Source organism: Streptomyces sp. NPDC018019 (assembly GCF_044327805.1).
Taxonomy (GTDB): domain Bacteria; phylum Actinomycetota; class Actinomycetes; order Streptomycetales; family Streptomycetaceae; genus Streptomyces.
The window spans coordinates 113,472-167,586 of the sequence record NZ_JBIRGD010000018.1 but is presented as its reverse complement, the minus strand read 5'-3'; the positions used below and the strand labels follow the sequence as shown (position 1 = coordinate 167,586).

Annotated in this window: 54 protein-coding genes, 8 tRNA genes and 1 pseudogene (2 of these 63 only partly in view); 43 read left to right on the top strand and 20 right to left on the bottom strand. The window is 73.0% G+C overall.

The genetic code is table 11. From position 1 onward, the window contains the following. Together ACH4FX_RS27820 and ACH4FX_RS27815 are read left to right on the top strand one after the other, a co-directional pair. On the top strand, window positions 1-821 hold the 3' portion of the coding sequence (locus ACH4FX_RS27820) for a sensor histidine kinase (RefSeq protein WP_398483416.1). Its footprint begins 604 nt before the window's first position; only the last 821 of its 1,425 coding nucleotides appear in the window; its start codon lies off the left edge, out of view; the stop codon is at window positions 819-821. Then, window positions 818-1,492 carry a response regulator gene (locus ACH4FX_RS27815; protein ID WP_398483414.1) on the top strand — a complete coding sequence of 225 codons (675 nt, stop codon included), beginning with the start codon at window positions 818-820 and terminating at the stop codon, window positions 1,490-1,492. The genes ACH4FX_RS27820 and ACH4FX_RS27815 overlap by 4 nt, the downstream gene beginning before the upstream one ends. A gap of 20 nt (window positions 1,493-1,512) precedes the next feature. Here the strand turns inward: ACH4FX_RS27815 and ACH4FX_RS27810 are convergent, their stop codons facing one another. Then, window positions 1,513-2,625, bottom strand: a complete 1,113-nt coding sequence (locus ACH4FX_RS27810) for an FAD-dependent oxidoreductase (protein WP_398483412.1) — start codon at window positions 2,623-2,625, stop codon at window positions 1,513-1,515. A 130-nt stretch (window positions 2,626-2,755) separates the two neighbouring features. Between ACH4FX_RS27810 and ACH4FX_RS27805 the strand changes: the two genes are divergently transcribed. Beyond that, window positions 2,756-3,382: a TetR/AcrR family transcriptional regulator gene (locus ACH4FX_RS27805; protein WP_398483411.1), complete on the top strand. Its 627-nt coding sequence runs from the start codon at window positions 2,756-2,758 to the stop codon at window positions 3,380-3,382. Between the two features lie 35 nt (window positions 3,383-3,417). Here the strand turns inward: ACH4FX_RS27805 and ACH4FX_RS27800 are convergent, their stop codons facing one another. Then, window positions 3,418-4,215 carry a LysR family transcriptional regulator substrate-binding protein gene (locus ACH4FX_RS27800; RefSeq protein WP_398483409.1) on the bottom strand — a complete coding sequence of 266 codons (798 nt, stop codon included), beginning with the start codon at window positions 4,213-4,215 and terminating at the stop codon, window positions 3,418-3,420. Window positions 4,216-4,273: 58 nt separating this feature from the next. On the opposite strand from ACH4FX_RS27800, the gene ACH4FX_RS27795 reads away from it, so the two are divergent. Further along, window positions 4,274-4,678: a DUF5997 family protein gene (locus tag ACH4FX_RS27795; protein WP_398483407.1), complete on the top strand. Its 405-nt coding sequence runs from the start codon at window positions 4,274-4,276 to the stop codon at window positions 4,676-4,678. Window positions 4,679-4,753: 75 nt separating this feature from the next. On the opposite strand, the gene ACH4FX_RS27790 is transcribed toward ACH4FX_RS27795, so the two are convergent. Both ACH4FX_RS27790 and ACH4FX_RS27785 read right to left on the bottom strand, forming a co-directional pair. Next, complete coding sequence (locus ACH4FX_RS27790) at window positions 4,754-5,332, bottom strand: class I SAM-dependent methyltransferase (RefSeq protein ID WP_398483479.1); 579 nt, start codon at window positions 5,330-5,332, stop codon at window positions 4,754-4,756. Window positions 5,333-5,757: 425 nt separating this feature from the next. Beyond that, the gene (locus ACH4FX_RS27785) at window positions 5,758-5,892 is read right to left on the bottom strand and encodes a lasso RiPP family leader peptide-containing protein (RefSeq protein ID WP_398483405.1); all 135 of its coding nucleotides are present in this window, start codon (window positions 5,890-5,892) and stop codon (window positions 5,758-5,760) included. A 602-nt stretch (window positions 5,893-6,494) separates the two neighbouring features. Between ACH4FX_RS27785 and argC the strand changes: the two genes are divergently transcribed. The 6 genes from argC (at window position 6,495) to ACH4FX_RS27755 (ending at window position 12,794) form a co-directional block, all read left to right on the top strand. After that, on the top strand, window positions 6,495-7,523 hold the full coding sequence (gene argC, locus ACH4FX_RS27780; protein WP_398483403.1) for an N-acetyl-gamma-glutamyl-phosphate reductase: 1,029 nt from the start codon (window positions 6,495-6,497) through the stop codon (window positions 7,521-7,523). Next, the gene (gene argJ / locus ACH4FX_RS27775) at window positions 7,520-8,674 is read left to right on the top strand and encodes a bifunctional glutamate N-acetyltransferase/amino-acid acetyltransferase ArgJ (protein ID WP_398483401.1); all 1,155 of its coding nucleotides are present in this window, start codon (window positions 7,520-7,522) and stop codon (window positions 8,672-8,674) included. Before argC ends, argJ begins: the two co-directional genes overlap by 4 nt. Continuing rightward, entirely contained in the window at window positions 8,671-9,642 is a 972-nt protein-coding gene (gene argB / locus ACH4FX_RS27770) for an acetylglutamate kinase (RefSeq protein ID WP_398483399.1), read from the top strand. Before argJ ends, argB begins: the two co-directional genes overlap by 4 nt. After that, the gene (locus ACH4FX_RS27765; RefSeq protein WP_398483397.1) at window positions 9,639-10,985 is read left to right on the top strand and encodes an acetylornithine transaminase; all 1,347 of its coding nucleotides are present in this window, start codon (window positions 9,639-9,641) and stop codon (window positions 10,983-10,985) included. The genes argB and ACH4FX_RS27765 overlap by 4 nt, the downstream gene beginning before the upstream one ends. Before the next feature lie 8 nt (window positions 10,986-10,993). After that, complete coding sequence (locus ACH4FX_RS27760) at window positions 10,994-11,536, top strand: arginine repressor (RefSeq protein WP_003982563.1); 543 nt, start codon at window positions 10,994-10,996, stop codon at window positions 11,534-11,536. A gap of 88 nt (window positions 11,537-11,624) precedes the next feature. Beyond that, window positions 11,625-12,794 carry an amidohydrolase family protein gene (locus tag ACH4FX_RS27755; protein ID WP_398483395.1) on the top strand — a complete coding sequence of 390 codons (1,170 nt, stop codon included), beginning with the start codon at window positions 11,625-11,627 and terminating at the stop codon, window positions 12,792-12,794. Between the two features lie 214 nt (window positions 12,795-13,008). Here the strand turns inward: ACH4FX_RS27755 and ACH4FX_RS27750 are convergent, their stop codons facing one another. Continuing rightward, entirely contained in the window at window positions 13,009-13,950 is a 942-nt protein-coding gene (locus ACH4FX_RS27750; RefSeq protein WP_398483393.1) for an alpha/beta fold hydrolase, read from the bottom strand. A gap of 213 nt (window positions 13,951-14,163) precedes the next feature. Here ACH4FX_RS27750 and ACH4FX_RS27745 point away from each other — a divergent pair, with 213 nt between their 5' ends. After that, window positions 14,164-14,748 carry a TetR/AcrR family transcriptional regulator gene (locus ACH4FX_RS27745; protein ID WP_398483391.1) on the top strand — a complete coding sequence of 195 codons (585 nt, stop codon included), beginning with the start codon at window positions 14,164-14,166 and terminating at the stop codon, window positions 14,746-14,748. Between the two features lie 158 nt (window positions 14,749-14,906). Here the strand turns inward: ACH4FX_RS27745 and ACH4FX_RS27740 are convergent. After that, window positions 14,907-14,980 (bottom strand) — tRNA-Pro (locus ACH4FX_RS27740). A 161-nt stretch (window positions 14,981-15,141) separates the two neighbouring features. Here ACH4FX_RS27740 and ACH4FX_RS27735 point away from each other — a divergent pair. The 6 genes from ACH4FX_RS27735 (at window position 15,142) to ACH4FX_RS27710 (ending at window position 22,844) form a co-directional block, all read left to right on the top strand. Then, entirely contained in the window at window positions 15,142-15,507 is a 366-nt protein-coding gene (locus ACH4FX_RS27735; protein WP_398483390.1) for a DUF488 domain-containing protein, read from the top strand. Window positions 15,508-15,652: 145 nt separating this feature from the next. Continuing rightward, window positions 15,653-16,846: an argininosuccinate synthase gene (locus tag ACH4FX_RS27730; protein WP_398483388.1), complete on the top strand. Its 1,194-nt coding sequence runs from the start codon at window positions 15,653-15,655 to the stop codon at window positions 16,844-16,846. A 108-nt stretch (window positions 16,847-16,954) separates the two neighbouring features. Beyond that, window positions 16,955-18,382, top strand: a complete 1,428-nt coding sequence (gene argH, locus ACH4FX_RS27725; protein WP_398483386.1) for an argininosuccinate lyase — start codon at window positions 16,955-16,957, stop codon at window positions 18,380-18,382. 218 nt (window positions 18,383-18,600) lie between these two features. After that, the gene (locus ACH4FX_RS27720; protein WP_398483384.1) at window positions 18,601-19,152 is read left to right on the top strand and encodes a TetR/AcrR family transcriptional regulator; all 552 of its coding nucleotides are present in this window, start codon (window positions 18,601-18,603) and stop codon (window positions 19,150-19,152) included. Next, a complete protein-coding gene (locus ACH4FX_RS27715) occupies window positions 19,149-20,738 on the top strand; it encodes an MFS transporter (RefSeq protein ID WP_398483382.1) in 1,590 nt (529 codons plus the stop codon). The genes ACH4FX_RS27720 and ACH4FX_RS27715 overlap by 4 nt, the downstream gene beginning before the upstream one ends. Window positions 20,739-20,912: 174 nt before the next feature. Beyond that, on the top strand, window positions 20,913-22,844 hold the full coding sequence (locus tag ACH4FX_RS27710; RefSeq protein WP_398483477.1) for a bifunctional metallophosphatase/5'-nucleotidase: 1,932 nt from the start codon (window positions 20,913-20,915) through the stop codon (window positions 22,842-22,844). A 93-nt stretch (window positions 22,845-22,937) separates the two neighbouring features. Here the strand turns inward: ACH4FX_RS27710 and ACH4FX_RS27705 are convergent, their stop codons facing one another. Then, window positions 22,938-23,606: a lysophospholipid acyltransferase family protein gene (locus ACH4FX_RS27705; RefSeq protein WP_398483380.1), complete on the bottom strand. Its 669-nt coding sequence runs from the start codon at window positions 23,604-23,606 to the stop codon at window positions 22,938-22,940. 251 nt (window positions 23,607-23,857) lie between these two features. Here ACH4FX_RS27705 and ACH4FX_RS27700 point away from each other — a divergent pair, with 251 nt between their 5' ends. The 3 genes and pseudogenes from ACH4FX_RS27700 to ACH4FX_RS27690 all read left to right on the top strand — a co-directional run bounded on the left by ACH4FX_RS27700 (window position 23,858) and on the right by ACH4FX_RS27690 (window position 26,304). Further along, window positions 23,858-25,006, top strand: coding sequence for a glycerophosphodiester phosphodiesterase (locus tag ACH4FX_RS27700; RefSeq protein ID WP_398483379.1), 1,149 nt, complete (start codon window positions 23,858-23,860; stop codon window positions 25,004-25,006). Between the two features lie 115 nt (window positions 25,007-25,121). Then, window positions 25,122-25,643: pseudogene (locus ACH4FX_RS27695) on the top strand (sigma-70 family RNA polymerase sigma factor); the annotation flags it as partial. 142 nt (window positions 25,644-25,785) lie between these two features. Next, entirely contained in the window at window positions 25,786-26,304 is a 519-nt protein-coding gene (locus ACH4FX_RS27690) for a GNAT family N-acetyltransferase (RefSeq protein WP_398483377.1), read from the top strand. A gap of 40 nt (window positions 26,305-26,344) precedes the next feature. Here ACH4FX_RS27690 and ACH4FX_RS27685 read toward each other — a convergent pair whose 3' ends face one another. Both ACH4FX_RS27685 and ACH4FX_RS27680 read right to left on the bottom strand, forming a co-directional pair. Continuing rightward, window positions 26,345-26,788 carry a hypothetical protein gene (locus ACH4FX_RS27685; RefSeq protein WP_398483376.1) on the bottom strand — a complete coding sequence of 148 codons (444 nt, stop codon included), beginning with the start codon at window positions 26,786-26,788 and terminating at the stop codon, window positions 26,345-26,347. Continuing rightward, entirely contained in the window at window positions 26,781-27,149 is a 369-nt protein-coding gene (locus ACH4FX_RS27680; protein ID WP_398483374.1) for a hypothetical protein, read from the bottom strand. Before ACH4FX_RS27680 ends, ACH4FX_RS27685 begins: the two co-directional genes overlap by 8 nt. Window positions 27,150-27,337: 188 nt before the next feature. On the opposite strand from ACH4FX_RS27680, the gene ACH4FX_RS27675 reads away from it, so the two are divergent. The 9 genes from ACH4FX_RS27675 to ACH4FX_RS27635 all read left to right on the top strand — a co-directional run bounded on the left by ACH4FX_RS27675 (window position 27,338) and on the right by ACH4FX_RS27635 (window position 39,881). After that, window positions 27,338-27,985 carry an HAD family hydrolase gene (locus ACH4FX_RS27675; protein ID WP_398483372.1) on the top strand — a complete coding sequence of 216 codons (648 nt, stop codon included), beginning with the start codon at window positions 27,338-27,340 and terminating at the stop codon, window positions 27,983-27,985. A gap of 387 nt (window positions 27,986-28,372) precedes the next feature. Next, entirely contained in the window at window positions 28,373-29,434 is a 1,062-nt protein-coding gene (locus ACH4FX_RS27670; protein ID WP_398483370.1) for a methionine ABC transporter ATP-binding protein, read from the top strand. After that, window positions 29,431-30,207, top strand: coding sequence for a methionine ABC transporter permease (locus tag ACH4FX_RS27665; RefSeq protein WP_398483368.1), 777 nt, complete (start codon window positions 29,431-29,433; stop codon window positions 30,205-30,207). Before ACH4FX_RS27670 ends, ACH4FX_RS27665 begins: the two co-directional genes overlap by 4 nt. A 105-nt stretch (window positions 30,208-30,312) precedes the next feature. Next, on the top strand, window positions 30,313-31,173 hold the full coding sequence (locus ACH4FX_RS27660) for a MetQ/NlpA family ABC transporter substrate-binding protein (protein WP_398483366.1): 861 nt from the start codon (window positions 30,313-30,315) through the stop codon (window positions 31,171-31,173). Between the two features lie 195 nt (window positions 31,174-31,368). Further along, window positions 31,369-32,004 (top strand): GNAT family N-acetyltransferase, encoded by a 636-nt coding sequence (locus ACH4FX_RS27655; protein ID WP_398483364.1) that lies wholly within the window; start codon window positions 31,369-31,371, stop codon window positions 32,002-32,004. 233 nt (window positions 32,005-32,237) lie between these two features. Continuing rightward, window positions 32,238-33,452, top strand: a complete 1,215-nt coding sequence (gene cbiE / locus ACH4FX_RS27650; protein ID WP_398483362.1) for a precorrin-6y C5,15-methyltransferase (decarboxylating) subunit CbiE — start codon at window positions 32,238-32,240, stop codon at window positions 33,450-33,452. A gap of 237 nt (window positions 33,453-33,689) precedes the next feature. Continuing rightward, complete coding sequence (gene cobT / locus ACH4FX_RS27645; RefSeq protein WP_398483360.1) at window positions 33,690-37,562, top strand: nicotinate-nucleotide--dimethylbenzimidazole phosphoribosyltransferase; 3,873 nt, start codon at window positions 33,690-33,692, stop codon at window positions 37,560-37,562. Window positions 37,563-37,779: 217 nt separating this feature from the next. Beyond that, entirely contained in the window at window positions 37,780-39,003 is a 1,224-nt protein-coding gene (gene cobA, locus ACH4FX_RS27640) for a uroporphyrinogen-III C-methyltransferase (protein WP_398483358.1), read from the top strand. Window positions 39,004-39,041: 38 nt separating this feature from the next. Continuing rightward, entirely contained in the window at window positions 39,042-39,881 is an 840-nt protein-coding gene (locus tag ACH4FX_RS27635) for a TrmH family RNA methyltransferase (RefSeq protein WP_398483356.1), read from the top strand. 13 nt (window positions 39,882-39,894) lie between these two features. Here the strand turns inward: ACH4FX_RS27635 and ACH4FX_RS27630 are convergent, their stop codons facing one another. Further along, entirely contained in the window at window positions 39,895-40,293 is a 399-nt protein-coding gene (locus ACH4FX_RS27630; RefSeq protein ID WP_398483354.1) for a DUF4440 domain-containing protein, read from the bottom strand. Between the two features lie 68 nt (window positions 40,294-40,361). Further along, a complete protein-coding gene (locus ACH4FX_RS27625; RefSeq protein WP_398483352.1) occupies window positions 40,362-41,858 on the bottom strand; it encodes a protein kinase in 1,497 nt (498 codons plus the stop codon). Between the two features lie 203 nt (window positions 41,859-42,061). Here ACH4FX_RS27625 and ACH4FX_RS27620 point away from each other — a divergent pair, with 203 nt between their 5' ends. Together ACH4FX_RS27620 and ACH4FX_RS27615 are read left to right on the top strand one after the other, a co-directional pair. After that, window positions 42,062-42,331, top strand: coding sequence for a hypothetical protein (locus ACH4FX_RS27620; RefSeq protein ID WP_398483350.1), 270 nt, complete (start codon window positions 42,062-42,064; stop codon window positions 42,329-42,331). Between the two features lie 228 nt (window positions 42,332-42,559). Beyond that, window positions 42,560-42,766 (top strand): hypothetical protein, encoded by a 207-nt coding sequence (locus tag ACH4FX_RS27615; protein ID WP_398483348.1) that lies wholly within the window; start codon window positions 42,560-42,562, stop codon window positions 42,764-42,766. 233 nt (window positions 42,767-42,999) lie between these two features. Here the strand turns inward: ACH4FX_RS27615 and ACH4FX_RS27610 are convergent. From ACH4FX_RS27610 to ACH4FX_RS27590, 5 genes are all read right to left on the bottom strand, one after another. Next, a tRNA-Val gene (locus ACH4FX_RS27610) sits at window positions 43,000-43,071 on the bottom strand. 33 nt (window positions 43,072-43,104) lie between these two features. Next, a tRNA-Val gene (locus ACH4FX_RS27605) sits at window positions 43,105-43,176 on the bottom strand. A 47-nt stretch (window positions 43,177-43,223) separates the two neighbouring features. After that, a tRNA-Val gene (locus ACH4FX_RS27600) sits at window positions 43,224-43,295 on the bottom strand. 1 nt (window position 43,296) lies between these two features. Then, window positions 43,297-43,370, bottom strand: a tRNA-Cys gene (locus ACH4FX_RS27595). Window positions 43,371-43,405: 35 nt separating this feature from the next. Next, window positions 43,406-43,478: transfer RNA gene (locus tag ACH4FX_RS27590), tRNA-Gly, on the bottom strand. 177 nt (window positions 43,479-43,655) lie between these two features. Here ACH4FX_RS27590 and ACH4FX_RS27585 point away from each other — a divergent pair. Genes ACH4FX_RS27585 through ACH4FX_RS27575 form a run of 3 tightly spaced genes read left to right on the top strand, consistent with a single transcriptional unit; the run spans window position 43,656 to window position 46,413 of the window. After that, window positions 43,656-44,726, top strand: a complete 1,071-nt coding sequence (locus tag ACH4FX_RS27585; protein WP_398483346.1) for a chorismate-binding protein — start codon at window positions 43,656-43,658, stop codon at window positions 44,724-44,726. Then, entirely contained in the window at window positions 44,723-45,547 is an 825-nt protein-coding gene (locus ACH4FX_RS27580) for an aminotransferase class IV (RefSeq protein ID WP_398483344.1), read from the top strand. Before ACH4FX_RS27585 ends, ACH4FX_RS27580 begins: the two co-directional genes overlap by 4 nt. A 35-nt stretch (window positions 45,548-45,582) precedes the next feature. Beyond that, on the top strand, window positions 45,583-46,413 hold the full coding sequence (locus tag ACH4FX_RS27575; RefSeq protein WP_398483342.1) for a GNAT family N-acetyltransferase: 831 nt from the start codon (window positions 45,583-45,585) through the stop codon (window positions 46,411-46,413). A 31-nt stretch (window positions 46,414-46,444) separates the two neighbouring features. Here the strand turns inward: ACH4FX_RS27575 and ACH4FX_RS27570 are convergent, their stop codons facing one another. Continuing rightward, entirely contained in the window at window positions 46,445-46,969 is a 525-nt protein-coding gene (locus ACH4FX_RS27570; protein ID WP_398483340.1) for a DsbA family protein, read from the bottom strand. 191 nt (window positions 46,970-47,160) lie between these two features. Here ACH4FX_RS27570 and ACH4FX_RS27565 point away from each other — a divergent pair, with 191 nt between their 5' ends. Continuing rightward, window positions 47,161-47,613: a hypothetical protein gene (locus ACH4FX_RS27565; RefSeq protein WP_398483339.1), complete on the top strand. Its 453-nt coding sequence runs from the start codon at window positions 47,161-47,163 to the stop codon at window positions 47,611-47,613. Between the two features lie 173 nt (window positions 47,614-47,786). Continuing rightward, the gene (locus ACH4FX_RS27560; protein WP_398483337.1) at window positions 47,787-47,960 is read left to right on the top strand and encodes a hypothetical protein; all 174 of its coding nucleotides are present in this window, start codon (window positions 47,787-47,789) and stop codon (window positions 47,958-47,960) included. Window positions 47,961-47,987: 27 nt separating this feature from the next. Here ACH4FX_RS27560 and ACH4FX_RS27555 read toward each other — a convergent pair whose 3' ends face one another. After that, window positions 47,988-48,554 (bottom strand): CGNR zinc finger domain-containing protein, encoded by a 567-nt coding sequence (locus ACH4FX_RS27555; protein ID WP_398483335.1) that lies wholly within the window; start codon window positions 48,552-48,554, stop codon window positions 47,988-47,990. A gap of 237 nt (window positions 48,555-48,791) precedes the next feature. Next, window positions 48,792-49,205: an SsgA family sporulation/cell division regulator gene (locus ACH4FX_RS27550; RefSeq protein ID WP_003987206.1), complete on the bottom strand. Its 414-nt coding sequence runs from the start codon at window positions 49,203-49,205 to the stop codon at window positions 48,792-48,794. Window positions 49,206-49,395: 190 nt separating this feature from the next. Here ACH4FX_RS27550 and ACH4FX_RS27545 point away from each other — a divergent pair, with 190 nt between their 5' ends. The 4 genes from ACH4FX_RS27545 to ACH4FX_RS27530 all read left to right on the top strand — a co-directional run bounded on the left by ACH4FX_RS27545 (window position 49,396) and on the right by ACH4FX_RS27530 (window position 50,774). Then, window positions 49,396-49,860, top strand: coding sequence for a TIGR02611 family protein (locus tag ACH4FX_RS27545; protein ID WP_398483333.1), 465 nt, complete (start codon window positions 49,396-49,398; stop codon window positions 49,858-49,860). A gap of 74 nt (window positions 49,861-49,934) precedes the next feature. Then, window positions 49,935-50,006 (top strand) — tRNA-Val (locus ACH4FX_RS27540). Window positions 50,007-50,093: 87 nt separating this feature from the next. After that, window positions 50,094-50,555 carry an SRPBCC family protein gene (locus ACH4FX_RS27535; RefSeq protein ID WP_398483331.1) on the top strand — a complete coding sequence of 154 codons (462 nt, stop codon included), beginning with the start codon at window positions 50,094-50,096 and terminating at the stop codon, window positions 50,553-50,555. A gap of 147 nt (window positions 50,556-50,702) precedes the next feature. After that, window positions 50,703-50,774 (top strand) — tRNA-Val (locus ACH4FX_RS27530). Between the two features lie 73 nt (window positions 50,775-50,847). Here the strand turns inward: ACH4FX_RS27530 and ACH4FX_RS27525 are convergent. After that, window positions 50,848-51,573, bottom strand: a complete 726-nt coding sequence (locus ACH4FX_RS27525; RefSeq protein ID WP_398483329.1) for an exonuclease domain-containing protein — start codon at window positions 51,571-51,573, stop codon at window positions 50,848-50,850. A gap of 187 nt (window positions 51,574-51,760) precedes the next feature. Here ACH4FX_RS27525 and ACH4FX_RS27520 point away from each other — a divergent pair, with 187 nt between their 5' ends. From ACH4FX_RS27520 to thrS, 3 genes are all read left to right on the top strand, one after another. Beyond that, entirely contained in the window at window positions 51,761-52,327 is a 567-nt protein-coding gene (locus tag ACH4FX_RS27520) for a DUF4365 domain-containing protein (RefSeq protein ID WP_398483327.1), read from the top strand. After that, window positions 52,327-53,517, top strand: a complete 1,191-nt coding sequence (locus ACH4FX_RS27515) for a hypothetical protein (RefSeq protein ID WP_398483325.1) — start codon at window positions 52,327-52,329, stop codon at window positions 53,515-53,517. The genes ACH4FX_RS27520 and ACH4FX_RS27515 overlap by 1 nt, the downstream gene beginning before the upstream one ends. A 161-nt stretch (window positions 53,518-53,678) precedes the next feature. After that, window positions 53,679-54,115: the 5' portion of a threonine--tRNA ligase gene (gene thrS, locus ACH4FX_RS27510; RefSeq protein WP_398483323.1), read on the top strand. Its footprint extends 1,546 nt past the window's final position; only the first 437 of its 1,983 coding nucleotides appear in the window; the start codon lies at window positions 53,679-53,681; the stop codon falls past the right edge of the window.

Sequence of the window (54,115 nt, the reverse complement as noted above, 5' to 3'; positions counted from 1 at the left end):
GCCAGGTGGCCCGTACCGAACTGGTCGTGCAGGAGGGGATCACCAGCGAAGAACGGGCCCGCCGCGCGCTCCTGGAGGAGCGCAACCGGATCGCCCGCGAACTGCACGACGTGGTCGCCCACCACATGTCGGTGATCTCCATCCAGGCGCAGGTCGCCCCGCACCTGGCGGAGAACCCCTCCGACGAGCTGAAGGAGAACCTCGCGGGCATCCGTGCCAACGCGGTGGAGGCGCTGACCGAACTGCGCCGCGTGCTGGGCGTGCTGCGCTCGGAGGAGGTACCGGCGTACGGGGCTCCCGGGACCGCCGCGGACGGCGCCGCCCCGCACGCCCCGCAGCCCACCCTCGACCGGCTGGACGAGCTGGTCGGCAACGTCCGCGCCGCCGGGGTGACGGTCACCACCACCGTCACCGGAAGGCGGCGCCCCCTGTCGCCCGGCGTCGAACTGTCCGCGTTCCGCATCGTGCAGGAAGCGCTCAGCAACGCCATGCGGCACGCACCCGGCGCGCACGTCGCGGTATCGGTCGCCTACGGCCCCGCCGCCCTCACCGTCCGGGTCACCAACACCGCGCCGGACCGCCCCGTCGCCGCCTCCCCGGGTGCCGGCCACGGGCTGCTCGGGATGCGCGAACGCACCGCCATGCTGGGCGGCGAGCTGGCCACCGGCCCGGCACCCGACGGCGGCTACGACGTCACCGCCGTCCTGCCCACCGGACTCCCCGCCCCATCGCCCGGCCCGGCCACCGGCCCGTCCACCGACCGGGCACCCACCCGGACTCCTCACCCGCCCACCGACCCCGCCGAGGACGACACCCCATGACGACCCCCATCCGCGTGCTGATCGCCGACGACCAGGTCATGGTCCGGCAGGGATTCACGGTGCTGCTCGACGCCGAACCCGGCATCGAGGTGGCCGGCCAGGCCGTGGACGGCCTCGACGCCCTCGCCAAGGCCGCCGAACTCGCCCCCGACGTCGTCCTGATGGACATCCGCATGCCCGGCCTCGACGGCATCGAGGCCACCCGCCGCCTCACCGAGGCCGCCGGGGCCACCGTCAAGGTCCTCGTCCTGACCACCTTCGACCTGGACGAGTACGTGTACGAGGCGCTGCGCGCCGGCGCGTCCGGCTTCCTTCTCAAGGACGCCTCGGCCGCCGAACTCGCCCAGGCGGTACGGGTGGTGGCGACGGGTGACGCGCTGCTCGCGCCCAACATCACCAAGCGCCTGATCGCCGAGTTCTCCCGGCTGACCGCCGCGCCCCGCACGCCCCGCATGGACCGCGTCGGCGGCCTCACGGAACGCGAGACCGAGGTGCTCTCCCTGATAGCCCAGGGCCTGTCGAACGCGGAGATCGCCGACCGGCTGGTGGTGGCCGAGCAGACCGTGAAGACCCACGTGAGCCGCATCCTGGTCAAACTGGGGCTGCGCGATCGCACCCAGGCGGCGGTCTTCGCGTACGAGACGGGGCTGATACGGCCGGCCGGCTACTGAAGCCCCCGGCCGGCCGCCGCCTACGGGACCAGATTCTCCAGCCCTTCCGCGCACTGCTTGGCCAGCTCCGAGGACCGGGGCAGCATCAGCTCCTCGTAGGCCCGCACGGCGTCGTCCACCCGCTCCTCGCGGATCAGCGCCTGGGCCAGATCGGTACCGTCGAGCAGCGCGTGGTTGGCGCCCACGCCGAGCGGCGGCATCAGGTGCGCGGCGTCGCCCAGCAACGTGACGCCCGGGACGTGCTCCCACACGTGCGGTACGGGCAGGGCGAACAGCGGCCGGTGGACGAAGTCGTGGTCGCCGTCGAGCACGGCGTAACGCAACCCCTCGGCCCACCCGTCGAGCCGCTGCGAAAGGTATGTACGGATCGCCGCCGCATCGTCCAGGTCCAGCCCGGCGGCCGTGTGCCAGTCGAGCGGAGCCCGGAACGCCACGTAGGCGCGGATGTGACCGTTGCTGTTCCGCTGGGCGAACAGCATGGTCGAGCCGGACTTCGCCACCAGCGTGCCCGGACCGACCAGCCGCGCCAGGTCCGGATGGCGCACATCGCTGTCGTCGAAGCCGGTCTCGACGAAGGTGACGCCCGTGTAGCCGGGCAGCGCCTCCGAGACGGCCGCGCGGACCCGCGACCACGCGCCGTCGGCGCCGACGACCAGGTCGAAGTCCTCGGTGGTGCCGTCCGCGAAGACCAGACGGCAGCTGCCGTCGAGGAGCGGCAGTGCCTTGCCGACGGCGTGGCCCCAGCGGACCGTCCCCGGCGCGAGCGAGTCCAGCAGCAGCCCGCGCAGGTGCCCCCGGTCGATCTCCGGCCGGTCCTCTTCACCCGCGCCCTCGTCCCCGGGAGGCCACTCGTGTTCCAGAGCGGCCGCGGTGGTGTGCTCCACCGCCCGCCATTCCTGGCCCTCGGGGCGGGACAGGGCGTGGAACCGGTCGAGCAGGTCCGCCGCGCGGAGAGCCGCCTGGCCGGTGTCCGGGTGCAGGTCGAGCGTGCCGCCCTGCGGACGGGCGTCGAAGGCCGGCTCGCGCTCGAAGACGGTGACGGAACGGCCGTGGAGTTGGAGGACACGTGCGCAGACGAGGCCGCCGATGCCGCCGCCGACGATCGCGACACGGGCCGCACGGGTGAGGTTCATGGGGTGCCCCTCCTGGGGTGAACGGAACGCCGGACCGACCGTCCGACGCCTCACCAAAAAAAGCACACCTACTAAAAAAGTGCAATGACTAAACCTTCGAACTCGCTACGCCACGGGGTAAGCTGCCACCGTGACCGAGCCCGCCCCCCGTATCGAGCCCCCCGCCCCGGCCGGGGCCGGCGCCCCCGTCGGCCGCCGCGAACGCAAGAAGGCGCAGACCCGCCAGGCCCTGGCCGACGCCGCACTGCGGCTCTTCCTCGAACACGGCTTTGAGCAGGTCGGCGTCAAGGAAGTCGCCGACGCCGCCGACGTGTCCGTGACCACGCTGTTCAAGCACTTCGCCAGCAAGGAAGCGCTCGTCTTCGACCTGGACGACGGCATCGAGGCCGCCCTCGTCGCCGCCGTACGCGACCGGGCGCCGGGCCAGACGATCCCCCAGGCCCTGCGGGACTACGTGCTGTTGACCGAGGACCACACCGGCCGGTCCGACTTCGCCGCGTTCGCCCGCCTGGTGGCCGAGACCCCGGCGCTACGCGACTACGCGGAGCGCATGTGGATGCGCCACCAGAAAGCCCTGGCCCGCGCCATCGCCCACGAAGTCGGCGCCCCCGAGGATGACGTCACCTGCGCCGCCCTGGCCCACTTCGCCCTCGCCTCCCGGACCCTCACCAACGGGCATCCCGCACCCCGCCGGGCCACCGAAGAGATCTTCGACCTGCTGGAACGGGGATGGGCGGCGGCGCACCCGGGGAGCTGACGGCTCCCGTCCCTGCGCCGCCGTACCGCCGGTGATCAGGACCGGCGGCGGGGCTTGCCGCGCCGGGCGCCCTTCGCGGGGGCCGAGCCGCCGCTCCGCGGGCCCCTGGCACCCTTGCCGGCTGGCTTGCCGGCCGCGGACTTCTGGCGGGCGCCGGACGTGCCCGCGTTCTTGGACTTCGATTGCGCCCGGGACCGCGACGGGGCTTCGGCCTGGGGCTGGGTACGGCCCCGGGTGCTGTTGACGGTCCGGCCGCGGACGATGCCGATGAAGTCCTCGACCTGGTCCGTGGTCCGCTCTTCCGGCCAGGCCAGTGCGATCTGGGACTGGGGGGCGTCCGTCAGTGTCCGGTACGTGAGGTCCCTGCGGTGGTACAGCCGGGCCAGCGACTGCGGGACGGCCAGCAGCCCGATGCCCGCCGCCACCAGCTCGATCGCGTCCGCCGTCGTCGCGGGCCGCTCGAACGCGGGCTGCCCCGGCGGGCGCTCCCAGCCGAGGGTGTCGTCGAGCGGGTGCAGCACGACCTCGTCGGCCAGCTCGCCGACGGTGATCTCGTCGGCCGCCGTGAAGAGGTGGTCCTTCGGGACCACGACCACGGTCGTCTCCGTGTAGAGGGGGATCGCGCTGAAGTACGTACGGTCGACCGGCAGCCGGGCGAGACCCGCGTCGGCGCGGCCGTCCCGCAGCACGTCGTACGCCTCGGCGGCGGGCGTCGCGACCAGTTCCAGCGGGACGTCGGGCAGCCGCTCGTTCCAGATACGCACCCACTTCGCGGGCGTCACCCCCGGGACGTACGCGAGCCGGAACGAGAGGGTTTCTTCCGAGCCTGTCACTCCGCCAGGTTACCGGTCGTGGTCAGAGGTGGTGCACACGATCGATACCCTTGACATCATGACGTCGCACCAGAACACCCAGACGATGAAGCCCGCGACCGCGGCCAAGAAGCTGGGTGTGTACCTCGAAGCCACCCCCGCCGAATTCCAGGAGGGTGTCGTCTCGCGCGCCGAGCTGAACGCGCTGCAGACCGACCCGCCCGAGTGGCTGCAGGAGCTGCGACGCAACGGCCCGCACCCGCGCCCCGTCGTCGCGGCCAAGCTGGGCGTCTCCATCTCCGGACTCGCCCGCGGCGGGATCACCGAGGCGCTCACCACGGAGCAGATCGACGCCCTGAAGGCGGAGTCCCCCGAGTGGCTGCAGAAGGAGCGCGCCACCCAGGCCGAGGTCCGCAAGGAGAACGTGCGGATCAAGGAGAAGAACAAGGAGAAGCGCGAGAAGCAGGAGCAGCAGGAGAAGTAGGGGGAAGAGCGGGGCAGGCGACGGGGACCGCGTACTCACGGAGCGCGCCCGGGGCCCGCGCCGCGCCCTTCCGTTTCACTTCGACCGTTGTGCCCGCAGCACGACATCGTGGGTGTGGTGCGTTCCGGCGGGGGCGGGCGTGGTGCGCGGGCGCGTTTCGTTGATCAGGATGTTCCAGTCGGCGCCGAGGAGCCGGGCGATGTCGTCCGGCCGGTAGTAGTCGGCGGGGTCGAAGCCGTTCTCCGGGTCTGGGGCGAGGGCGGCGAGGTCGTGGGTGACGAAGAGCAGGGTGCCGCCGGGGGCGACGGCGTCCAGCAGGCCGCGCAGCGCGGTGTGGCCCGGCTCGTACCGGAGCGGGAAGTACTGGACGGACACCAGGTCGAACGCGTCGGCCGGGGGCGGCGCGGCGGTCAGATCCGTCCGGGCCCACGCCACGCGGCCGGCGAGATCCGTGGCCGCGGCGGCGGCGCGGCGCAGCGCGACCTGCGAGATGTCGACCGCGGTGACCTGCCAGCCGCGCCGGGCCAGCCACAGCGCGTCGGCGCCCTCCCCGCACCCCACGTCGAGCGCCTGCCCCGGCGGCAGCCCGGTGACCTCGGAGACGAGTACGGGGTTGGGCGCACCGCTGAACACCTGGTCGCGGCTGCGGTACATGTCGTCCCAGGGCCGAGCGCCCTCCCGCGCGTCCAGCGGCCCGCTCGGCCGCGTCCGGGGCGGAGCGGCGTCCGGTGCGTCGTGCGCGGGAGCGCCGGCGGCCCCACCTGCGGAACCGCCGGGCCCGGTGCCGGGCCGGAATTGCTGGGTCATCGTGACCACCTCCGCCGCCAACCTGCCGCCACCCATGGGGAATGGGCAAAGTTCTTTGCGGAACCGGCAAATCGCGGGCGCAGCGCCGTAAGGGCGGCCATCGCATCCGCAGGCGCCGAAAGCCAACGACCCCGATCACGTGCAGTACGCCTGCCCGGACTGCGCCCCGACACGACAGGATGCCCCCGCCTCGGCGCGGAGCCGGGGCGGGGGCGCTGTGCTGAGGGAGGCTGCTCAGTTCGGGCCAGTGGGGCCCACCGAAGCGGCAGGAATCACCATGCGTGGTCGTATCCGCCGGACCAGAAGTCGTCGAGCCCCCCGTGGGGGCCGAGCGTGAGTTCGTTGAAAGAGCCGGCCTCTGCGATCTCGGGCGCTTCGTACTCGGTCACTTCCTGGTAGTCCTGCATGATTCCTCCTCTACGGCGACGTAGGCGCGGCTTGTGCGCCCAAGGCCATGTTGTCCGTCGATCGGGAGGCTGCCGATCCCTCGTGGGAGTGGCCGAGTGGTGCGCGGGCGTACCCGTCCAGGGCGCGTGGACATCGCCTACGTTGGTCGCCACCGGCGCACAAACGGCGGGGACGACGAAAGGCTCTGTTCCCGTCACGCGCCGAGCGGGGCTTTTCGTATGGGAACTGTGCTGGATCATCGCGGGGACTGAGGTGCTCGCGTTCGGCGGAGTGCTCTCGTATCCGAGGACGACCAGAAGGCCACGGCCACGGCAGCCCCGAAACCGTCCGCCACAGCGTCCGCCGAACCTGCCAATGAGCCCGCTGAGAAGCCCTCGCCCGACGCGGAACAACAAGCGGCGCTGACGCGGGCTCTCCGGACCATTGAGCCCGGTCTGGTGGCCATGGAAGACCGGGCCGTGAGTCGAGCCCGCGACGTGTGCGCGGACATCACGGCGAACAAGCCCGCCGCCATGACGGGTCGAGCCGGTGCCGCACAAGCGACCGCCATTGCATAAAACTGCCGCTATCCGTATAGTCATGCTTCCAAGGAGGAGGGTCCATGGCGGTACGAGCGGCAGTGGCCGGAGCGAGTGGGTATGCCGGGGGTGAGGTTCTGCGGCTGCTTCTGGGGCATCCGGAGGTGGAGGTCGGCGCGGTGACCGCGCACGGCAACGCGGGGCAGCGGCTCGGTGCGGTGCAGCCGCATCTGCTGCCGCTGGCCGGGCGGGAGCTGGTGGCCACCACGGCCGAGGCGCTGGCCGGGCACGACGTGGTCTTCCTCGCGCTGCCGCACGGGCAGTCCGCCGCGGTGGCCGAGGCCCTCGGGCCCGAGGTGCTGATCGTGGACTGCGGGGCGGACTTCCGGCTGGCGGACCCCGCGGCCTGGGAGAAGTTCTACGGATCGCCGCACGCCGGCACCTGGCCGTACGGTCTCCCCGAACTGCCCGGGGCGCGTGAGGCGCTGCGCGGGGCGCGGCGCATCGCGGTCCCGGGCTGCTATCCGACGGCCGTCTCGCTGGCCCTCTTCCCGGCGTACGCGGCGGGGCTCGCCGAGCCGGAGGCCGTGGTGGTCGCCGCCTCGGGCACCTCCGGCGCGGGCAAGGCGCCCAAGCCGCACCTGCTGGGCAGCGAGGTGATGGGCTCGATGAGCCCGTACGGCGTGGGCGGGGTGCACCGGCACACGCCGGAGATGGCGCAGAACCTGAGCGCCGCGGCCGGCGAGCCGGTCACCGTCTCCTTCACGCCGACGCTGGCGCCCATGCCCCGCGGCATCCTCGCCACCTGCTCGGCCAAGGCCCGGCCCGGTGTGGACGCCGCGGACCTGCGCGCCGCGTACGAGAAGGCGCTGGGCGACGAGCCGTTCGTCCATCTGCTGCCGGAGGGGCAGTGGCCGTCCACCGCGGCCGTGTACGGGTCGAACAGCGCGTTGGTCCAGGTCGCCCTCGACACGGCGGCCGGCCGGATCGTCGTGGTCGGCGCCATCGACAACCTGACGAAGGGCACCGCGGGCGGCGCGGTGCAGAGCATGAACATCGCCCTCGGCCTCGACGAGGCCACCGGGCTCTCAACGATCGGAGTCGCACCGTGAGCGTCACGGCAGCCAAGGGTTTCTCGGCGGCGGGCATCGCCGCCGGGATCAAGGAGAACGGGAAACCGGACCTCGCCCTGGTGGTGAACAACGGACCGCGACTGGCCGCCGCCGGCGTCTTCACCAGCAACCGCGTCAAGGCCGCCCCGGTGGTCTGGTCCGAGCAGGTCCTCAAGGGCGGCCAGGTCTCGGCCGTCGTCCTCAACTCCGGCGGCGCCAACGCCTGCACCGGCCCGGCGGGCTTCCAGGACACCCACGCCACCGCGGAGAAGGCCGCCGAGGTGCTCAAGGGGCACAGTGCGGGCGAGATCGCCGTCGCTTCCACCGGACTGATCGGCGTGCGGCTGCCGATGGACAAGCTGCTGCCGGGCCTGGAGAAGGCCGCCGTCGAGCTGAGCGTGCACGGCGGGGAGAAGGCCGCCATCGCGATCAAGACCACCGACAGTGTGCACAAGACCGCGGTGGCCGGCGGGGACGGCTGGACGGTCGGCGGGATGGCCAAGGGCGCCGGGATGCTCGCGCCGGGGCTGGCCACCATGCTCGTGGTGCTGACCACCGACGCCGATGTGGAGGCTCCGGTGCTGGACCGGGCGCTGCGGGATGCGACGCGCCAGACGTTCGACCGGGTCGACTCGGACGGCTGCATGTCCACGAATGACATGGTGCTGCTGATGGCATCGGGCGCGTCCGGCGAGACACCGGAGTACGACGTGTTCGCGGACGCCGTCCGTACCGTCTGCGACGACTTGGCGCGGCAGCTCATCGGCGACGCGGAAGGCGCGACCAAGGACATCCGGATCGAGGTCGTGAACGCGGCGAGCGAGGACGACGCCGTCGAGGTCGGCCGGTCGATCGCCCGTAACAACCTGCTGAAGTGCGCCATTCACGGCGAGGACCCGAACTGGGGCCGGGTGCTGTCCGCCATCGGCACCACCTCCGCCGTCTTCGACCCGGAACGGCTGAACGTCGCCATCAACGACGTGTGGGTCTGCAAGAACGGCTCGGTGGGCGAGGACCGGGACCTGGTGGACATGCGCTACCGGGAAGTGCGGATCACCGCCGACCTCAGCGCCGGCAACGAGTCCGCGGTGATCTGGGCGAACGACCTCACCGCCGACTACGTCCACGAGAACAGCGCGTACTCGTCATGAGCACCCGCAAGCACACCGCGCTGCCCAAGGCCCGCACGCTCATCGAGGCGCTGCCCTGGCTGACCCGGCACCACGGCAAGACCGTGGTCATCAAGTTCGGCGGCAACGCCATGGTCGACGAGGAGCTGAAGGCCGCCTTCGCGCAGGACGTGGTCTTCCTGCGGCACGCCGGACTGCGGCCGGTCGTCGTCCACGGCGGCGGCCCCCAGATCAGCGCCCAGCTGGACCGGCTCGGCCTGGTCTCGGAGTTCAAGGCGGGCCTGCGGGTCACCACGCCCGAGGCGATGGACGTCGTACGGATGGTGCTGGCCGGGCAGGTGCAGCGCGAGCTGGTCGGGCTGCTCAACCAGCACGGACCGCTCGCCGTCGGCATGACCGGCGAGGACGCCCACCTGATGACCGCCACCCGGCACTACGCCGAGGTGGACGGCGAGCGGGTGGACATCGGGCGGGTCGGCGAGGTCACCGCGATCGACCCCGGCGCCGTGCAGGCCCTGCTGGACGACGGCCGCATCCCGGTCATCTCCTCCGTCGCGCGCAGCGCCGACGAGGGCGACGAGGTCGGGGTCTTCAACGTCAACGCGGACACCGCGGCGGCGGCGCTGGCCGCGGCCCTCGGCGCCGAGACGCTGATGGTCCTGACCGACGTGGAGGGCCTGTACGAGGACTGGCCCGACAGCGACGAGGTGATCTCCCGGCTCACCGCCTCCGAGCTGGAAAAGCTGCTGCCGGACCTGGCCAGCGGCATGGTGCCCAAGATGCGGGGCTGCCTGCACGCCGTACGCAACGGGGTGCACACCGCCCGGGTCATCGACGGCCGGGTCCAGCACTCGATCCTGCTGGAGATCTTCACGGACGAGGGGATCGGCACGATGGTCGTGCCGGACCCGGACCCGGAGCAGTTCCCGGACACGGACCCGGCCCGGGGAACGGACACGAGCGAGCGCGAGAAGGCGGGAGCGGCATGAGCGGCACGGCGAGCGGTGCGGCCACAGACACCTCGGCCGGTACGGAGACGGTCCCGGCGGCCGGTACGGCGAACAGCGCGGCACCCGGCACGGCCGCGGGGGAGCCCCCCGCGGCCTCCGGCACCGCGCCCGCCCCGGCCGCCAACGCGGCGCTCACCGAGCGCTGGCAGGGCGCCATGATGGACAACTTCGGCACGCCCCGCCTCCCGCTCGTCCGCGGCGAGGGCACCCGCGTCTGGGACGCCGACGGCAACGCCTACCTGGACTTCCTCGGCGGCATCGCGGTCAACGCCCTCGGCCACGCGCACCCCGCCGTCGTCCAGGCGGTCTCCGGGCAGATCGCCACGCTCGGGCACGTCTCCAACTTCTTCGTCGCCGAGCCGACCGTCGCGCTGGCCGAACGGCTGCTGCGGATCGCCGGCCGGCCCGGCCGGGTCTACTTCTCCAACTCCGGCGCGGAGGCCAACGAGGCCGCCTTCAAGATCGGCCGGCTGACCGGACGTACGCACATGGTCTCCACGGCCGGCGGCTTCCACGGCCGCACCATGGGCGCCCTGGCGCTCACCGGGCAGCCCGCCAAGCAGGACCCGTTCCGGCCGCTCCCCGGCGACGTCGACTTCGTACCGTACGGGGACACCGAAGCGCTGCGCGCCGCCGTCACCACCGAGACGGCCCTCGTCATCATCGAACCCGTCCAGGGCGAGAACGGCGTCGTCGTGCCGCCCCCCGGCTACCTCGCCGCCGCCCGCGAGATCACCGCCGCCACCGGCACCCTGCTCGTGCTGGACGAGATCCAGACCGGCATCGGCCGTACGGGCCACTGGCTGGCCTCGCAGGCCCAGGGCGTCGAGGCCGATGTGATCACGCTCGCCAAGGGCCTCGGCGGCGGCCTGCCCATCGGCGCCACCCTCGCCTTCGGCCCGGCCGCCGGCCTGCTCACCCCCGGCTCGCACGGCTCGACGTTCAGCGGGAACCCGGTCGTGTGCGCGGGCGCGCTCGCCGTACTGGACACCATCGAGGCCGACGGCCTGCTCGACCACGTCGCGCGGGTCGGCGAGCGGCTGCGTGGCGGGATCGAGGCGTCGGCGCACCCGCTCGTCGGCCAGGTCCGCGGCGCGGGTCTGCTCCTGGGTATCGTCTTGTCGGAGCCCGTCGCACCGCAGGTGCAGCGAGCGGCTCAGGACGCGGGCCTCCTGGTGAACGCGGTCGCGCCGGACGTCATCCGGCTCGCCCCGCCGCTGATCGTCTCGGACGACGAAGCGGATACGTTCCTCCGGAAGCTCCCCGCCGTCCTCGACGCGGCCCTCGCAGGGGCACACGGGGTACAACGATCCGGAGACTGACGACAACGATGACCGAGGCGCAGGACAACGAGACGCTGCACGGGGGACCTGCCGTACCGCAGACCCGCACCGCCCGCCACCGCCGGATCGTGGACATCCTCAACCGGCAGCCCGTCCGCTCCCAGAGCCAGCTCGCCAAGCTGCTCGCCGACGACGGCCTGTCCGTCACCCAGGCCACGCTCTCCCGCGACCTGGACGAACTGGGCGCGGTGAAGATCCGCAACACCGGTGGTGAGCTGATCTACGCGGTACCGAGCGAGGGCGGCGACCGCAAGCCGCGGGCGCCGCTGGGGGAGTCCGCCAAGGAGGAGCGGATGCGCCGGCTCTCCGGCGAACTGCTCATCTCGGCCGAGGCGTCCGCCAACCTCGTGGTCCTGCGCACCCCGCCCGGCGCCGCGCAGTTCCTCGCCTCCGCCATCGACCAGGCCGAACTGCACGACATCCTCGGCACCATCGCCGGCGACGACACGCTGATGCTCATCAGCCGCGATCCGGCCGGCGGCCAGGCGCTCGCCGACCATCTGCTCAACCTGGCGCAAAAGGCGCGCTGAACCGCACGGTCCTCGCCCGGCCGCCCGGCCGGCCGCTGTACTGGGAGTGGCGTCCCGGCCGCGGCGGCCGGGCGGCACGGGAGGACCGATGCTGGCGGTACGCGCACGAGCGCTGTTCGACGGAGTGGGGCCGGGGCTGGTCGACCGGCCCACCGTACTGATCGAGAACGGCCGGATCGCGGCCGTCCGGCCCGGCGGGGTGCCGGTGGTCGGTGCCGAGATCCTCGACCTGGGCGCCGCCACCCTGCTCCCCGGCTTCATCGACACCCACACCCACCTGGCGTTCGACGCGAGCGACGACGTCATCGGCCGGCTCACCGCCGCCGACGACGCCACGCTCCTCGACCGGATCCGGGCCGCCGCGCGGGCCTCGCTGGCCGCCGGGGTGACGACCGTACGGGACCTCGGCGATCGCGCCTACCTCACCCTCCGCCTCCGCGCGGAAACAGCACGGGACCCGGCAGCCGGCCCGCACGTCATCGCCTCCGGTCCGCCCCTCACCACCACCCGCGGTCACTGCTGGTTCCTCGGCGGCCGGGCGGAAGGCGTGGACGGCGTCCGCCCGGCCGTACGGGAACGGGCCGAGCGCGGCGCGGACGTCGTCAAGGTCATGGTGACCGGCGGCGACCTCACGCCCGGCTCGGACCCGTACAGCGTGCAGTACGGCCGCGACGAACTGCGCGCCATCGTGGACGAAGCGCACCGCCACGGCCTGCCGACCGCAGCCCACGCGCACGCCGTCACCGGCATCCGCGAGGCGGTCGCCACCGGCTTCGACACGGTCGAACACTGCTTCTTCCTCACGGAGGACGGCGTCGACTTCGACCGCCGGGTGATCGAGGAGATGACCCGCCGGGGCGTCATCGCCTCCCTGACCCTCGGCGCCCTCCCCGGCGGCCCACCGCCCCCGGCCCACATCGCCCGCCGCATCCCGTCCCTCGTCACCGGCCTGGCCACCCTCCGCGAAGCCGGCGTGACCATGGCTCTGGGCAGCGACTCCGGCATCTTCCCGGTGAAGGCCCACGGCAGCTACCCGTACGGCATGACCGCGATGACCGACTTCGGCTTCACCCCTCTACAGGCCCTACGGACGGCGACCTCGACGGCAGCGCTGGCATGCGGCCTGGGCGGCCGGAAGGGACGCATCGCGGCGGGCTACGACGCGGATCTGGTCGCGGTGGGGGGAGATCCGGTGGCGGATGTGGCGGCTGTGCTTGATGTGGTGGCGGTGATCCGGGGTGGAGTGCGGGTGAAGTGAAAGGGGCTGGGGCGCCAGGGGAATGCCGGCCCAGCTCGACGGGGGATTGCAGAGGAGTCGCGAGGGATGGAGCGCAAGGAAAACCGCCGCGGATCGGCAGAGGCGGCTCTATTCCGCCTCGGTGTGGGAAGCGCAGCTCCTAGGACGGCCGTCAGACTTCGTGGTCTGAGTTTCGCGCTGCCTTGGGCGGTGCGTCGGGGAGGTTCGGCGGGTGTCAGTCGTCTTCGGTGATGAAGTCTGTTATCGCGGCGGCGATGGCTTCGGGCTGCTCGTCGGGGATGAAGTGTCCAGCGTCGGGCACGATGATTCCGGTGGTGTTGTCGGCCCATGGGCCGATGGAGGCGGCCATGTCCGGAATGGAGCCGTGGCTGCTGGAGATTCCGAGGATCGGCACAGTCAGGTGCTGCCTCTGGAGCGCCTCGCGGTTCTTACGCGCTGACTCCGCGGCGTCCCGGTAATACGCGAGGGAAGCGTGCAGGCCGCCGTCGGCGGCGATGGCCTGCGCGTAGTGGTCGATCTCGGCGTCGTCGAACGTGTCGGGAGACAGGGTCTTCATCTTCAGGAACCAGCCGACGTACTCGCGTTCGCGGCCGGCGAGCAGCGCCTCGGGCAGGTCGGGCACGAGGTGGAACGCGAAATGCCAGGTTTTCCACGCTCGGTCCAGGTCGGTGGGAATCGCTTCCGGGAGAGTGATACCGGGAATTCCGGCGTCGAGCAGAGCGACCCCGCGCAGGTGGCTCTCGAAGGTGAGGGCGAGGGAGAAAGCGACCCAGGCGCCGATGTCATGGGCGACCAGGGAGTAATTCGACACTCCGAGAGCCTTCACGGCGGCGTGGACGTGCGCGGCGACCGTGTGTGTGTCGTAGCCGCCGCGTTCCGGACGTTCGGAGTGGCCCTGTCCCGGCAGGTCGATCGCGATGACGTGGAACCGATGGGCGAGGCCGGGCATCACCTTTCGCCAGGCCCACCAGGTTTGCGGGAATCCGGCGAGCAGGACGACGGCCGGGCCGCCCGGCCGTCCGCCTTCGACGGCATGAAGGCGGACGCCGTCCGCGTCGACCCAGCGGTGAGTGAATCCGGCCAGGTGCTGGAGGGGCAGGTCGCGGAGGGGGGTGCTTTCGGAGGCATGCGGAGTGCTGGTGGCTGGGCTGGTCACGGGGACCCTCCAACGGTGTCAGGTGTGCGGATGGGGCGGTGCTGCTGACGGCGGTGGCCGGGACCACGTGGTGTCTTTCACGCGCGGCGCGAGGTGCGCGGCATGCCCGGTCATGGCCACGCTTGAAGGCTACACATCTTGAACCGATCAGTTCAAGATAGAATGGTGCGTGACACGGTCCGGACCATCGACGCATCGGCAAGGAAGTACCGCGTGGCAGGCAAGAAGCAGTTCGACATGGACACGGCGCTCGACGCCGCGATGATCCAGTTCTGGCGCGACGGCTACGCCGACACCTCATTGGACGATTTGTCCCGGGCGACCGGCCTGAACCGCAGTTCGATCTATTCCTCCCTCGGCGGCAAGGACACGCTCTTCCTGCGCTGCCTGGATCGCTACGCCGCGCGCTACGGCGAGAAGTACGACGCCGCCCTGTCGTGTGCGGCCTCGGAACCCGTTGCCACTGTTCGCGCGTTCTTCGACGTCACCCTTGAGCGCATCGCCGATCCCGAACTACCCGATGGATGTCTGATTGCCCAGACGGCCATGGCGATTCCCGTACTGAGCCCGGGCGTCGCGGCGCACGCCAAGCAGGCGCTCGGCTTCCAGCGCCTGCGCCTGCGCACCGCGCTGAAGGCCGGCGGACTGACCGACCAGGACGCCGAAACCTTCGCTGTGCACGTGGCGGCCGTGAACCAGTCGCTCGCCGTCATGAGCAGGGCCGGGGCGAGCCCGGCGCAGCTCCTGGCCATCGTGGGCGTGACCGTGGACGCGCTGGCGCAGGCGTTGCGCGCGTAACGCGCCGAAGGGGCACAGGTTCCCCTGGGGGCAGCCGTTTCCCGGTCCCCCGGTATGCGCGGTCATGACCGCCGGCCCGCCGCCGGCATGGACGCGAAAACGATCAGGGCCCCGTTCCACCGAAGTGGAACAAGGCCCTGATCTGCGACTCTCACGAGTCGGGACGACAGGATTTGAACCTGCGACCCCTTGACCCCCAGTCAAGTGCGCTACCAAGCTGCGCCACGTCCCGGTGCTCGCTTCGGCCGGGTTTCCCCGGTCGCGGCGTGCAGAAGAAAAATACCCTGTACCGGCCTCTGAATCCAAAGCGGGGCTCCTGCGAGGGTGCAGAACGGTCGAAAAAGGGCGAAGAAGCGTCGCGCGGGCTCCGTGGGGGCGTGGTTGCATGGCGATATGGGTGATCGCCATGGAGGGATCCGGCAGCGTCGGGTGTACGAGGAGGCCGAGGCCGGGGACGGTGCGCGGGTGCTCGTCGACCGGCTGTGGCCGCGAGGGATGGCGAAGGACGCCGCCCACCTGGACGAGTGGTGCAAGGACGTGGCGCCGTCGAAGGAGCTGCGTACCTGGTACGGGCACCGGCCCGAGCGGTACGAGGAGTTCGCCGAGCGGTACCGGGCGGAGCTCGCCGCCTCACCGGCCGCGGAGGCGCTCGACGGCCTGCGGGAGCGGGCGGCGGCGGGTCCGCTGACCCTGCTGACCGCCACCAAGGATCTTGCACTGAGTCATGTGACGGTGCTGGCGGAAGTGCTGGGGGAGTAGCCGGTGCGGAGCGCGCACCGCCCCTGAGCTGGGGCTACGTCCCGTCGGGCGTCACGGCTACGCCATTCGGATGGGCCGCGTTGACGAATCATGCGGTGGAGTGCATAGTTATACCCATCAGCGAATGCACCGTAAGGAGAAACCCGTGACCGAGCGCGTCGTACTCGCCTACTCGGGCGGCCTGGACACCTCCGTCGCCATCGGCTGGATCGCCGAGGAGACGGGCGCCGAGGTCATCGCCGTGGCTGTGGATGTCGGCCAGGGCGGTGAAGACCTGGACGTCATCCGTAAGCGCGCGCTCGCCTGCGGTGCCGTCGAGGCCGAGGTCGCGGACGCCAAGGACGAGTTCGCCGACGAGTACTGCCTCCCGGCGATCAAGGCCAACGCGCTGTACATGGACCGGTACCCGCTGGTCTCCGCGCTGTCGCGGCCGACGATCGTCAAGCACCTGGTCGCCGCCGCCAAGAAGCACGGCGCCACCACCGTCGCGCACGGCTGCACCGGCAAGGGCAACGACCAGGTGCGGTTCGAGGCCGGGATCTCCTCCCTCGCCCCCGACCTGAAGTGCATCGCCCCGGTCCGGGACTACGCGATGACCCGGGACAAGGCCATCGCCTTCTGCGAGAGCAAGAACCTGCCGATCACGACGACCAAGAAGTCGCCGTACTCGATCGACCAGAACGTCTTCGGACGGGCCGTGGAGACCGGCTTCCTGGAGGACATCTGGAACGCGCCGATCGAGGACGTGTACGAGTACACGTCCAACCCGGCCACCCCGCGCGAGGCCGACGAGGTCGTCGTCACCTTCAAGGAAGGCGTGCCGGTAGCGATCGACGGCAAGCCCGTCTCCGTCCTCCAGGCGATCCAGCAGCTGAACGAGCGGGCCGGCGCGCACGGCATCGGCCGGATCGACATGGTCGAGGACCGGCTGGTCGGCATCAAGTCCCGCGAGGTCTACGAGGCGCCCGGCGCCATCGCGCTGATCACCGCCCACCAGGAGCTGGAGAGCGTCACCGTCGAGCGCGAGCTGGCCCGCTACAAGCGGCAGGTCGAGCAGCGGTGGGGCGAGCTGGTCTACGACGGCCTGTGGTTCTCGCCGCTGAAGCGGGCGCTGGACGGGTTCATCGCGGAGGCCAACCAGGCTGTGTCCGGTGACATCCGGATGACGCTGCACGGGGGGCGCGCGGTGGTCACCGGGCGGCGGTCCGAGCAGTCGCTGTACGACTTCAACCTGGCCACGTACGACACGGGCGACACCTTCGACCAGTCGCTGTCCAAGGGCTTCATCGAGATCTTCGGGATGTCGTCGAAGATCGCCGCGAAGCGGGACCTGGCGTAGGACGGGCTCCGGCCCGGTCGGGGCGCCACCTCCGACTCCGTCCCCGGCGGCCGGTTCGTCCGGCCGCCGGGGACCGTCATATCCCACCATCCACGAGGAGCTGAGCAAGTGAGCAGCAACAGCGGTGACGTCCGGCTCTGGGGCGGCCGGTTCGCCGACGGCCCCGCCGAGGCCCTGGCGAAGCTGTCCGCGTCCGTCCACTTCGACTGGCGGCTGGCGCCGTACGACATCGCGGGTTCCCGTGCGCACGCGCGCGTCCTGAACAAGGCGGGGCTGCTCACCGAGGACGAGCTGACGCGGATGCTGGAGGGGCTGGACCGGCTGGAGGCCGATGTCGCCGACGGCAGTTTCACCGGCACCATCGCCGACGAGGACGTGCACACCGCGCTGGAGCGGGGGCTGCTGGAGCGGCTCGGTCCGGACCTCGGCGGCAAGCTGCGGGCCGGCCGGTCCCGCAACGACCAGGTCGCCACCCTCTTCCGGATGTACCTGCGCGACCACGCGAGGATCATCGGCGGGCTGCTCGCCGACCTCCAGGAGGCGCTGGTCGGCCTCGCCGAGGCGCACCCGGACGTCGCGATGCCCGGCCGTACGCACCTCCAGCACGCGCAGCCGGTGCTCTTCGCCCACCATGTCCTCGCGCACGTCCAGGCCCTGTCGCGGAACGCCGAGCGGCTGCGGCAGTGGGACGGGCGCACGGCGGTCTCGCCGTACGGGTCGGGCGCGCTGGCGGGCTCCTCGCTCGGGCTGGACCCGGAGGCGGTCGCCGCGGACCTGGGCTTCGAGCACGGCAGCTCGGCCAACTCGATCGACGGCACGGCCTCGCGGGACTTCGTCGCCGAGTTCGCCTTCATCACGGCGATGATCGGCGTGGACCTGTCCCGGATCGCCGAGGAGGTCATCATCTGGAACACGAAGGAGTTCTCCTTCGTGACCCTGCACGACGCCTTCTCCACCGGCTCCTCGATCATGCCGCAGAAGAAGAACCCGGACATCGCCGAGCTGGCGCGCGGCAAGTCCGGGCGGCTGATCGGCAACCTCACCGGCCTGCTGGCCACGCTGAAGGCGCTGCCGCTCGCGTACAACCGCGACCTCCAGGAGGACAAGGAGCCGGTCTTCGACTCCTGCGACCAGCTGGAGATCCTGCTGCCGGCGTTCACCGGGATGATGGCGACGCTGACCGTCAACCGGGAGCGGATGGCGGAGCTGGCCCCGGCCGGGTTCTCGCTCGCCACGGACATCGCCGAGTGGCTCGTACGGCAGGGCGTGCCGTTCCGGGTGGCGCACGAGGTCGCGGGGGAGTGCGTCAAGGAGTGCGAGCGGCACGGCATCGAGCTGGACCAGCTCACCGACGAGCAGTTCGCCGCGATCTCGCCGCATCTGACGCCGGAGGTGCGTACGGTGCTGAACGTGCCCGGCGCGCTCGCCGCGCGGAGCGGCCGGGGCGGCACGGCCCCGTCCGCCGTCGCCGTCCAGCTGGCGGAGGTCAGGACGGATCTGGCCACGCAGCGGGCGTGGGCGGACGCCAAGCGCTGATCTTCCGGTAGGCGTACGGAGCTCCTCCCGAGCCCGCACGGACACGACATCCGGCACGCGCACGGAATGCGGGTGCCGAGCACCGGACGGCGCTGCTCGGCACCAGGGCCGCGGCCCCCTCGTGATCATCGAGGGGGCCGCGGTCGTTTTCGCCCTGGGCATGAGACCTGGGAGCCTCTTGTGAGACATTGATGTCTCATTCGGCTATCCTCTGTCTCATGGCCGTAGACCGTGAACAGGTACTCAGAGAGGCCGCCGGCCTGCTCACCCGTAAGGCGACCGCCGGAATGGACGAGATCGCCCGGGCCGCCGGGATCAGCCGCGCGACCCTGCACCGCCACTTCGCCGGCCGCGACGCGCTGATCAAAGCGCTGGAGGAACTGGGCATCCGGCAGTTCACCGAGGCGCTGGACGCGGCCCGCCTCGACGAAGGCGACGCGGTCGCGGCGCTGCGCCGGCTGATCGCCGAGACCGAGCCGGTCGCCGGCTTCCTGGCCTTCCTCTACACCGAGAACCAGCTGTTCGAGGGCGAGGAGGTCAACGAGGGGTGGGACCGGCTCGACACCCGTATCCACGCGCTGTTCCGGCGCGGCCAGGAGGAGGGCGCCTTCCGCATCGACCTCACCCCCGTCTGGCTCACCGAGGCGCTGTACGGACTGATCGGCGCCGGCGCGTGGGCCGTGCACGAGGGGCGTGTGGCGTCCAAGGACCTCAACCATTCGATCGCCGAGCTGCTGCTCGGCGGCATCCGACGGAGCATGGAGAAATGAGCAAGCCCGCCAAGGAGACCGCGGACCGCACCGGCGGCACCGCGGACCACCAGCCCCGCCCCGGACGCTGGCTCGCGCTCGCCGTCCTGGTCCTCGCCGTCCTGCTGGTCGGCGTGGACGCCACCGTCCTGGGCCTCGCCACCCCCTTCCTCAGCGAGGACCTGCGGCCCTCGGGCACGCAGCTGCTGTGGATCGGCGACGTCTACTCGTTCGTCATCGCCGGCCTGCTCGTCTCCATGGGCAGCCTCGGCGACCGCATCGGGCGCAAGAAGCTGCTGCTGACCGGATCGGTCGTCTTCGGCGCCATGTCGGTGCTCGCCGCGTACGCCGGCACCCCGGCCATGATGATCGCGGCGCGCGCCCTGCTGGGCGTGGCGGGCGCGACGCTGATGCCCTCCACCCTCGCCCTGATCCGCAACCTCTTCCACGACCCCAGGGAGCGCAGCCTGGCCATCGGCATCTGGGGAGCCATGGCCTCGGCGGGCGCCGCCGTCGGCCCGGTGCTCGGCGGCTTCCTGCTCGGCCACTTCTGGTGGGGCTCGGTCTTCCTGATCAACCTGCCGGTGATGGCGCTGCTGGTGCTCGTCGGCGCCAAGGTGCTGCCCGAGTCCCGCAATCCGGACCCCGGCCCGTGGGACCTGCCCAGCGTGGCGCTGTCCCTGGTGGGTATGGTCGGCATCGTCTACGCGATCAAGGAAGCGGCGGTGCACGGCATCCGCTGGGACATCGCGGCGGCGGCCGTCCTCGGGGCGCTCGCGCTGGTCACCTTCGTCCGCCGGCAGCAGACCCTGGCCTCACCGCTGCTGGACATGCGCCTGTTCAAGCACCGCGGCTTCTCCGGCGCCGTGCTGGCCGACCTGCTGACCATCCTCGGCCTGTCCGGACTGGTCTTCTTCCTCTCGCAGTTCCTCCAGATGGTGCAGCTGCGCTCGCCGCTCAACGCGGGCCTGGTCGAACTCCCCGCGGCGGTCGGCGCGGTGGGCGCGGGCCTCGCCGCCGGGTACGTCGCCCGGCGGCTGTCCGTACGGCTCGTCGTCGCCGGCGGCCTGGCGGTGGTCGGCCTGGCCCTGGCCGGCTGCATCGGCCTGGGCCAGGACACCAGCACCCTCGCGCTCGGCACGATCCTGTTCGTGGTCGGCGTCGGCGCGGGCTTCGCGTTCACCGTCACCGCGGACGTGATCCTCTCCAGCGTGCCCAAGGAGCAGGCGGGCGCCGCGTCCGCGGTCTCGGAGACGGCGTACGAGCTGGGCGCCGCCCTCGGCATCGCGCTGCTCGGCTCCATCGTCACCGGCATCTACCGCGACTTCACCACCCCGTCCGGGGTGCCCGAGGCGTCCGCCGACGCCGCCCGGGAGTCGCTCGGCGGCGCCGTCGAGGCGTCCGGCTCCCTCCCGGCCGACGCCGGAGCGAGCCTGCTCACGGCCGCCCAGCACTCGTTCGTCGACGGCCTGGACACCGCTGCCGGGGTGGGCGCCGCCGTACTGCTCGCCGCCGCCTGCGCCGCCTGGTTCCTGCTGCGCGGCCAGCGGCTGGAGGACAGCCCCGCCGAGGAGGTGGAGCCGGAGCAGGAGGCCGTGCCCCGCTGAAACGGTTGACCGGGCGGAGTGCCGGGCGGGGACGGCCGTTGTCCCCCGCCCGTTCACATGCCGGTCGCCTCCTGTGGGCCGGCAGGCTCCCATGGCTCGTTTGACTCTCCAGTCGTTCCCCCGCACTCGGGCACTCTCAGGAGGGTGACGACCTTGGCAGAGCTCGGCAGACGCATGTTCTTCACCGCGGCGGGGGCCCTGGCCACCGCCACCGCGGTCGGCACCCACGCCTTCGCTTCCGGCCACGCGCGCGACGCGCGGACCGCGGACGAATACGTGGACGTGCAACTGCTCAACATCACCGATCTGCACGGTTACCTCCAGGCGGCACCGGGCAGCAGCTCGGTCATCACCGGAGCCGGCGGGAAGAAGTACACGGTGGGCGGCGTGGCCTACATGGCCGCGCACCTCGAACGGCTGCGGGCGGGCCGCGCCAACTCCCTCTTCTTCGCACCCGGCGACCTCTTCTCCGGCTGGGAGTTCCCCGCCGAATCGCTCGCCGACGAACCGACCATCGAGGCCCTGAACCGGATGGGCATGAACTTCGCCTCGGCCGGCAACCACGAGTTCGACAAGTCGCCCGCCTTCCTGTCCCAGCACATGGTGGACGGCATCTCCTACCCGACGGTCGACTGGGACAACTCCTTCCTCGACTCCTCCGGACAGCGCTTCCACGGCGCCGACTTCGCCTACTACAGCGCCAACATGGTGTGGGCCGCCGACGGGCGGACCGTGCTGCCGCCGTACAACGTCGAATGGGTGGACGCCGGGCAGGGCCGCCGCCTGCCGGTCGGCTTCATCCACCTGACCGCTCTCAGCACCGAGACGATGCCCGCCTCCTACCAGCCGGGCCTGCGGAGCCTGGACCAGCTGGCCACCGCCAACCGCTGCGCCGCCGAGCTCAAGGCCCGCGGCGTCAACGCGATCGTGCTGAGCATGCACGACGGCGCAGTGGCCGGCGGCGACTTCAACAGCGGCAGCAACCCCTCCGGCCCCGCCTACGAACTGGCACTGCGCGTCTCGCCGGACATCGACGCCATCGTCTGCGGCCACTGGCACACCGCCTTCACCATGATGGTCCCGGACCCGAACGGCGTGCCCCGCCCGTTCGTCGAGGCCGGCTGCCACGGCCAGCTCATCAACGAGATCAGCCTCCGGCTGGACCCGGCCACCGGCAAGGTCGTCCGCGAACTGACCACCGCCACCAACCACCCCAACACCCGCGACGTGGCCCCGCATCCGGACCTGGCCGAGGTCGTCGGCTACTGGGCCGGGTACGGCACCCGGCGCGCCGCGGTCGCCCTCGGCAAGCAGACCGCCTCCTTCACCCGGACCCGCAACGCGGCGGGCGAGTCCACCATGGGCGACCTGGTGGCCGACTGGGCGCTGTGGGCCGGGCGGCAGCCCCAGGGCCCGATGAACGACGCGAACACCCACCCCCCGGCCCCCGCCGACCTGGCCCTGATCGCCGTGGCGCCGCGCATCGGACAGGCCATCATCGCCGGGGACCTCACGTACGACTCCGCCTCGGGCGGCACGGTGGCCTTCGGCAAGGCGTGGAACGCGGTCGGCTTCGGCGACCCGATCGTCACGGCGACCGTCACCGGGCAGCAGATCCACGACGCGCTGGAGCAGCAGTGGACCGTGCCCACCGGCGGCGGTCTGAAGTACGCGCCGCTGGCGGTCTCCGCCAACGTCCGCTACAGCTTCGACGCGACCGGTCCGGTGGGCGACCGGGTGGACCCGGCGGACGTGTTCATCGACGGCATCGCGCTGGACGTGTCCCGCTCGTACCGGATCGCGGCACCTTCGTACACCCTGCTCAACCAGGACGGATATCCCGCGTTGAGCGGCTTCACCCGGCCCTTCCGGCACCAGCGCGACTTCGAGAGCTTCGTCGCGTACATCAAGGAACGGCAGCGGATCGAGCCCGCGCCGCTGAACCGGGTGACGGTGAAGAACGGCGCCGTCCCGGGCGCGCGCGTCGGCGAGGTCACCGCACCGCAGCGGCTGCGGCGCGCGGACGGCACGGTGCTGCCCCGGGCCGAGGCCGCGATGCTCGCCGCGGGCCGGCCGACGGCGGAAGGATTCCGCGTGCCCTGCTGAGCCGCACCGGCGCACGGCCGTACGGATACGCCAACGCGCCGGGCCCCGCCCGGAGTTCGGACGGGGCCCGGCGCGTCGCGGGTGGGCCGGGGGTCAGGCCGCGCGGGCCTTGGTGGCGTACATGTCCACGTACTCCTGGCCGGACAGCCGCATCACGTCGCTCATCACCTCGTCGGTGACGGCGCGCAGCACGTAGCGGTCCCGGTCCATGCCCTCGTACCGGGCGAAGTCCAGCGGCTCGCCGAACCGCACGGTCACCGGCGCCAGATGCGGACGGCCCTTGCCGCCGGGCTGCACCTTGTCGGTGCCGATCATCGCGAACGGCACGACGGGCGCGCCGGTCATCAGCGCGAGGCGGGCGATGCCGGTACGGCCGCGGTACAGGCGGCCGTCGGGGGAGCGGGTGCCCTCCGGGTAGATGCCGAACGCGTGGCCCTCGTCCAGCACCCGGCGGCCGGTCATCAGCGCCGCGACGCCGCCGTGCCCGCCGTCCCGGTCCACCGGGATCATGCCGGCGGTGGTGAAGAACCAGGCCATCAGCCGGCCCTTGAGACCCTTGCCGTTGACGTACTCGTCCTTGCCGATGAAGAACACCGGCCGCTTGACGATGAGGGTCAGGAACAGCGAGTCGATGAAGGTGACGTGGTTGCCGGCCAGGATCACCGCTCCGCTGTCCGGGATGTGTTCCGCGCCTTCGACCTTCGGGCGGAACAGGACACGCATGACGAATCCGAGAAACGCCTTCAGCAGAATGCGGGACAACGGGCCCTCCGGTCGTGGGTGGTCTGCGGCGGTCGCCGCGAGCGTGCAAGAGTATGCAGCCCAGGACGATACTCGCGGGCCGGTCCCGATCGCACATCGGGTTCACGGGACCGATACGCAGAGTTGACGTGGGTTTCCTCCGTGTTGGGGGCCAGGTCTCCCGTTCGAAAGCTGTACGTGCCTAGGATCGCCTCGACCCATTGACAGGTGCCGGACACCCTCACCGGTGCCGTGGAGCGAGGAGCGCGAACATGCAGGAACGGCAGCTGCCGGGACGCCGGACGGTACTGGGCGCGGCGGCCCTCGGCGCGGGCGCGGCGGTCTGGGGCGGGGCCGGCACGGCGAGCGCCGCGAGCTCCCGGGGCCGCGGCCACGGCGCGCACGACGAGCTGCCCGTACCGCTGATCGTGGGCCACCGCGGCGCCAGCGGCTACCGGCCCGAGCACACCTTCGGCTCCTACCAGCTCGCCCTGGACATGGGCGCGGACGTCATCGAGCAGGACGTGGTGCCCACCAAGGACGGCCACCTCGTCTGCCGGCACGAGAACGACATCACGGCCACCACGGACGTTTCGCGGCATCCGGAGTTCGCGGACCGCAAGACCACGAAGACCGTGGACGGGGCCGAGCTCACCGGCTGGTTCACCGAGGACTTCACGCTGGCCGAGCTGAAGACGCTGCGGGCGAAGGAGCGCATTCCGGGCACCCGGCAGCACAACACCCTTTATGACGGTGTGTGGGACGTACCCACCTTCGAAGAGGTCCTGCAGTGGGCCGACCGCGAGGGCCGCAAGCGCGGCCGTCGCATCTGGCTGCACATCGAGACCAAGCACCCCACCTACTTCCGCAAGCTGGGCCTGGGCCTGGAGGAACGTCTCGCCAGGCTGCTGCGCAAGTACGGCCGGCACAAGAAGCACGCGCCGAACTTCCTCCAGTCCTTCGAGCCCAGCAGCCTCCAGCGGCTCGACAAGTTCGTCGACTGCCCCAAGGTCCTCCTGCTGGGCACCCTCAAGGACCGGCCATGGGACTTCGAGGCGGCGGGCGACCCGCGTACCACCGCCGACCTGGTCAAGCCCGCCGGCCTGAAGTGGATCTCCGGCTTCGCGCAGGGCATCGGCCCCGACCTGACCGTCATCCTCCCGCGCACCAAGGACGACAGGCTCGGCAAGCCCACCTCGGTGGTCAAGGACGCGCACGCCGCCGGGCTGGTCCTGCACCCCTACACCGGCCGCAACGAGAACACCTTCCTGCCCGCCGACTTCCGCCGCGGCACCGACCCCGCCGCGTACGGCGACGCGCTGGGCTACTTCAAGAAGTGCCTGGCCACCGGCATCGACGGCCTGTTCTCCGACAACTGCGACACGGCGCTGCTGGCCGCCGCGGAGTTCCGCCGGCGCTGACACCGCGGGCCGGCGCCCGACGTGCAGGCGTCAGCCCGGCGACGCCGGTGCCCCGGACGAGTGGGTCCGGGGCACCGGCGAAACCGCCGCACGGCACCGCCGCGTCTCGCACGCCATGCGGCACGCCACCACGGATCACGACCTCATCCGTACGCTGCGCCCCCTGCTGGCCGCCGAAGTCGCGGCCGAGGCGGACGCCGCCGGAGCCGACGCCGACGACCTCGAACAGAGTGTGTGGGCCCGGCTGCTGGAACACACCCGCGACGCCGGGCCGCCCGCCGAGCCGGCCCGCTGGCTGCGCCGCGCGGTCCGCGCAGAGGCCCGCGGCGCACGGCGCCGGGCGCTGCGGGAGGTCCCGTACGACCCCACCGGGCCGCAGCCCCGGATCGCCGCCGTCGCCGAGAGCATGGCGCTCGACACCGAGGAGCGGCGCGCGCTGCGCGCCGCCGTCGAACGGCTCCCCGGACGCTGCCCCGCCCTGCTGCGCGCCCTGTTGTCCGGCGCCGACCTCACCTACCGCGAAATCTCATCTGAGTTGGGAATGTCACAGGGGAGCTTGGGGCCGGTCCGTTCCCGTTGCCTGGAATGCCTGCGCAGAATGCTCACGGCGGAGGTTGCCGCTGCGCGAAACCGGGGAGTCCGGAAGCAGCAGCGTCAGTCACGCCACGACGGCGGCGTGCACCACACGGCTCCGTCAGTCAGGGCAACCGGCCCGGGCGTACCCTCTCACCCTCTGCGCGCCCGGGCGCACCGAACCGAATAAGGGGAGGCACTCGCGCATGGGCATGAGCGTGACCATCTCTGCGGCGACCGACCAGGACGCCGAGCAGATCCTCAAACTCCAGTACCTCTGCTATCAGCCGGAGGCCGCGCTGTACGACGACTACTCGATCGAACCGCTCACCCAGACCCTCGATGACCTGCGTGCCGAACTGAGCGACGCCTGTGTGGTGGTGGCCCGGCTCGGCACGGAGGTCGTCGGGGCGGTGCGCGGCTCGGTCGACGCGGACGGCACGGCCGCCATCGGCAAGCTCGTCGTCCACCCGCGCATGCAGCGCCACGGCCTCGGCGGCCGGCTGCTCGCCGCCGTCGAGGAGCGGCTGACCGCCGAACGCTCCGCCAAGCGCTACCGGCTCTCCACCGGCCACCGCAGCGAGGGCAACCTGCGCCTGTACCGCAGCCACGGCTACGCGCCGGTCGCCACCGAGCAGCTCAGCTCCCGGCTCAGTCTGATCACGCTGGAGAAGGAGGCGGCCACCGCGGACGGCGCGCCGCAGGCCTACGTGGCGAGCGCCTGACCGGCCGGACCCGCGCGGCGGGGGCCTGCCGGGCAGCGCGTCACGCCCGGCGGGCCCGCCGCAGCCACAGCAGGCCGGTCACCGGCAGGAAGACCGGGATGAAGAGGTAGCCCATCCCGAAGTCCGACCAGACGGTGGCGTCCGGGAAGGCGGAGCGGTCCACCAGCGTCCACGTACCGACACCGAGCACGCCGATCAGCTCCAGCGCGCAGCACACGACGGCCGCCCTGCGGGCCCCCTCGCCGCCGCGCACCAGCGAGAACAGGATGAAGGCGTAGACCGCCGCGGAGACCGCGGACAGGATGTACGCCAGCGGCGCCCGGTCGAACTGCGCGATCAGCTGGTAGGCCGCGCGCGACGCGGCGGCGACGGTGAAGACGCCGTACAGGGCGACCAGCAGCCGGCCGGGGCCGGTGCCCAGGGAACGCCGCGCGCCGCCCGCCGCGGCCTCGGGGGTCCGGGACCCCGTGGACGTCTCAGACATGGCCGCCTCCCCAGATGTCGAACAGCCGCACTTCCAGTACGGCGAGGACCACCGCGCCCGCCGCGACGGTCGCCGAGCCCCAGCGCGTCCGCTCCGAGAGCGACAGGAAACCGGTGGCCGGTACGCAGGCCGCCGCCCCGACCAGATAGGCGACGAAGATCGCCGTACCGTCCCGGGGCGTCCCGCCGCTGCCCAACTGCACCAGGCCCACGACGAGTTGGACCACGCCCAGCAGGGAGACCACGGCCATGCCGATGAAGTGCCAGTCCTTCGTCGGCTCGTCGCGGTACGCGGCGAAGCCGCACCAGGCGGCCAGAGCGAGCGCGGTCACGCCGATCGCGACCGTCAGCGCGTCGATCACCGGGACCTCCGCGCGGCGCGGCTGCGCGCAGTGGGGAAAAAGGGCATGAGAGGACTCTAATCGGCGGCGGTGGGCCGGGTGCGCGCGGCCCCGCCGGTCGCTGCGACCGCCGCGGCCGGCCGGTGTCACTCCCGGCGGCCACCCCGTCACTCCCGGCGGCCGACCCGGGTCACGTACGCTGGCGCGGCATGAAGATCTCCGCAGCCGCACTGCTCTTCGACAACGACGGCACCCTCGTCTCCTCCCTGGACTCGGTGTACCGCTGCTGGTCCCGGTGGGCCGGGGAGTACGGGATCGCGCCCGAGGACTTCGCCCGTGTCGAGCTGCACGGCCGCCCGGCCGCCGAGATCATCGCCGACCTGCTGCCCGCGGCCCGTGTGCCCGAGGCGCTGGCCCGGATCGAGCAGCTGGAGTACGAGGATGTCGCGGGCGGTGTGCACGCGCTGCCCGGCACCCTCGCGTTGCTGTCCGGGCTGCCCCCGGAGCGCTGGGCGGTGGTCACCTCCGCGACCGCCCGCCTGGCCGAGGCCCGGCTCGCGGAGGTGGGCATCCACCCGAAGACCCTGATAGCCGCGGACGACATCACCCGCGGCAAGCCCGACCCCGAGCCGTTCCTGCTGGCCGCCCGGCGGCTGGGGGTGGACCCGGCCCGCTGCGTCGTCTTCGAGGACGCGCCCGCCGGGCTCGCGTCCGGCCGCGCCGCCGGTATGACGACCGTGGCGTTGACCACAACGCACCAGGCCGGCGAGCTGTCCGCCGACGTGATCGTCGAGAATCTGTCGGCGGTGTCCGTGCAGGCCACGGCGGACGGCCTGGAGATCGTCACGGCGGACTGACCGGCCGTCCGGTCAGTGGTCGGCGCTGTCCGCCATCCGGACAGGCTTGATCGGTCCGTACGCCTGTCTGGTTTACTGGCGAACATGACCACGACGAGCAACCGCACCCCTGCGACCGAGGCGACCATGACGCCCGGTGCTCGTTGCATGTGTCGAATGTGTGACCGCTGAGGGCCCCCGCCGAGCCTCGCGCCCCGAAGCGAGACCCGCCGCCTTGCGCCGTGCGAACCGTACGCCCGTCCGTACGCCACGGCCCTGGCCGCCCCGCGTCACCGGAACCCGAAGCCGGGCCACCGCGCCCTCCGGGTCCCCCATGCCGCACTCCGCAATGAATGCCCCGTGCCCGGCGGGCGAGCCGCCCGGCACACGACAGTGACGGAATTCCCTGTGATCACCACAACGGGCCTGACCAAGGTCTACCGCTCAGGAGACCGCGAAGTCACCGCCCTGGACGGCGTCGACCTGCACGTCCGCGAGGGTGAGGTGTACGGCGTCATCGGCCAGAGCGGCGCCGGCAAGTCCACCCTCATTCGCTGCGTCAACCTCCTGGAGCGCCCCACCTCCGGCACGGTCACCGTCGCCGGACAGGAGCTGACCTCGCTGGCGGGCAGGGGGCAGCGCGCCAACGCCGCGCTGCGCGCCGCCCGCAGCCACATCGGCATGGTCTTCCAGCACTTCAACCTGCTGTCCTCGCGCACCGTCCAGGACAACATCGAGCTGCCGCTGGAAATCCTCAAGGTCGACCGCCGCGAGCGCTCCCGCAAGGCCCTGGAACTGCTCGACCTGGTCGGCCTCGCCGACAAGGCCAAGGCGTACCCCGCCCAGCTCTCCGGCGGCCAGAAGCAGCGCGTCGGCATCGCCCGCGCCCTGGCCGGCGACCCCAAGGTGCTGCTCTCCGACGAGGCCACCAGCGCCCTGGACCCGGAGACCACCCGCTCCATCCTGACGCTGCTGCGCGACCTCAACCGCCAGCTCGGCCTGACCGTGCTGCTCATCACGCACGAGATGGACGTCGTCAAGACGATCTGCGACTCGGCCGCGCTGATGAAGAACGGCCGCGTCGTCGAGCAGGGCACCGTCGCCGAGCTGCTCGCCACCCCCGGCTCCGAGCTGGCCCGGGAGCTGTTCCCGGTCGGCGGCGAGCCCTCCGGCCCGGACCGCACCGTGGTGGACGTCACCTTCCACGGCGAGGCCGCCACCCGTCCGGTGATCTCCGAGCTGTCCCGTACGTACAACGTGGACATCTCCATCCTCGGCGCCGCCATGGACACCGTCGGCGGCAGGCAGATCGGCCGGATGCGCATCGAGCTGCCCGGCCGCTTCGAGGAGAACGTCGTACCCATCGGCTTCCTGCGCGAGCAGGGCCTCCAGGTGGACGTGGCCGGCGAGCCGGCCGGCGACGCGACGGCGGCGTCCGCCGGCGCGCTGGTGAAGGAAGGTGCCAAGTGACCTGGTCGCAGATGCAGCCGCTGCTGTACAACAACACGCTCGACACGCTCTTCATGGTGTGGTGGTCGACGTTCTACGCCGTCCTGTTCGGCATCCCGCTCGGCGTCCTGCTGATCCTGACCGACCGCGGCGGCGTCCTGCAGAACGTCGTGGTCAACAAGGTCATCGGCGCGGTGGTGAACATCGGCCGGTCCTTCCCCTTCCTGATCCTGATGGTCGCGCTGACCCCCTTCACGCGCCTGATCGTCGGCGTCTCCATCGGCCCCACCGGCGCGGTCGTGCCCCTGGTGATCGCCGCCATCCCGTTCTTCGCCCGGCTCGTCGAGGCCGCGCTGCGCGAGGTCGACCACGGGCTGGTCGAGGCCGTCCAGTCGATGGGCGGCGGCACCTGGACCATCGTCTTCAAGGTCCTGCTGCCGCAGGCCCTGCCCGCGCTGGTCGCGGCCGTCACCACCACGGTCATCACGCTGATCGGCTACTCCGCCATCGCCGGCGCGGTCGGCGGCGGCGGTCTGGGCAACCTGGCCTACACCTACGGCTACCTCCAGTACGAGACCAACCTGATGATCATCACGATCGTGCTGCTGATCGTCCTGGTCATCGCCGTCCAGCTGCTCGGCGACCTGATCGTGCGCAGGCTGGCCCGCCGCGGCAGCCGCGGCACCTCCGCCGTACGCGTCGGACTGCGCCGGGCGCCCGCCCCGGCCGCCGCCGGCGGGCAGCCCGCGGCGGCCACCACCGCCGACGCCCCCGAGCAGCGCGTCGGCGTCTGAGACCGGGTCCGCTCCGGACCCTCTTGAGCCCGGACCCTTTGCCGGGCGCACCGCGCGGGGCCGCCGGCCCCGCGCGTCCGAGAAACCGAGATAGGGGCACTCTTCGTGCGTACCACCCGCAACATCACCGTGGCCGCCCTGGCCGCGGCGGCCGTCGCCCTCGGCGCGAGCGCCTGCAGCGCGCCCTCCGACGTCTCCTCCTCCGGAGGCAAGAAGGAGGACAGCAGCGCGCCGCTGACCGTCGCCGCCAGCCCGACCCCGCACGGGGCGATCCTCAACTTCGTCAAGGACAAGCTCGCGGCGAAGGAGGGGCTCACGCTGGAGGTGAAGGAGTTCAACGACTACAACCTGCCGAACAAGGTCACCGAGGACGGCCAGGTCGACGCGAACTTCTTCCAGCACAAGCCGTTCCTGGACACGTACAACAAGAAGAACGGCACCCACATCGTGCCGGTCGTCAACGTCGCCATCGAGCCGCTCGGCGTCTACTCGAAGAAGGTCGAGAAGCTCTCCGAGCTGACCGCCGGCGACACCGTATCCGTCCCCAACGACCCGTCCAACGAGGGCCGCGCCCTCAAGCTGCTCGCCGACAACGGCGTCATCACGCTCAAGGACGGTGTCGGGGCCGACGCCAAGCTGACCGACGTCGCGGACAGCAAGGGCATCAAGCTCACCGAGCTGGAGGCCGGTCAGATCGCGCCGCGCCTCGCCGACGTGGACGCCGCCGTGATCAACGGCAACTTCGCCATCGGCGCCCAGCTCAAGCCCTCCACCGACGCGCTGGCCCTGGAGAAGGCGGACGGCAATCCGTACGCCAACTTCCTGGCGGTCAAGAAGGGCAACGAGGACGACCCGCGGGTCAAGAAGCTGGTCAAGTTGCTGAACTCGCCCGAGGTCAAGAAGTTCATCGAGGACAAGTACCGGGACGGTTCGGTCATCCCGGCCTTCGGCGCGCCCACGAGCTGACCGCCACCGCCCCGCACCTGACGTCCGCACCGGCTTTCGAGCCGCCCGGCGACGGGCCCCGGCCGCGCACCCCGCGCCACCGGGGCCCGCGCGCGTGGCACATCGCCGGTCGGATGCTGCATGCTGGTGCATTCAAAGACGGTCAACCCGGCCCGAACTTCGGAGCAGCACGGTCAACGGCGTTGGAGCAGCGGCATGACATCCACCTTTCCGGACATCTCCATCAGCACGGATCGGTTGGTGCTTCGCCCGTTCGAAGAGGCCGACGTGCCCGCGCTGACGGAGATGATGAACGACGAGCTGACCACCGCCTGGACCGCGCTGCCGCACCCGTACACGACCGATCTCGCCCGTGACTGGGCCACCCGCCGGGCCGGCGCGATGCGCACCGAAGGCCGCGGCATCGCCCTCGCCGTCACCGAGTTCCTCACCCAGCGCCTGGTCGGCACCGTCCAGCTCGACCACACCGACTGGCGGGTGCTGAGCACCGAGGTCGCCTACGTCACCGCGCCCTGGGCCCGGGGCGAGGGCTACGCCTGCGAGTCGGTCCTCGCGGTCGCCCAGTGGCTCTTCCGGGACCAGGGGTTCGAGCGGGTCGAGCTGCGCACCGCCGCCGACAACACCGCCGCCCAGCAGGTGGCCCAGAAGATCGGCTGCATCAGCGAGGGCGTGCTGCGCAACGCCTGGATAGCCCGCTCGCGCACCGAGGACGGGGGCTGGACGGACATCCGTACCGACCTGATCGTGTGGAGCCTGCTGCCCGAGGACCTCGACGGCGTGCCGGGGCGGATGGCCGACGCCAACGGCTTCGCCTACCCCGAATGGAACTGACGCCCCGGCCGGCGTCCGCGACCGCACGGTTTCGGCCGTCCGGGCCCGCCCCGCGACGCTGTGGTCCGGACCTCTCGGGGTAGTCTCGCCCTGCCCGCCGGACGCTCCGGCGACCGGCCGGACGCCGCCGTGCGAGCCGTCCGGCGCGCGCACCGCCCGTTCCGCATGCGTGGCTCTGTTCCGTAATGCCCAGTCCTGTTCCGTAGCCAGCAAAGCCCAGGAGACTGACGACGATGGCCGACCGGGTCACGGTGATCGGGTGGGACGGTTCGCCGTTGACCGCCGCCGCCCGTTCCGCCCTCGGCGCGGCGACGCTCGTGGCCGGCGCCGCCCACCACCTCGCCCTGCCCGAAGTCCCCCCGCACGCCGAACAGATCCGGCTGGGCAGCGTGGGCCTGGCCGCCCGCCGCATCGCCCAGCACCGCGGCACCGCCGTGGTGCTCGCCGACGGCGACCCCGGCTTCTTCGGCGTCGTACGGACCCTGCGCGCGCCCGAGCACGGCCTGGAGGTCGAGGTGGTGCCCGCCGTCTCGTCCGTCGCGGCGGCCTTCGCCCGCGCCGGCATGCCCTGGGACGACGCCCAGATCGTCGTCGCCCACAGCCGCGACCTGCGCCGGGCCGTGAACGTCTGCCGCGCGCACACCAAGGTCGCGGTGCTCACCGCGCCCGGCGCCGGGCCCGCCGAACTCGCCCTGCTGCTGGACGGCGTGCACCGCACCTTCGTCATCTGCGAGGAACTGGGCACCGAACGCGAGCAGGTGACGGTCCTCACCTCCGACAAGGCCGCCGACCACGTCTGGCGCGACCCCAACGTCGTCATCGTCGTCGGCGGGGCCAGCGCCGCCGCCCAGGGCAGCGGCTGGATGGCGGGCCGGGACGTCGCCTACCCGGCCCCGCCGCGCGGCTGGGGGCTGCCCGCGCAGGCGTACGGCGGCGTCCTGGGCGAAGGCGAGTCCGTCCAGCTGCGCTGCGCCCAGCTGGCCCGCCTCGGGCCGCGGCCCGGCGACCTGGTCTGGGACATCGGCGCGGGCAGCGGCGCCGCCGCCGTCGAGGCCGCGCGCTTCGGGGCGGCCGTCATCGCCGTCGACGCCGACCCGGACGCCTGCGACCGCACCGCCGCGGTGGCCCGCCGGTACGGCGTCCAGCTCCAGGTGGTGCAGGGCCGTGCGCCCCAGGTGCTGGAGGATCTGCCGGAACCGGACGTCGTACGGGTCGGCGGCGGGGGAGCGGCGGTGGTCGCCGCCTGCGCCGCCCGCCGGCCCGAGCGCATCGTCGCGCACGCCGCCACCCGCGACGAGGCCGAGGCCATCGGACGGGCGCTGGCCGACGGCGGCTACGAGGCCGAGTGCGCGCTGCTGCAGTCCGTCGAACTGGACACCTCCGCCTGGGTCGAGCGGGAGCGGGCCGTCGTCTTCCTGCTCAGCGGCTACCGGGTTGCTCACCCGTGACCGGGCCCGGACCCGGCGCGGGGTAGGCTGGCGGATCGTTGCGCCGCCGTCCCGCGTTCGGTTTCGTACGCCAATATCCGGAAGATGCCGTGGTTTTGGCCGTAAATGAAGCTCTCAAGGGCGGACGTGCCGCGAGGCGCGCTCGCTCGTTCTAGCTACCGGGGCGGTCGGCGCGCCGCGGTGGAGCGCGTCGCACGAGCGGTTGGAAGGAGCACTACCAATGGGCGAGGGGTACGCATGACCGACACCGGCCAGGTCCCGGGAGAGGGGCTGCCGGAGAACGCAGGCGGACAGCCCGGACAGCCGCAGCCGGCGGCCGTTCCCTCCCCTGCCGATGCCGGCCCGACGCACGCGCCGGGCATGCCCCAGGCTCCCGACGCCTACACCTTCCTGGACCCCGCCGACGCGGGCGCCGAGGACGACGACCTGCTGCTGATGCCGGGGGCGCAGGGTGCGTGGGGCAGCGAGCAGCAGCACCACCAGCCGGTGGCGCCGCCCGCGCAGTTCCCGCAGCAGGCCCAGCCGCCGCAGGCACCGCCCCAGCACACCGTGCCGGAGCAGGCGGGCCCGTACGACGCCGCGCCGCGTGGCGCGGGGTACGAGCCGCTGCCGCCGGAGGCCGGCGACCACGAGAGCGGTGGCCGCGACTCCGGTTCCGTCGACGTGGGCGGCGTGCGGGTCCCGCCGCCCGCCGCGCCGCAGCAGGCCCCCGCGCCGCCGCGCCGCCCGCTCCACATGGGCCCGCCGGTCCCCGACGCGACCGGCGGCGTGGTCCGCTCGCTCGCCGACCGCGGCCCGGCCGGCGCGCCGACCGGCGCACCGGTGCGCGGCACCCCCGCCCGGCCCGCGCCGGGCCCCGAATACCTGGACGTCGAGGAGGGCGCGCCGCAGGCGGAGACCGCCGGTGCCGTCCCCGCCGCCCAGCAGAACCCCGCCGAGGCGTACGCGGCCCCCGCCGAGGAGTACGCGGCGCCCGGCGCGGCGCCGCTGCCCGGACCGCAGCTCGGCGGGATCGCCGCCCAGGTGCCGTCGTGGGACAGTGCCCCGGCGCAGGCGGCCCCGGTGGCGCCGGTCGCCGCGGCCGGACAGACCGCTGCCGCCGTGCCGACCGCTGCGGCTGCAGAAACGGTCGATCGCGGTGCTGAGGAGGCTGCGGTGACTGATGTGACGACCGAGACGGTGGAGGCGCCGACAGCCGCGACGGCCGAGGCCGCCGCCCCGGAGGCGCAGCAGGCGCCGGCGCCGGAAGCCGCCGAAGCGGCGGAGGCCGTGGCGGGTGCGCCGGCCGAGGCGGCCCCGGCCGAGGCCGTGCCGCAGGCGGGCGCCGACGAGGCGGAGCAGGCCGCTCCGGCCGGACAGGCCGCCGTGGCCGACGGCACGCAGCCGGTCCAGGAGCCGGCCGCCGCCGAAACGACGCATGCCACCGGTACGGCCGAGGGCGCGCAGCCCGCCGGGGTGCCGCAGCCCATACAGTCCGCCGAAGAGGCACCGGGCACCCCGGCCGAAACCCCTGCGGCCCCGGATGCCGCCGTACCTGCCGACGGGCAGAATCAGACCGCGGCGGCCCAGGAGGTACCGGCCGAGGCCGTGCCCGGCGCGGAGGAGCCCGCGCCGGAGGGGGCTGCCGCAGCGGACGAGGCTGCCGTGGCGGAGCAGGAGCAGGCCGCCGCGCCCGCCACCGGCGCACCGCAGGAGGCCGCCGCCCAGGCGGAGCAGGCCCAGTCGGAACAGGCCCAGTCCGAGCAGGCCCAGTCCGAGCAAGCACAGTCCGAGCAGGCTCAGCCCGAGCAAGCACAGACCGAGCAGGCCCAGTCCCGGCCGGTCGGGCCGGTCGCCCAGGAGGCGGCTCAGGAAACGGTCTTGGAGGCTTCCGCCGAGGCGGCGCAGCCGTCCGAGACCCCGGAGCCCGCCCCGGCCGCCGACGCGGAGGGCCCGGCCGCGGAAGCCGCTCCCGCCGACGCCGAGCAGGCCGCCGCCCCGCAGCCGGAGCAGGCCGCCGCCCCGCAGCCGGAGCAGGCCGCCGCTCCCGATGGCGCTCAGCAGCCCGCGGAAGCCCGGCACGGCGCGGACCAGGCCCCGGCCGGTGACCAGATCCCGGTCGCTCCGGCCGCCCCGGCCGAGGGCGAGACCGCTCCGGCCGCCCGGGCCGAAGCGCCCGCCGACGCCGGACAACCGGTCCCGGAGCAGGACGCCGCCGAACTGGTCCAGCTCGGCGACGCCCCGGACGCCCCGGTCGTCCTGAACGCGCCGGCCGAGGCCGCCGCGGAGCAGGCCGCACCGGCCGCCGAGGCCCCGGAGGCACCGGCCCCCGCGCCCCAGGACGAGCCCGCCGTACCGGCCGAGGCCGAACCGGCGGTCCCGGCCCAGCCGGCCGGCCCCCCGGCCGCCGGATACGAGGACGCCGAGCGCGCCGCCGTCCACCGGGTCATGCGCGAGCGCCGGGACATCCGCAACGGCTTCCGCCCCGACCCGATCCCGAACGAGGTGCTGCTGCGCGTCCTGGAGGCGGCCCACACCGCTCCCAGCGTCGGGCACTCCCAGCCCTGGGACTTCGTCGTCATCCGCTCGCAGGAGACCCGGGAGCGGATGCACCAACTCGCCGCGGCGCAGCGCGACGCGTATGCGAAGTCGCTGCCCAAGGCCCGTGCCAAGCAGTTCCGCGAGCTGAAGATCGAGGCCATCCTCGAAACGCCGGTCAACATCGTGGTGACCGCCGACTCGACGCGCGGCGGCCGGCACACCCTCGGCCGCCACACCCAGCCCCAGATGGCCCCCTACAGCTCCGCGCTGGCGGTGGAGAACCTGTGGCTGGCGGCCCGCGCCGAGGGCCTGGGCGTCGGCTGGGTCAGCTTCTTCGACGAGCGCGAGATGGTCCGCGAGCTGGGCCTGCCCGAGCACCTGGAGGTCGTCGCGTACCTCTGCGTCGGGTACGTGGACGAGTTCCCCGACGAGCCCGAGCTGATGCAGGCCGGCTGGTCCAAGCGCCGCCCGCTGTCCTGGGTGGTCCACGAGGAGACGTACGGCCGCCGCGCCCTGCCCGGCGAGGCGCCCGCCAACCTCCTCCAGGAGACCCTCCAGGGCATCCGCCCGCTGGACGCCAAGGCGCTCGGCGAGGCGTGGGAGCGCCAGAAGCGGATGACCAAGCCCGCGGGCGCCCTCGGCATGCTGGAGATCATCTCCGCGCAGCTGTGCGGTCTGTCCCGCAAGTGCCCGCCGCCGATCCCGGAGCCGGCCGCCGTCGCCGTCTTCGCGGGCGACCACGGCGTGCACGCCCAGGGCGTGACCCCCTGGCCGCAGGAGGTCACGGCGCAGATGGTCGCCAACTTCCTGGGCGGCGGCGCGGTCTGCAACGCGTTCGCCAACCAGGTGGGCGCCGAGGTCTGCGTCGTGGACGTGGGCGTGGCCGCCGACCTGCCGGCCACGCCCGGCCTGCTGCCGCGCAAGATCCGGCCGGGCACCGCCGACTTCACCGTCGGCCCCGCGATGAGCCACGACGAGGTGCTGCGCGCCCTGGAGGTGGGCATCGAGACCGCCCGCGACCTGGTGGCCGCCGGGAACAAGGCGCTGATCACCGGCGAGATGGGCATCGCCAACACCACCACCTCGGCCGCCCTGATCTCCGTCTACACGGAAGCCGACCCCGCCGAGGTCACCGGCCGCGGCACCGGCATCAACGACGAGACGCACGCCCGCAAGGTCGACGTCGTGCGCCGCGGCCTGGAGCTGCACCGCCCCGACCCCGGCGACCCGATCGGCGTCCTCGCCGCGGTCGGCGGCCTGGAGCACGCGGCGATGGCCGGCCTGATCCTCGGCGGCGCCTCGCTGCGTACGCCGGTGATCCTGGACGGGGTCAGCGCCGGGGCGGCCGCCCTGGTGGCCCGCGCCATCGCCCCCGAGGCACTGGCCGCCTGCATCGCCGGTCACCGCAGCGCCGAGCCCGGCCACGTCGCCGCGCTCAACAAGCTCGGACTGCGCCCGCTGGTCGACCTCGACCTGCGGCTCGGCGAGGGCACCGGCGCCCTGCTGGCGCTGCCCGTCGTGCAGAGCGCCGCCCGCGCCATGCACGAGGTCGCCACCTTCGACGCCGCCGGAGTCACCGAGAAGAGCTGACCGCCCGGCCACCGGCCCTGCGCATGACCCCCGGCCCGCAGCCACATAGGCTGTGGGCCGGGCCCGTACCCTCTCACCAGGTCAGGTCCCCGGGGCGGCAGCCGCCCCGTACCTCAGCCGCTCCAGCGCCGCAGCGGCGAACGCGTCCCCGCCCCCTCCTGCGCGCTGCCCGCACCACCAGCGCCCCGCGCCACCCCCACAAGGAGCCGATACCGCCATGGCCGAGCACGCCGAACACGCCGCCTACCCCGTCGGACTGCGCCTGTCCGGCCGCCGCGTGGTCGTCCTCGGCGGCGGCCAGGTCGCCCAGCGCCGCCTGCCCTCCCTGGTCGCCGCGGGCGCCGACGTCCTGCTGGTCTCCCCGTCCGCCAAGCCGTCCGTCGAGGCCATGGCCGACACCGGGGAGATCCGCTGGGAGCGCCGCCGGTACGCGCCCGGCGACCTCGCCGACGCCTGGTACGCCCTGATCTCCACCGACGACCCCGAGACCAACGCCGCCGCCTCCCAGGAGGCCGAGGACCGCCGGGTGTGGTGCGTGCGCTCCGACGACGCCGAGGCCGCCACCGCCTGGACCCCGGCCACCGGCCGCAGCGACGGCGTCACCGTCGCGGTCCTCACCGGCCGCGACCCGCGCCGCTCCGCCGCCGTACGGGACGCCATCGTCGAGGGCCTGCGCGACGGCACCCTCGCCGCCCCGCACCACCGCGCCCGCACCACCGGCGTCGCCCTGGTCGGCGGCGGCCCCGGCGACCCCGACCTGATCACCGTGCGCGGCCGCCGGCTGCTCGCCGAGGCCGACGTGGTCATCGCCGACCGGCTCGGCCCGCGCGACCTGCTCGCCGAACTCCCGCCGCACGTCGAGGTCATCGACGCCGCGAAGATCCCGTACGGCCGGTTCATGGCCCAGGAGGCCATCAACAACGCCCTGATCGAGCACGCCCGCGCCGGGAAGTCCGTGGTCCGCCTCAAGGGCGGCGACCCGTACGTCTTCGGCCGCGGCATGGAGGAGCTGCAGGCCCTCGCCGAGGCGGGCATCCCCTGCACCGTCGTCCCGGGCATCTCCAGCTCCATCAGCGTCCCCTCGGCCGCCGGCATCCCCGTCACCCACCGCGGCGTGGCCCAGGAGTTCACCGTCGTCAGCGGCCACGTCGCCCCCGACGACGAACGCTCCACCGTCGACTGGTCCGCCCTCGCCCGGCTGCGCGGCACCCTCGTCGTCCTCATGGGCGTCGAGAACAGCGGCGCCATCGCCGCCACGCTCATCGCGCACGGGCGCGGCGCCGACACCCCCGTGGCCGTCGTCCAGGAGGGCACCACCGCCGCCCAGCGCCGTGTGGACGCCACCCTCGCCACCCTCGGCGAGACGGTACGGGCCGAAGGCGTCCGGCCGCCCGCCGTCATCGTCATCGGCGACGTCGTCGCCGTGCACCGGACCCACTGACCCCACCGGCCCACGAATCCGACGAGGCACCCCACCCCGTGGCTGACATCATCACCGTCGACGACCCGGACGACCCGCGCCTGAGCGACTACACGGGCCTGACCGACGTGGAACTGCGCCGCCGCCGCGAACCGGCCGAGGGCCTGTTCATCGCGGAGGGCGAGAAGGTCATCCGGCGCGCCCGGCAGGCCGGTTACGCGATGCGCTCGATGCTCCTGTCCGCCAAGTGGGCCGAGGTGATGCGCGACGTCATCGACGCGGTCCCGGCCCCCGTGTACGTGGTCAGCCCCGCCCTCGCCGAACGCGTGACGGGCTATCACGTCCACCGCGGCGCCCTGGCCTCCATGGCCCGCAAGCCCCTGCCCACGGCCGCCGAACTCCTGGCCCGCCCCGGCACCCGCCGCATCGCGGTCATGGAAGCCGTGAACGATCACACCAACATCGGCGCCATTTTCCGGAGCGCAGCCGCCCTCGGCATGGACGCCGTGCTGCTCTCCCCGGACAGCGCCGACCCGCTCTACCGCCGTTCGGTGAAGGTCTCCATGGGCGCCGTCTTCGCCGTCCCGTACGCGCGTCTGGAGAACTGGCCCCGCGACCTCCGGACGGTCCGCGAGGCGGGCTTCCCCCTCCTGGCCCTCACCCCGCACGCCCGGGCCGTCCCCCTGGACGAGGTGGCCCCCCACCGCCTGGACCGCGCCGCCCTGATGCTCGGCGCCGAGGGCGACGGCCTCTCCTCCCGCGCGCTGGACGCCGCCGACACCTGGGTCCGCATCCCCATGGCCCACGACGTCGACTCCCTCAACGTGGGTGCCGCGGCGGCGGTGGCGTTCTACGCGGTGACGGCGGGGCGAGGGGACGGGGGACCGGCCGCCGGGTGAGCACCCGCCGCGGTCAGGGCTCGTCGTACCAGGCGAAGGCGGCGATCCGCCAGCCCTCCGGGGTGCGGACGAACTGGAAGGTCTTGGACCCGCCGCCTTTGAACGGCGCACCGTCCATGATCCCGGATTTGCGGTACGTGCCGAACCGCGACGCGATGTCGCCCGCGATCTCGGTGCGTTCGGAGGTCTCCCACTCGGCGAACTCCACCAGCCGCCCCTCGGACAGCAGCTGCCGCCGGGGCCCGATGAACTCCTCGACGGTGTAGGCCGTGAACTTTGGGCCGGTCACGACGATCAGGCCGTTGGGCAGGACCAGCCGGCGTATCCGGTCCACATCGGCGGCCCGGCCGCCCCGATTGTCGAAGGCACCGAAGAACTCGGTGGTGAGGGCGTCGATCTCAGTCTTGGACACGGCGCGACGCTAACACCCGGCAGGCAGCGCCGGACACCGGAATTCCGAAGATCCGGTCGGCACGCGGCTCAGGTATGCCCGGCCCCCGGCGGCGCCTCCGCCACGGACGCCGACGTGTACGCCGGCCGCTCGGTCCCCAACGACCGGGCCGGACCCTGGCACCCCTGCGCCACCGCGATCCCCAACGCCACCAGCAGCGTGACGGTGAAGAACACGATGATCCGCTGCCGCAGCAACCGCCGGTCGGGCCCGGGCCGCCGGGCACCGCCCGACGTACGGGCGCCCGTACGCGGCCCGGTCCGCACCGGGCCCGGCCGTGAACCGTTTCCCCGCGACCCGCGCCCGCCCCGCGCACCCGGCACGGAAGGCCGCTCCGAGGGACGTCCGCCCCGTGCCTTCGGCGCGGTCCCGCCCGGGGCCCCCGGGCCCCCGGCAGCCCCCCGCGGACCCTGCGGGCCTTGCGGCCGAGGCGCGGGCGTCGCCGCCCGCCGCTCCGTCCGCTGCCGCGCGTACTCCTCCGCACGCTTCCCGGTCGGCCGGTCCGCCTGCGGACGCACCGCCGGCCTGCGCCGCACGGGCGTGCTCCGCTCGGCCGAGGGAGCCGGCCCCGCCGGCCCCCGCTCCGCCGACGCCCCCCGCTCGGAAGACGGCCCGCGCCCGGCCGAGGAGCCGCGCCCGGGTCCACGCCCGCCGGGCGCCGCCCGGCCCGGCATGCCGTCCCCCGGTCCCGCCACCGACAGCCCCTGCGCCTCCCGCGCCGCGATCTCCTTCAGCCGGAGCGACAGCGACAACGTGCTGGGCCGGTCCGCCGGGTCCTTCGCCAGGCACGCCGCGAGCAGCGGGGCCAGCGCGTCCGGCACACCGGCCAGCTGCGCCTCCTCGTGCACGACGCGGTAGAGCATGACCTCCGAACTGCCCTGGCCGAACGGAGAGTCCGCGGTGCAGGCGTACGCGAGCGTGGCGCCGAGCGCGAAGATGTCGGTCGCCGGGGTCACGGCCGCGCCCCGCACCTGCTCCGGCGCGAGGAACCCGGGCGAGCCGACCGCCGTACCGACGTGGGTGAGCGTGCTCGCGCCGGTGGCCCACGCGATGCCGAAGTCGATGATGCGCGGGCCCTTGGGGGAGAGCAGGATGTTGGACGGCTTCAGGTCCCGGTGGACCACGCCCGCGTCGTGCACCGCCAGCAGGCCCTCGGACAGCGCGGCGCCGATCGAGGCGACCTGCGCCGGATACAGCGGCCCCTCGTCGTTGACCTTGTCGTGCAGCGAGGGCCCGGGCACGTACTGCGTGGCGAACCACGGCCGGTCCGCGTCCAGGTCGGCCGCGACCAGCCGCGCCGTACAGCCGCCCCGGATCCGCCGCGCGGCCGACACCTCGCGGGCGAACCGCGAGCGGAATTCCTGGTCCTCGGCCAGGTCCGGCCGGATGACCTTCAGGGCCACCCGCTGCCCGCGCTTGTCGGAGCCGAGGTAGACCACGCCCATCCCGCCCGCGCCGAGCCTCCGGTGGAGCCGGTACGAACCGACGACACGCGGGTCCTCGCGCCGGAGCCGCATCATCGCCATGTCCATCCCCGCTGCCCGGTCCCGTCTGACGTGGCACAGCTTACGGATTGACGGCTCGCTGTGCTGATAGGCCGCGCATGCGTCGGCAACCGGATTGTCAGTGGCCGGTGGGATCCTGAAGAAGTGGGGGAAAGCCGGGCGCGGCGCGCTCCGGTCTCCCGCGTGCGCTCCCAATGTTCCGTCGCGGAAGGGGGATTGACGCGGTGAAGGGTGACCGAGTCGAGATCGTCGTGGACGCCGGGGACACGACCCGGGCGTATGAAGTGGTGGCGAGCAGAGCGGGCCGCAGGGTCGAGACGGCGGTGCGCAGGGGAGTGGTGGAAGTGAGCGAAGTCACCCGGAGTGGCTCGGTGGTCCGCACGGCCCGCTTCATGGCCAACCGGGTCCTGGCCCTGGTCGAACATCCTGTGCCGCGGGCCGAGGAGTCCGAGGCGGCCGGGGAGCGTTTCCTCCCGGGCGGGCCCACGGCTTGAGCCGGGGGCGTCCCCTCGGGGATGTCCCCAGGTCCCCGGGGGCGCGTCTCCACCCAGGGGAGTACGCGCCGCGGCCTGCCGTCCTCCTCGCGTAGGCCGCCCAATCCATACGACGGCATGACGACCCGGGCCCGCCGGCTGCCTAATGTTGTGGGCAAGCGGCGGGTGAACGCACTCGTCCCCCGAGGTCAGACGCCCGCCGCCCCAAGACGTGACGGGAGCGGGGCGATGGCGGACATCTTCGGGCGCACGGTCGTTCGTACGCAAGGGCGCGGGGCCGCCCCGGCGTTCGGCGGGCGAAGCTCCCAGAAGCGCCATCCCCTCGTCGCGGTGGCCATGGTGCTGCCGCTGGCGGTGGTGCTCGCCGTCGTGTTCGGCGGCTGGGATGCCGTCATGACACAGGCGTCGTCCGTGGCCGGATTGCTGGGGCGCTGAGGCGTCCCGGTCCCGGGAGAGCGGCCCGGGACGGGGGATTTCCGGCCGAAACCCCGTGGGGACGGGGGTGCGGCGGACGGCAGAGTGGCCGGGCATCTGGGGAGATGCCCGGCCATCGGTCTGTCCGGCCCGGCCCCCGTCGAGCCCCGTCGGCCCGCGGCCGCACTCGGCACCCCGCACGCCACAACGGCCGAGGGCCGGAGCGGTGTGCTCCGGCCCTCGGCCGTACGGTGTGGACGATACTGGGATTGAACCAGTGACCTCTTCCGTGTCAGGGAAGCGCTCTCCCGCTGAGCTAATCGTCCTCGGGACCGCGGCCGGAGCCGCGGGGTGGTGCGTGCGCGATACTGGGATTGAACCAGTGACCTCTTCCGTGTCAGGGAAGCGCTCTCCCGCTGAGCTAATCGCGCGGGTTCCGCCCGGCCCGAAGGCGGGGGAAGCGGTCCTTGCGGACCAGTGGACGATACTGGGATTGAACCAGTGACCTCTTCCGTGTCAGGGAAGCGCTCTCCCGCTGAGCTAATCGTCCTTGGAGGTGGAGACGGGATTTGAACCCGTGTAGACGGCTTTGCAGGCCGTTGCCTCGCCTCTCGGCCACTCCACCAGGAGTGCGGGGGGTCGGGAAGATCCCCCATTTCGAGCGGACGACGAGACTCGAACTCGCGACATCCACCTTGGCAAGGTGGTGCTCTACCAACTGAGCTACGTCCGCAGGTGCCTTTCCGGACCAGGTCCGGGGAGGAACCCCGTCTCCGTTTCGCTTCCGCGTCCCGGCGACGTGTTGAACTCTAGCGGATTCCGGGGCCAGTACAAAAACGCGTTTGTGCAGCGTGCTGCGGTGCTCGCCCGATCGGGGCGGCCGCCGGGCCCCAGCCATAGACTCGATGGCGTGAACGACCTCCCCCCGCTCGCCCGCTTCGGCGGCCGCATAGCCACTGACCTGCGCGATGTCACCCGCGATCCGGAGGCCCTGGATTCGGCCGGCTGGTGGGCCGTCGTCGCCGACTACGAGGGGGGACTGATCTGCGCGCGCTTCGGGGACGTGCGGGACGCCGGAACCGTGCCCCCGCCGGACCCCGCCCGCTGGCGGGGCCCGGCCCCGGGGGAGTGGCGCAGCTCCCTGGACCGCGCCGCCTACACCGCGGGCGTACGGCGCATACGCGAACACATCGCCGCCGGCGAGGTCTATCAGGTGAACCTCTGCCGCATACTCAGCGCGCCGCTGCCGGACCCCGCGCGCGCCGACGTGGAAGCGCTGTCCGCCGTCCTGGCGCGCGGCAACCCCGCCCCCTATGCGGGCGCGGTCCGGCTCCCCGCGCACGGCACCGAGGTCGCCACCGCCTCCCCCGAGCTGTTCCTGCGCCGCCACGGGCGCACGGTCGAGTCCGGCCCGATCAAGGGCACCGGCCGGGTCCCCGAGGACCTGCGGGACAAGGACCGGGCGGAGAACGTGATGATCGTGGACCTGGTCCGCAACGATCTCGGCCGGGTCTGCCGCACCGGCTCCGTCACCGTCCCCGCCCTCTGCGCGGTCGAGGCCCACCCCGGGCTCGTCCACCTCGTCTCCACCGTGCGCGGCGAGCTGGCGGAGGCGCACGAGAAGACGGGCTGGGCCGACCTCCTCGACGCCACCTTCCCGGCCGGCTCCATCACCGGCGCCCCCAAGCTCGCGTCCCAGCGGATCATCGAGGAGCTGGAGACCGCGCCCCGCGGCCCGTACTGCGGCGGCATCGGCTGGGTGGACGCCGACCGCGGCACCGGCGAGCTGGCCGTCGGCATCCGTACGTTCTGGATCGACCGCGCCGCGCCCGAGGGCCCGGTGCTGCGCTTCGGCGCCGGCGCCGGGATCACCTGGGGCTCCGACCCCGAGGGGGAGTGGGACGAGACCGAGCTCAAGGCCCGCAGGCTGCTCGCGGTAGCGTCGGGCCGACACGAGCCGAGCGGAGGGAGACGACCATGAAGATCTGGCTCGACGGGGGGCTGCGCGACGCGGACGCCGCCCGGGTCTCGGTCTTCGATCACGGCCTGACGGTCGGCGACGGCGTCTTCGAGACGCTGCGGGCCGTCGACGGGCGGGCCTTCGCCCTCACCCGCCACCTGGACCGGCTCACCTCCTCCGCCCGCGGCCTGGGCCTGCCCGACCCCGACCTGGACGAGGTACGGCGCGCCTGTGCGGCCGTCCTGGACGCCAACCCGATGCCGCTCGGCCGGCTGCGCATCACCTACACCGGCGGCCTCTCGCCGCTCGGCTCGGACCGCGGCGAGGCGGGCACCACCCTGGTCGTCGCGCTCGGTGAGGCCCCGCGCCGCCCGGACACCACCGCGGTCGTCACCGTCCCCTGGACCCGTAACGAGCGCGGCGCGCTGGCGGGCCTGAAGAGCACGTCGTACGGGGAGAACGTCGTCGCGCTGGCCAGGGCCCGCGCGGCGGGCGCCTCCGAGGCGCTGTTCGGCAACACCGTCGGCCGGCTCTGCGAGGGCACCGGCTCCAACGTCTTCGTGGTGCTGGACGGCGTGCTGCACACTCCGCCGCTCTCCGCCGGCTGCCTGGCGGGCATCACCCGCGCCCTGACCGTCGAGTGGACCGGCGCCAAGGAGACCGATCTGCCGCTGGACGTCCTGGAGCGCGCCGACGAGGTCTTCCTGACCTCCACGCTGCGCGACGTGCAGGCCGTCACCCGGGTGGACGGGCGGCAACTGGGTGACGCGCCCGGCCCGTTGACCGCCGAGGCGATGCGGGTCTTCGCGGAGCGCGCCGCCGCCGACTTCGACCCGCGCTGATGACGTACGCACGGGAAACCGAGTAGAAAGTCAGCGTGACCACTACGCTGCGCCCCGCCGGGCCCGAAGAGCGACGCGACGACGGCGGCCGGGCCCGTACGTACGAAGTCTGCGTCAACAGCCGCCCGGTGGGCCGCATAGACCTGGCCACGGACGCCCGGCTGGGACCGTCCGCCGGGCGCATCGCGGCCCTGCGCATCGACGAGGGGGACCGGCACCGCGGCCGGGGCACGGTCGCGGCCCTCGCCGCCGAGGAGGTGCTGCGAGGCTGGGGCTGCCGGCGGATCACGGTGGACGTGCCGGCCGGCGCCGACGTGGCCCTGCGGCTGGCCGCCGCCCTCGGCTACACGGAGCACAGCCGCCGGATGCGCAAGGAGCTGACCGCCCGGCCGGGCCTGCCCGCCGGCAGCGCCGACCGGCCGCTCGACGCGGCGGAGTACCCGCGCTGGCTGGCCGCCGCGCACGCCGAGTACGTCGAGGTGCAGGTGGCCCACGGCATGTCGCGCGAGCGGGCGGAACGCAACGCGGCGCAGGAGCACGCCCGGCTGCTGCCGGACGGCCCGGCCACCGCCCACCAGTCGCTGCGCGTGCTGGCCCACGAGGGCGCGGACGTGGGCACCGTCTGGACCACGACGTACGACCGGGCCCGGCCCGGCGGCTACGTCATGGACGTCCGGGTGGCGCCGGAACACCGCGGCCAGGGGCACGGCCGGACGCTCATGCTGGTCGCCGAGCGGGAGACCCTCGCCGCGGGCCGCGCCGTACTGGGCCTCAACGTCTTCGCGGACAACGCCCAGGCCCGCGGCCTGTACGAGTCGCTGGGCTACCGGCCGGCCGACTACTCCCTGCACAAGCTCCTGCTGTGAGCGGGCGGCCCGCCCACCGCGGCGGGCCGCGTCAGTCCCGCTCCGCCAGCAGCCGCCCGGCGATCTCCTCGATGCGCTCGCGCAGCCCTTCCTGGCTCTTGCTGCCGTTCAGCAGTTCGCCGCCGATCACGTACGTGGGCGTGCCGGTCACGCCGATCGCCTTGCCCTCCGCCTGGTCCGCGTCGACGGCGAGCAGGTGCCGGCCGTCGATGAGGGCGGTGTCCATCTCCTCGGCGTCCAGGCCCAGTTCGCCGGCCACCGCCACCAGCAGCCGCTCGCCCTGCCGGCCCAGCTCCTCTGTACGGGCCAGTACGGCCTCCACGTACGGCCAGCCCCTGCCCTGCTCGGCGGCCTCCTCGGCGGCCTGCGCGGCGGCGTACGCGTGCGGGTGCTTGGCCAGCGGGAAGTGGCGCAGCCGGATGTCCAGCCGGTCCCCGTGGCGCTCGCGCAGGGCCCGCAGGTCGTCCAGCGCGGCGGTGCAGTCCGGGCACTGCAGCTCGCACCACACGTCGAGGACGACGGGGCGGGCCGGGCCGGAGGTGGTGGCGTCGTTCATGGGGCCAGTCTCCCAGCAAGCGCCGGCCGGCCCGAACCGGGACCTGCGGAGGAGCCCGACCCCGAGATGTCCCTGAGCCCGCTCCCGATCGTGGCCCCGGACGTCCGGGACAGGGCAGGATGGAAGGCGGAGGAGCGGGGGCGTCGCCCGACGCAGCGCGCCGCACGAGTTTCGACCGGCAGGAGGACCGGATGCTGACCTCGACCGTCTGTGCCGCGGTGTCGGCGGCGGGCCTGGGCATCGCCGCACTGACGGCCTACCGCAGGCGTTTCCTGGCCGCGACGCGCATCGCGGCGTTCTCCCTGGTGCCCGTGGGCCTGGTGATGACCGGGGTGATCGACTGGCTGACCGACGTGGTCTTCAAGCCCACGGTCTGGGCGGGCTTCGGCGTGCTGGCCCTCTCCGTCGTCCTGTTCCTGGTCGCGAGGGCGGCCGAGCGGCACTCCCTCAAGGCCGGCGGCAGCCGCAGGGAGCGGCGGGCCGCGGCCCGGCAGCGGGGGCCGGAAGCGGTGGCGCCGGCGGCCTCCGCCCCGTCGCTCGGCGCGGGCGCCCGGGAGGGGCAGCCCGCGGGCCGGAGCAAGGGCGGCGCGCCGCAGGAGGACTTCTCCGACATCGAGGCCATCCTGAAGAAGCACGGCATCTGAGGACACCGGAGCCGGTGCCGCGCGAACTGGTTCCGGGCCCGCCGTGCGTACCGGGCGGGTGACCTCTCGGACACCGTAGCGATCACGGAAAAGCACGGGATGGGATGAACTCCCGGTGCTGAGGGGTGATCCGGCCGGTCCGGCCTGATCACCTGCGCCATCATCGGCGCGAGATGAACGACGAGTGCGCCCTGCCCCGGGACCCCGCCGTCACACCGGCGAAGCCCCCGGCCCCCGAACCGCGTGGCTGTCTTTTCGCATTGTCCCAGCCGCCGCTGATGCTCTTCCTCACCGTCATCGCCGTCCTCCTGCTCATCGGCGCCCTGCACGACCTCCTCCTGCTGTGAGGCCGCGGGCGGCGGCCGGCCGCGCCGTCAGCGGGTGGCCTCCCGGCGGCGCGCCCGGTACGCGGCGACGTGCAGCCGGTTGCCGCAGGTACGGCTGTCGCAGTAGCGGCGCGAGCGGTTGCGGGAGAGGTCCACGAAGGCGAACCGGCAGTCCGGGGCCTCGCAGTGCCGCAGCCGCTCCCGTTCCCCGGCCACGACCAGGAACGCCAGCGCCATCCCGCCGTCCGCCGCCAGGTGCTCGGCGACCGAGGCGCCCGGCGCGAAGTAGTGCACGTGCCAGTCGTAGCCGTCGTGGTCGGTCAGCCGTGGGGTGGTGCCCGCCGCCGCGACCAGCTCGTTGAGCAGCTCGGCCGCCGTACGGTCGTCCGGTGCCGCGAAGACCTGCGCCAGCCGCGCCCGTACCGACCGCACGGCGGCCAGGTCGCGCTCGTCGAGCGTGCCCACGTCGCTGACCGCGTTGCGCGCGACGAACGCCCGGAGCGCCGACAGATCGCCGAGGCTGTCCGGGGCGCCGGGCGCGTCGCCTTCCGGAGCGGTGTTCAACAGGTCGACGACCGCGTCGAGCGCGCACCGGGTGTCGTGGGTGATCATCACGGGTTCGCTCCCTGGCCGGGCGGGGTCGGACGGCGCCGCCCCGGGGTCCTTGCCGAATGGTCGCCGACTCTAGCGCGTCCAACAAGCCTCGGCGCCGTCTCCGCGGTGGGTCCGCGGCGACGGCGCCGGCTCGTGCCGTATGAACTTGTCGGGCCTGTCCCGTCGCCCCGAGTCGGACGGTGCAGGTGTGAGCGGTTCGGTGCGGTGGATGGCCGCGAGGGGCCGCTGCGCCGCCGTTCAGTTCTCCGCGAGGATGTGGGAGAGCTCCGTGTCGAGATCGAAGTGCCGGTGTTCCGTACCTGGTGGCACCGCCGCGTCGGTCCTCTTCAGGAACGACTCCAGGGCCCGTGCCGGGGCCTCCAGGAGGGCCTCGCCCTCCGGGGAGCTCAGGGCGATGCAGACCACGCCCTGTCCGTGGCTCCGGGACGGCCAGACGCGGACGTCTCCGGTGCCCGTGGGCCGGTGCAGGCCCTCGGCGAGGAGGTCGCGGGCGAAGACCCACTCGACCGTTTCCTCGGCTCCGGTGTGGAAGGTCGCGTGCACGGCATAGGGATCGGCCGTGTCATACCGCAGGCCCGCGGGTACAGGCAGTGACGACTCGCTCGACACAACGAGGCGCAGGTGCAGCTCGCAGCTGACCGTGGTGTTCATAAGCGCCAGGGCCTTTCGCTCAGTGTGCGCTCGGGGATTCGCACGTCGGCGAAATCGACATGCCACCTACGGTGCCGTTGTAAACCCCTCTGAGGGTTTTGGGTGACTTCCGGTACCTCTTACGGCGGAGTTGCCAATCCTCCTGAACGGCCATTCCGGTGACCGACTTCCGTCCGGTAGGTTGGGCCGTATGAATACGGAGAGTAACGGGGGGCTCGGGGTCGCCGCCGAAGCGGCCCGGGCTGCGGAGCAGGCCGCCGCGGGGGAGACTGCGGACGTGGAACAGCGACTCGGATCGCGGGCGCCGCACTTCATCCGGCGCTCCCGCCCCCTGCACCTGAGCTGGCAGGTCGGCATCTTCGTCGTCGGTCTCGCGGTGGTCGTCGGCGGCATCATCATGCTGCCGCTCCCGGGGCCGGGCTGGCTGGTGATCTTCGCCGGCATGGCGATCTGGGCGACCGAGTTCGTCTGGGCGCAGCTGGTGCTGCGCTGGACCAAGCGCAAGGTCACCGAGGCCGCGCAAAAGGCGCTGGACCCCAAGGTGCGCCGCCGCAACATCATCCTGACCAGCGTCGGCGCGGTGATCATCGTGGCCGGGCTCGCCGTCTACCTGTGGAAGTTCGGCTTCGTGCTGCCGTGGAACGCCGATGCGTGACCGCCGTCCGGCGGCCCGGCCCCGCGGGTGGTCGTGAGCCCCCTCCGACGTGCGGTAATGTTCTCTCTGCGCCCGGGCGATTAGCTCAGCGGGAGAGCGCTTCGTTCACACCGAAGAGGTCACTGGTTCGAACCCAGTATCGCCCACACCGGCCGACGGCCCGAAGGTCCCCGACCTCCGGGCCTTCGCCGTTTCCCGGTGCCGGGGCCGCCGGGCGCGGCAGACTGTGGGCCATGAAGGCCTGGCCGCATGTCCTGCACCGGTACCGCTTCCGCAGCGAGTGGCTGCTGCCCGCGCCGCCGCTGGCGGTGTTCGCCGTCCTGGAGGATGCGGAAACGTATCCGCAGTGGTGGCCCCAAGTGCGCCGGGTGACCCGCGTCGACGGGCGCAGCGGCACCGCGAGCTTCCGTTCCCTGCTCCCGTACGTGCTCACCGTCACCGCGACCGAGACGCGGCGCGACCCCGGCACCGGCGTCCTGGAGATCGCGATGCGCGGCGACCTGGAGGGCTTCGCGCGCTGGACGGTGGGCGCGGCCGGCCGCGGGACGTGTGCCGTCTTCGAGCAGGAGGTCGAGCTGCGCAAGCCGTCGTTGCGCCGGCTCGCGCTGCCGGGACGGCCGTTCTTCCTCGCCAACCACACCCTGATGATGCGGGCCGGGCGCCGGGGACTGGCGTCCCGGCTGGCCCGCGGGTGACCTCCGCGCGGGAGTTCTTCCGGCCGTTCCGGTCCGCGGCCGGAGGGGGGAACGGGAATGCGCGGTCGGGGAATTTGATGGAAAGGCGCAGCGGCCTGTATTGTTCAGGTCGTTCGCGGGGGAAACCCCGGGGACACGAAAAGACCCGGGCGATTAGCTCAGTGGGAGAGCGCTTCGTTCACACCGAAGAGGTCACTGGTTCGAACCCAGTATCGCCCACCGGGACCGAGGGCCGGACTGTCAACAGGCAGTCCGGCCTTCGGCGTTGTACGGAGCGGGCGGCGGGCGCAGGTCAGGCCGCGGCCGGGAGGTCCGGGCGCATCGGCCAGTGCGGGTCCACCGCCTCCTCCGTGCCGTTGCGCGCGAACCACGCCTCCAGGCCGCGCGCCTGCGCCGCGTGCCACACCGCCTGCCGGGCGTGCAGCTGCGCCGGGCTCAGCGACTCCAGCCGCTCCGCGTAGCGGCGCCCCAGCGCCCGTACGACCTGGAGCGCGGCGACCGCGTCGGCCGCGGCCTCATGGGCGCCGGTCAGCTCGACCCCGTACTCCGCGCACAGGTCCGAGAGCGTGCGGCGCCCCTTGCGGTAGCGGTCCAGGTGCTTGTCCAGCACCCGCGGGTCCAGTACGGACAGCGGGTGGGCGCCCAGGTAGCGCGGGAGCGAGGCGGCGCGGTGCCTCCGCAACTCACGGTCCAGCAGCGTCAGGTCGAACGGCGCGTTCATCACGATCAGCGGCCGCCCGGCGAGCGACTGGTCGGTCAGCGCGCGGGCTATCTCCTCCATGACGGGCGACGGCCAGCGGCCGTACAGGGCCAGGTGCTCGGCCGTCAGACCGTGCACGGCGGTGGCCGCTTCGGGGATCGGGACGCCCGGATTGACCAGCCACCGGGTGACGCGGGGCACGCTGCGCGGGGTTTCCTGGACGACCAGGGCCGCGGCGACGATGCGATCTCGCTCCACGTCGATCCCGGTCGTCTCGGTGTCGAAGGAGGCCAGCGGGCCGTCGTACCAGCACGGCATTCTCACAACTCCTCGCGCTCGTGCGGCGGGTGGTCCGTCGCGGCCACCCGACCAGGTGATACCCGAGGGTTCCGGTTGTCGAACCGCCCTGGTTTGCTGACCACTTGGGGCGGACAAGAACACAGCAACGGGCCGTCGCCGCGGTGACGGCCCTTTCGGACGATCCGGCCCGGAAGGCACTTGAGCGATGACGCTCGCGCAGCCCGACCCGGGGGGACTGGTGCCCGCGCGGACGGCTCCGCCGCGCGGCGCGCTCGCCACCACGGCCTGTATGGAGACGCTCCAGGTGGGCTATCTTCACGCGGTGGCCGCCGCGTCGGGCTGCTCGCTGGCCCAGCCCTTCCCGGACAACGGCATCGACTGGCACGTCAGCCACGGCGCGCCCGGCCATGCCGTCGACGACGAAGTGACCATCAAGGTGCAGTTGAAGTGCACGTACCAGGTCGCCCCCGGGCCGCCCGGTGCCGGCTTCTCCTTCACCCTGGACAACGACCATCTCGTGAAGCTGGCGCGCACACCCGTGGCGGTGCACAAGATCCTGGTCGTGATGCTGGTGCCGCGGACCCAGGAGGACTGGCTGCGGGCCGGCCACGACCGTCTCGAACTGCGGCACAGCTGCTACTGGATCAACCTGGCCGGCCATCGGGTGACCGGCCGGCGCAGGACCAACGTGCGGATCCCGACCACGCGGATCTTCGACGACCGCGCGCTCTGCGAGATCATGACGCGGGTCGGGGCGGGAGGGAGACCCTGATGCACCGGCCGATCGACGAGTACGAGTTCCGGCTCCCGGATCCGGCCCAGCTGGACCCGGCGGTGCTCGGCGCCCTGCTGGCGCGGCACGGCTGGCGGCGGCGGGGAGGCGCCGCCGGCCACTACGCCCGCTGGACGCCGCCCGGCGGTGCCGCCGGCGGCACCAGCCTGCTCGTACCGCAGACCCGGACGTTCCCGGACAGCACCGATCTCATCGCCGAGGCGCTGGCCGCCCTCGCGCACAGCGCCGCGCCGTCCGCGCGCGAGGTGCTGGCGGCGCTCGCGGTGCCCAGCGACGAGGTGCGCTGGGAGCGCGAGGTGCCGGAGTCCGGGGCGGGCGGCACGCCGTGGGTGGCGCAGGAGCAGCTGCGCACCGCGGCGCGCTCGATGCTGATGGCCGGCGCGCTCGGCACGTACGGGCGGGCCGGCTATTACGGCGCGCGGCACAAGCGCAAGGCCGAGGCGTTCATGGCGGACGTGCTGGTCGGGCCCGCGCCGGCCGGGCGGCGGCTGACCGCCTACGTCCCGGTGGCGGCGGGCCGCGCGGCCGTCGCCGGACTCCAGCGCGCCCTGCACGCCACCCGCGACGCCACGGACTACCAGCGGGCGACCGGCGGCATGGAGGCGTTCGAGGCGGCCGTGGAGCTGGGGGTGTGCCACGAGCTGGCGGAGGCGCTGATCTCGCTGGTGCGGGAGGCGGAGGGGGTGCGGATATCGGTGGAGTGGTCGCCCGGGGCCGGCCCGCCGCCCGGGTTCGCCGCCCGGCCCGAGCCGGTGGAGTTCTCGCCCGGCGACCTGCCCGCGCTCCAGCAGGCCGCCCAGCGCTACGTCCGGGACGAGCCGTCGCTGCCGGTCCGGGTGACCGGCGCGGTGGTACGGCTGCGGCGCGAGCGCCCCGGCGGCCCCGGCGCGGTGCGGCTGCGGGTGCTGACCGGCGCCGACGTGATGCAGGTACGGGTCGCGCTGGACGAGGAGGACTACCGCATCGCCGGGCACGCCCACCTGGTGGGGCTGCCGATCCGGGTCAGCGGGCGGCTGGAGAGCCGGGGCGGCTTCCGCCGCATCACCGGCGCGTCGGACGTCACCCCCGTCCAGGTCGACGAGGCCGAGCGGGACCGGCTGCTGAAGTCGCTCCAGGAGAATCTGGACTTCTTCGAGGAGGCGTGCGGCGGGCCGCTGCCGGGCGACTGAGCGGCGCGCGGGTCACCGGCCGGACCGGGGGCGCCGGCCGGTGCGTCCGCCTGCCCGGGGGACGGCCGGCACAACCGTTTCGCGAGGAAGACCGGTGGCTCGGTACGATTCGGCTGCGCAGCAACCGCTGACGCGCAGGAGACATGAGTCAGGAGAGACCGGTGTCAGACGTCCGTGTGACCGTCCAACGCGATTCCGAGCGGGAAGAACGCGTGGTGACCACGGGCACTACGGCCGCCGACCTCTTCCAGGGCGAGCGCTCCGTCGTCGCGGCCCGGGTCGCCGGGCAGCTCAAGGACCTGGCGTACGAGCTCGCCGAGGGCGACGAGGTCGAGCCCGTGGAGATCACCAGCCAGGACGGCCTGGACATCCTGCGGCACTCCACCGCCCACGTGATGGCGCAGGCCGTGCAGGAGCTGTTCCCGGAGGCCAAGCTGGGCATCGGCCCGCCCATCAAGGACGGCTTCTACTACGACTTCGACGTCGAGACCCCGTTCACCCCCGAGGACCTCAAGCGCATCGAGAAGAAGATGCAGGAGATCCAGAAGCGCGGGCAGAAGTTCGCCCGGCGCCCGGTGAGCGACGACGACGCCCGCGC

What these genes read in the sequence shown, in the direction of transcription:
- ACH4FX_RS27735 (WP_398483390.1), top strand. Translation starts at nt 15,142, where the DNA reads ATGGGTGATCGCCATGGAGGGATCCGGCAGCGTCGGGTGTACGAGGAG.
- ACH4FX_RS27550 (WP_003987206.1), bottom strand. Translation starts at nt 49,205, where the DNA reads ATGAACACCACGGTCAGCTGCGAGCTGCACCTGCGCCTCGTTGTGTCG.
- ACH4FX_RS27690 (WP_398483377.1), top strand. Translation starts at nt 25,786, where the DNA reads ATGGGCATGAGCGTGACCATCTCTGCGGCGACCGACCAGGACGCCGAG.
- ACH4FX_RS27710 (WP_398483477.1), top strand. Translation starts at nt 20,913, where the DNA reads ATGTTCTTCACCGCGGCGGGGGCCCTGGCCACCGCCACCGCGGTCGGC.
- cbiE (WP_398483362.1), top strand. Translation starts at nt 32,238, where the DNA reads ATGGCCGACCGGGTCACGGTGATCGGGTGGGACGGTTCGCCGTTGACC.
- ACH4FX_RS27720 (WP_398483384.1), top strand. Translation starts at nt 18,601, where the DNA reads ATGGCCGTAGACCGTGAACAGGTACTCAGAGAGGCCGCCGGCCTGCTC.
- ACH4FX_RS27810 (WP_398483412.1), bottom strand. Translation starts at nt 2,625, where the DNA reads ATGAACCTCACCCGTGCGGCCCGTGTCGCGATCGTCGGCGGCGGCATC.
- ACH4FX_RS27700 (WP_398483379.1), top strand. Translation starts at nt 23,858, where the DNA reads ATGCAGGAACGGCAGCTGCCGGGACGCCGGACGGTACTGGGCGCGGCG.
- ACH4FX_RS27760 (WP_003982563.1), top strand. Translation starts at nt 10,994, where the DNA reads ATGACCGAGGCGCAGGACAACGAGACGCTGCACGGGGGACCTGCCGTA.
- ACH4FX_RS27615 (WP_398483348.1), top strand. Translation starts at nt 42,560, where the DNA reads ATGGCGGACATCTTCGGGCGCACGGTCGTTCGTACGCAAGGGCGCGGG.
- argB (WP_398483399.1), top strand. Translation starts at nt 8,671, where the DNA reads ATGAGCACCCGCAAGCACACCGCGCTGCCCAAGGCCCGCACGCTCATC.
- ACH4FX_RS27545 (WP_398483333.1), top strand. Translation starts at nt 49,396, where the DNA reads ATGAATACGGAGAGTAACGGGGGGCTCGGGGTCGCCGCCGAAGCGGCC.
- ACH4FX_RS27685 (WP_398483376.1), bottom strand. Translation starts at nt 26,788, where the DNA reads ATGTCTGAGACGTCCACGGGGTCCCGGACCCCCGAGGCCGCGGCGGGC.
- ACH4FX_RS27815 (WP_398483414.1), top strand. Translation starts at nt 818, where the DNA reads ATGACGACCCCCATCCGCGTGCTGATCGCCGACGACCAGGTCATGGTC.
- ACH4FX_RS27715 (WP_398483382.1), top strand. Translation starts at nt 19,149, where the DNA reads ATGAGCAAGCCCGCCAAGGAGACCGCGGACCGCACCGGCGGCACCGCG.
- ACH4FX_RS27785 (WP_398483405.1), bottom strand. Translation starts at nt 5,892, where the DNA reads ATGCAGGACTACCAGGAAGTGACCGAGTACGAAGCGCCCGAGATCGCA.
- ACH4FX_RS27625 (WP_398483352.1), bottom strand. Translation starts at nt 41,858, where the DNA reads ATGGCGATGATGCGGCTCCGGCGCGAGGACCCGCGTGTCGTCGGTTCG.
- ACH4FX_RS27565 (WP_398483339.1), top strand. Translation starts at nt 47,161, where the DNA reads ATGCTGACCTCGACCGTCTGTGCCGCGGTGTCGGCGGCGGGCCTGGGC.
- ACH4FX_RS27570 (WP_398483340.1), bottom strand. Translation starts at nt 46,969, where the DNA reads ATGAACGACGCCACCACCTCCGGCCCGGCCCGCCCCGTCGTCCTCGAC.
- ACH4FX_RS27765 (WP_398483397.1), top strand. Translation starts at nt 9,639, where the DNA reads ATGAGCGGCACGGCGAGCGGTGCGGCCACAGACACCTCGGCCGGTACG.
- ACH4FX_RS27655 (WP_398483364.1), top strand. Translation starts at nt 31,369, where the DNA reads ATGACATCCACCTTTCCGGACATCTCCATCAGCACGGATCGGTTGGTG.
- ACH4FX_RS27580 (WP_398483344.1), top strand. Translation starts at nt 44,723, where the DNA reads ATGAAGATCTGGCTCGACGGGGGGCTGCGCGACGCGGACGCCGCCCGG.
- ACH4FX_RS27525 (WP_398483329.1), bottom strand. Translation starts at nt 51,573, where the DNA reads ATGCCGTGCTGGTACGACGGCCCGCTGGCCTCCTTCGACACCGAGACG.
- cobA (WP_398483358.1), top strand. Translation starts at nt 37,780, where the DNA reads ATGGCCGAGCACGCCGAACACGCCGCCTACCCCGTCGGACTGCGCCTG.
- ACH4FX_RS27675 (WP_398483372.1), top strand. Translation starts at nt 27,338, where the DNA reads ATGAAGATCTCCGCAGCCGCACTGCTCTTCGACAACGACGGCACCCTC.
- ACH4FX_RS27790 (WP_398483479.1), bottom strand. Translation starts at nt 5,332, where the DNA reads ATGTACCGCAGCCGCGACCAGGTGTTCAGCGGTGCGCCCAACCCCGTA.
- ACH4FX_RS27755 (WP_398483395.1), top strand. Translation starts at nt 11,625, where the DNA reads ATGCTGGCGGTACGCGCACGAGCGCTGTTCGACGGAGTGGGGCCGGGG.
- ACH4FX_RS27535 (WP_398483331.1), top strand. Translation starts at nt 50,094, where the DNA reads ATGAAGGCCTGGCCGCATGTCCTGCACCGGTACCGCTTCCGCAGCGAG.
- ACH4FX_RS27515 (WP_398483325.1), top strand. Translation starts at nt 52,327, where the DNA reads ATGCACCGGCCGATCGACGAGTACGAGTTCCGGCTCCCGGATCCGGCC.
- ACH4FX_RS27795 (WP_398483407.1), top strand. Translation starts at nt 4,274, where the DNA reads ATGACGTCGCACCAGAACACCCAGACGATGAAGCCCGCGACCGCGGCC.
- ACH4FX_RS27560 (WP_398483337.1), top strand. Translation starts at nt 47,787, where the DNA reads ATGAACGACGAGTGCGCCCTGCCCCGGGACCCCGCCGTCACACCGGCG.
- cobT (WP_398483360.1), top strand. Translation starts at nt 33,690, where the DNA reads ATGACCGACACCGGCCAGGTCCCGGGAGAGGGGCTGCCGGAGAACGCA.
- ACH4FX_RS27520 (WP_398483327.1), top strand. Translation starts at nt 51,761, where the DNA reads ATGACGCTCGCGCAGCCCGACCCGGGGGGACTGGTGCCCGCGCGGACG.
- argC (WP_398483403.1), top strand. Translation starts at nt 6,495, where the DNA reads ATGGCGGTACGAGCGGCAGTGGCCGGAGCGAGTGGGTATGCCGGGGGT.